We start from the raw sequence: 55522 nt of genomic DNA on the forward strand, positions 1-55522 counted from the left end.
TGCCTGTGGTCGTGTGTCAGTCGGTAGGTATCCGGACAAGAGGCCGGACAGCCGCCAAGGGGTGAAGAAGCCGAGGGGCTCTTCGGAAGTGCGGAAGTCGAAGACTGAGAAGTCGAACGATCAAAGCAAACCCGGAGCGCCCAGCATCTCTCTCAAGAGGTGCCTTGTCGAAGGTGACTTCGCTCTTTGCAACCGTGACTGGCAGCCGGAGGCGAACCGGCGCACCCCGCTCTCAACGGGGGACGCGACTTAAAGCAACGACGGATCGGGCTTTTTTGGTCTCTACCGGCAGTCCAACGCCGGCGCGGGCTACTGAAAAGGCTTGTCCTTCATTGCCAGGTGAGCGGGCGGGAAACTCTCCCAACCAATCCACGGCAGCACAGTCTGGTTTGAGTTTTTTGGCCTCAGCGCGCCTCCATCGCGCGATGTGGCCGAAGCACTCTTATCCGACGTCACGTTGATGCGGATCCCGTCGCTGGGACCGTTGGAGAGTGCCATGACCGAACGTATCCAGGAATTCCTGCGCAACCGCCGCAAGGAAGGTCTCGACACCGAGCCGTGCCTCGTCGTCGACCTCGAGGTCGTGCGCGACAACTACCAGAGCTTCGCCAAGGCGCTGCCCGACAGCCGCGTGTTCTACGCCGTCAAGGCGAACCCGGCGCCGGAAGTGCTGTCCCTGCTCGCCTCCATGGGCTCCTGCTTCGACACCGCGACGGTCGCCGAGATCGAGATGGCGCTGGCCGCCGGAGCGACGCCCGACCGCATCTCCTTCGGCAACACGATCAAGAAGGAGCGCGATATCGCGCGGGCCTTCGCGCTCGGCATTCGCCTGTTCGCGGTCGACTGCGCCGCCGAGGTCGAGAAGGTCGCCCGAGCCGCGCCGGCTGCGAAGGTGTTCTGCCGCATCCTCTATGACTGCGCCGGCGCCGAGTGGCCGCTGTCGCGCAAGTTCGGCTGCGACCCGGAGATGGCGGTCGAGGTGCTCGACCTCGCAAAGCGCCTGGGCCTCGAGCCGTGCGGCATCTCCTTCCACGTCGGCTCGCAGCAGCGCAAGGTGAAGGCGTGGGACCGTGCGCTGGCGATGGCCTCGCAGGTGTTCCGCGACTGCGCCGAACGCGGCATCAACCTCTCCATGGTCAACATGGGCGGCGGCTTCCCGACCAAGTACCTGAAGGACGTGCCGCCGGTCGTGACCTACGGCCGCTCGATCTTCCGCGCGCTGCGCAAGCACTTCGGCAACCAGATTCCGGAGACCATCATCGAGCCGGGCCGCGGCATGGTGGGCAACGCCGGCATCATCGAGTCCGAGGTCGTGCTCATCTCGAAGAAGAGCGACGACGACGAGGTGCGCTGGGTGTACCTGGACATCGGCAAGTTCGGCGGTCTCGCCGAGACCATGGACGAGTCGATCCGCTACGCCATCCGCACCCCGCATGACGGCGCGGACATGACCCCGTGCGTGCTCGCAGGTCCCACCTGCGACAGCGCTGACGTGCTCTACGAGAAGAACCCGTATCCGCTCCCCGTTACGCTCGAGATCGGCGACAAGCTGCTGATCGAAGGCACCGGGGCCTATACGTCGACCTACTCGGCGGTGGCGTTCAACGGCATCCCGCCGCTGAAGACGTACCACATCTAAGCCGCCTCTCGTCTGAGGCCTGACGAACCCGGGAGCCGGCTTGCCGGCTCCTCCCTGACATCTTCGATCTCTGACGACGTCTTGGACCGGCGTGCAGTGCGCGCGTCGGCTCAAGCGGGGACTGACGCGCCATGACTGCTCCTCGGAAGCCACAAGTCGCCCTCACTTCGAAAGCCGCTCCGTTCGCGATCCGTGCGGAACGCGCTGCCGACGTCGCGATGCGTGAAGCGCTGCTCGATGCCTGCTTTGGCGAGAACCGCCACGGCCGCACCTGCCAGCGCCTCCGCGACGGGCGCGCACCTGCTGCAGGCCTTGCCCTGTCGGCGGTACGCGAGGGGACACTCGTGGGAACCGTGCGGTTGTGGCACGTCAGCGCCGGAGGCAGGCCCGCTCTGGTTCTCGGACCGCTTGCGGTTGACCCTGCCTTCCGCGAGCTCGGGATCGGCGCCGCGCTGATGCATCAGGCGCTGGCCGCCTCCCGGGCGCGCGGGCATGCCGCCGTGATCCTGCTCGGCGATGCTCCCTATTACGGCCGTTTCGGCTTCTCGGCGGAAAAGACCGGCGCGCTGTCGCTGCCCGGCCCGTTCGAGCGCGACCGCCTGCTGGCGATCGAGTTCGCCGACGGCGCGCTCGACGGCGCCGAGGGGATGATCGTCCCGACCGGCGCGGCCCTGCCCAAACGGAGGGCGGTTCGCGCCCTCCACGCGCACGCGGCCTAAGGGATCGCTCTCATAGCGAAGACCGAAGCCGCAGCACCGTGCGGCACGCCCGGCCGTGGCTGCGCCGAGCCCGTTCCTTTGGGGTTGCGCAGGCGCCGGAAACGCCCTTTAACCCCGCAAAACATCCTCTTTCAGTCGAGGTCCAAACATGTCCCGTCGCCTGATCTCCACCGGCTCCCCTCTCGAGAAGACCGTCGGCTACAGCCGCGCCGTGATCGACGGCGATTTCGCCTTCGTCGCGGGAACCACCGGCTACGATTACACGACGATGACCATGCCGGCCGACGTCACGAGCCAGTCACGCAACTGCTTCAAGACCATCGAAGCCGCCCTGAAGGAGGGCGGCTTCGAAATGGCCGATATCGTCCGTGCGACCTACTACGTCACCGACGCCAGCTACATCGATGCCCATTTCGCCGTCTGCGGCGAGGTGCTCGGTGACATCAGACCAGCGGCGACCCTGCTGGTCGTCAGCGCCCTGGCCAAGCCCGAGATGAAGGTCGAGATCGAAGTCACCGCCAAGCGCCGCAGCATCTAAAAGGCGCCGCAGCGCCTGATCCACCCTCCATCATTTATCCGACAGCACGTTCCGGAGAAACGATTCCATGAGCCTTCCCTCGCAGATCTACGCCAAGATCACCGGCCCCATCGTCATGGTCGGCTTCGGCTCCATCGGCAAAGGCACGCTGCCGCTGATCGAGCGCCATCTCGATTACGACAGGTCGCGCATCACCGTGCTCGATCCCAAGGACGAGGGCCGCAAGGGACTCTGCGAGAAGCACAATGTCCGCTTCATCCAGAAGGGCCTGACCAAGGATAATTATCGCGAGGTGCTGACCCCGCTGCTCACCGAAGGCGGTGGTCAGGGCTTTTGCGTCAATCTGTCGGTCGACACCGGCTCCACCGACATCATGGAGCTCTGCAACGAGCTTGGCGCTCTCTATATCGACACCGTCAACGAGCCCTGGCTCGGCTTCTACTTCGACGCCTCGAAAGGCCCGGAAGCGCGCTCCAACTACGCCCTGCGCGAAGTGACACTGGCCGCCAAGCGGGCGCGCCCGGCTGGCTCGACCACGGCCGTGTCCTGCTGCGGCGCCAATCCCGGCATGGTCTCCTTCTTCGTCAAGCAGGCGCTGCTCAACGTCGCTGCCGATCTGAAGCTCAATGCTCCCCGGCCGAAGACCAAGGCCGAATGGGCGGATTTGATGCGGCAGGCCGGCATCAAGGGCATCCATATCGCCGAACGCGACACCCAGCGCTCCAAGAAGCCGAAGGAGCCGGATGTGTTCGTCAACACCTGGTCGGTGGAAGGTTTCCTGTCCGAAGGCGTGCAGCCGTCCGAGCTCGGCTGGGGTACCCACGAGAAATGGATGCCGGAGAATGCGCGGACCCACGAAGCCGGCTGCGGCGCTGCCATCTATCTGATGCAGCCCGGCGCCAACACGCGCGTACGCACCTGGTGCCCGACTCGCGGCGCGCAGTACGGCTTCCTCGTCACCCACAACGAATCGATCTCGATCTCCGATTACTTCACGGTGCGCGACGCATCCGGCAAGGCGATCTACCGGCCGACCTGCCACTACGCCTATCATCCGGCCGACGATGCCGTGCTGTCGCTGCACGAAATGTTCGGCCGCGCCGCCAAGATGCAGGAGAAGCACCATATCCTCGACGAGAACGAGATCGTCGACGGCATCGACGAGCTCGGCGTGCTGCTGTTCGGCCATGACAACAATGCCTATTGGTACGGCTCGCAGCTCTCGATCGAAGAGACCCGTGCCCTTGCGCCCTATCAGAACGCGACCGGCCTGCAGGTGACCTCCGCCGTGCTCGCCGGCATGGTGTGGGCGCTGGAGAACCCGAACGAAGGCATCGTCGAAGCCGACGAGATGGATTTCGATCGCCTGCTCGAAATCCAGCTGCCCTATCTCGGCCCGGTGAAGGGTTTCTACACCGACTGGACGCCGCTGACGGATCGTCCGGGACTGTTCCCAGAGGACATCGACACCAGCGATCCCTGGCAGTTCAAGAACATTCTGGTGCGCTGAGGGGCGCGACGCCTTCGCCTCATCCACAACTGTGATGCCCCGCGAAGGGGCATCCAGTACGCCGCAGCCTCTCCGTATCCAATCGTCGTCTCTGGAATACTGGATCCCCCGGCTTCCCGCATAGGCGTTAAGGTAGCGCAAGCATTGATTGATATTGACGTTTTCGGGGAGGCTCGCGCAGGTGCCGCCCGAGCGCTCGCTTACTGCGGCGCAAGCGGCGGATGGTTGGTTGTGGAATGATTGCTTGCAGCAAGGATGCAACGAGTTGTTGCAAGATACGCCAACCGCCAGGTGTCGTCAGGCGGCCTGCTTCCAGTGGGGAGAGTCCTCGAAGTCGCGGACAAGCGGCTCGAGCAGCAGGATAATCAAGAGGTGAGCCAGCAGGTAGGGCTTCGCCGAACGCTGATCAGTTCCAGGCGGTGTCTTGAGACCAATCAGGCTTTTCAGTCGCTTGAAGCCAAGTTCGATCCGCCATCGCAGTCGATAGAGTGCAAGCACATCCTTGGCGGAGAACTCGTCCCGTGCGAGCGACGTGACCAGAATGACCCAATCCGCGGCTTCCAGAGTCCCTTTGGAGATGATGCGGTTTTCGTCTCGTGCGTCTCGCCGAGCTTTACGACGCGAAGCCGCGGCCGCACCGGTGGGCTTCTTGACCGCAACCAGACGCATAGCCAGAGGCGCCCCGTCCTTGCGTTTGATCCAAATCCTCCGATCGATCAGTCCGCGTGCCTTTGCCGCACGCAATTGGGCCATCAGATCGAATGGAAGGCCTTGGGCATCAAGCCAGCGCGCGTTCTTCCAGCCTGCTCGGATCAGAACGTCGGCACCAGCCGCGCGGACAGCCGCGATGCGGTCAGGTTGCAGATAAGCGCGGTCAGCAATGCGGATCTCGTTCTTGACTACTGGTATCCGGTCAAACGTTTCGCCCTCTTGCTGATCCGTTAGCTCGAAGTGACCAAAGCGCTCACTTGGCAGATCAAATGCACTATGAAGCCGCCAAAGCTCACTGCTCCTGCGGGCAGTCGGCCCGGCCTGAGGTACTGTCGTCGCATCGACGATGCGGATCAGGCGGCCTCGGCTCGCCTTCGGCGCTGCCGCATCGAGCAAGCTCTCCACCAGCACTGCAAACCAATCGCCACATTGACGCAGGCGATAGAACAACGCCACGCTGCTGAGGTCCGCAAGGCCAACAGAAGCCGCCCACGCAGCTGTCGATCTCAATCCTCTTTCCCCTAAACAATAGGCCAGCATCAGCCGAAGCAACGCCACCGCGTCTGGAATTTGGCGCCGCCGCGCGAAAGCCTTCGTCTGGCGCGCGCTTATCTCAAGCTGCTCAGCCCCACCCAGCTGCGCAACCACTCTCGTCCAGTCCTCATTTAGAAGCGATTCGTCTGCCATGCCCCTTGGAATCACGTGTGATTCCAACACTCAAGAATAAACTTAACGCCTATGCGGCTTCCCGGGGGCGACACTGATTGTGTGGCTGGACGTATGGCCGCCAGTTATTTCTTCTCGATCGGCGGCGCGACCTTCTCCGCCGGAGCCGGTGGCAACACCGGCTTCGCAGCGCCCTGCGTCTGCGGATCGGGGCGCGCGGGCTCGGGGGCCGGCGTGGTCGGCCGGTCACCGCCGGGCTTGGATTCCGCGGGCGTCTTGCTCTGCTCGTCGGACGGCGTGCCTTGGAGCGGCTGCGTCGCCTGCGCCGTCTGCAGCCGGCTTTCGGCGCGGATCTGGGCCAGCGACATGACCGAGACCAGGACGCCTGCTGCGAACAGCGAAGCGGCAATTGTGAGGTCGAGCTTCAGTCTGCGCTTATCGTTCTGGCCGGGCATATCGATCACCGCCTTTGTCCGCAGGACCAACGAATTTCCACGACCACGGTTCCGTGCTCTTCGCAAGCGGAACCGCACGCTTGTGCGCCAAAGCGCCGCGCTCACTCGGTCGTGCTGACTTCCCAGGTGGCGTGACGCACGCCCGGCAAGTGCTGAAGATCGGTCGCCACCGTATTCAGCTCGTTGGGGTCGACCGCGGTGGCAACGAGCTTCGCGACGATCTCCAGATTGTCCTCGCCGATTTCGGCGACCTCGATATCGGCCACCGGATATTTCGCGGCCTCGAGCTTGTCGACGAGGCGGTCGCGCATGTCGGGCAGCGCATCGGGGGCGACCGCCAGCTTGAAATAGTAGGTCGCCTCCAGCGCCTTCTCGTTCAGCGGGATGCGGTTGATGGCGTTGACCAGCGGGCGCAGCAGCGTGTTGCCGGCGATGACGAACACGGTCAGGGCGGCTGCCTGCGCGACCATGTCGGCGCCCGCGCAGGAGCCGACAGCAGCCGAAGCCCACAGCGTCGCCGCGGTATTGAGCCCGCGCACGTCCATGCCCTGCTTCATGATGACGCCGGCACCGAGAAAGCCGATGCCGGAGACGACATAGGCGATCACCCGCACGGCACCGTCGGCGCCGTCCAGCTGCATGGCGAGATCGACGAAGGCGGCCGCTCCCACCGCGACCAGCACGTTCGTGCGCAGGCCCGCGGTGCGCTGGCGGTATTGCCGCTCCGCACCGATCAGCGTGCCCAGCACGAAGGCCGTGAACAGGCTGACCAGCGTGTCGATGAAATCAGCAAGCTGGAAGGTCGTCAGAAATCGCATGGTCCCCTATACGGCCGGAACCATGACAGATCAAAGCTCGAGCAGGCCGCCATCCCCACCTTCATCCGCAAACGCCAGCAGCGTGCCCTTGGCATTCCAGGCGAGCGCGGACACCGGCGGGGTGCCGTTGCGGCGGACCAGAATCTCGGCGCCGTCTTCCAGACGCACCATTAGCACGGTGCCGTCGCTGTAGCCGGCGGCGAGGATGTCGTTCTTCGGATGGCAGGCGACGATGGACACGCGCGCCTGCAGCGGCGCCAGCATCGCGGGCTCCTTGCCCATCGGCCCGTCCTTGCTGGCGAACGGCCAGATGATGACGGTGTCGGCGCCAGAAGTCGCAAGCCCCTTGCCACCCGCGCTCCAGGACATCGAGCGGACGCGGCCGGGATAGCCGGTCATGCGCATGTGCCTGTTGTCGGCGAGCCGCCAGCCATGCAGGGCCGCTTCATGCATCGAGGTGACCAGGAACTTGTTGTCCGGGCTGAAGGTGACGCCGAGATGCGAGCCGGCCCAGGGCAGAAATTCGGCCGAGCCTTCCATGTTGGGAAACCACAGCGTCGCGCCGTTGTAATGCGCGATCGCAAGCCGCAGGCCCTTCGGCGCGAAGGCGAGCCCGCCGACGGTCGAGGGCACGTCGAGCGACTTCTGTTCGTTCTTGCCGCTCTTGACGGTGGCGGTCTTGCCGGCCGACCAGGCGAAGGCGCCGTCGGGCTGCACTGCCACCGCATCGATCCAGCGCCGCTTCGGATCGGTGGCGAGCAGCGTCACTTCGCCTTTCGCATCGAGCGAGACGACCTTGCCGTCGTCGCCGCCCATGATGAGACGCTTGCCGTCAGAGGCGGCCGACAGAATGCCGCCGCTGTGCACGGCGACGGTGCTGACCTCACCCTTTGCGTCGACGAACGCGACGTTCTCCTCACCGCCGACGAAGGCGGCGCGGGGGCCGAGGAAATGCACCGAGGTCACGCCCATGCCGAGCGCAACGCGCTTGACGCGATCGGTGACGGAGACGATCGAGGCGGAATCGGGGGCCGGCGTAAACTCTTTCATCACGAGACGATGCAGCTCTCAAAGCCCTCGCGAATGGCCTTCTCAGGCAATTCGCGGCCGATGAAGACGAGGCGGCTCTCGCGCTTCTCGCCGTCCTTCCACTTCCTCTGGTGATTGCCCTCCAGCATCATGTGGACGCCCTGGAAGACGTAGCGGTCGTCGTCATCGTGGAAGGCGAGGATGCCTTTGGAGCGCAGGATCTTGCCGCCCTCGACCTGCACCAGGTTCTGGAGCCAGGGCATGAACACGTTGGGATCGAGCGGCTTGTCGGTCTTCAGCGAGAGCGACTGCATGTCCTCATCGTGATAGTGCTTCAGGCCGTGACCATGACCCTGGCCGTGATCATGGTGATGATGGTCGTGGCCGTGATGGTGGTGATGATCATGGTCGTGGTCATGATCGTCGGCTTCGAGGAAATCCGGCTCGATGTCGAGGATGCGGTCGAGGTCGAACGCGCCGCGATCGAGCACGTCGGCCAGCGCCACCGAGCAGCGCTCGGTGCGATGGAGTTTCGCATAGGGGTTGATGCCGCGGATACGGGCCTCGACTTCGGCCAGCTCGCCCTTGTTGACGAGGTCGGTCTTGTTCAGCACGATGACGTCAGCAAACGCGATCTGGTTCTTGGCCTCGGGCGCGTCCTTCAGACGATCGGACAGCCATTTGGCGTCGGCGACGGTGACGACCGCGTCGAGCCGGGCATTCTTCTGCACGTCCTCGTCGACGAAGAAGGTCTGGGCAACCGGCGCCGGATCGGCAAGGCCGGTGGTCTCGACGATGATGGCGTCGAACTTACCCTTGCGCTTCATCAACCCGTCCATGATGCGCACGAGGTCGCCGCGCACGGTGCAGCAGATGCAGCCGTTGTTCATCTCGAACACTTCCTCATCGGCGCCGATGATGAGGTCGTTGTCGATGCCGATCTCGCCGAATTCGTTGACGATGACGGCGTACTTCTTGCCATGGTTCTCCGACAGGATGCGGTTCAACAGCGTGGTCTTGCCGGCGCCGAGATAGCCGGTCAGGACGGTCACGGGAATTTTCTGGGAGGTCGCTTCAGACATAACAACTCCGGCTTCGGGCTTTTTCGCGCGACGCGAGGCGGGGTGGCCCCTGCCCTTAATGGTCAAGCGCGCTGGTCAGGGCCTTTATATTGTGCCTGACCATGTCAATGTAAGTGGGTGCAGGCCCCTTTTCGCCGGTCAAACCGTCCGAAATCAAGGTCCCGCCGACCCTGGCGCCGGTCTCCGCCGCGATCCGTCGGATCAGGCGGTCGTCGCCGATATTTTCCAGGAACACGGCCGGGATTTTTTGAGCCTTGATCTGGCCGATGATGGCCGCGATGTCCCGCGCGCTGGGCTCGGTTTCGGTGGAAACGCCGAGCGGCGCCACGAACTGAACGCCGTATTCAGCGGCGAAATAGCCGAAGGCGTCATGGGTGGAGATCACCTTGCGCCGTTCCACCGGGATTTTGGCGATGGCGTCGCGGACCTCGCGATCGAGGGTTTCGAGCTTTTCCAGATAGGCCTTGGCCTGACCGCGGAAGAACTCGGCATCATCCGGGTCGGCTGCAGCCAGTGCGTTGGCGATGTCGGTCACGTAGATCTTGGCATTCGGCACGGACTGCCAAGCGTGGGGATCCGCGGCCGAGCCGAGCTTGAGGGGGGCGATGCCGGCGCTCGCGGTGACCACTTGTGCCTGCGCCCCGGATGACTGGACGAGACGCGGCAGCCAGCCCTCGAGGCCGAGCCCGTTAACGACGACGAGCTTTGCCGCCGCAATCCGTTTCGCATCCCCCGGCGCCGGCGTATAGACGTGCACGTCGCTGTCGGGCCCGACCAGCGTGGTCAGATCGATCCGGTCGCCGCCGACGTTGCGGACGAAATCGGCAAGGATCGAGAAGCTTGCGACCACGTTGAGCCGCTCCGCGGCATGGAGTGGCGAGGTCATCAGCAGCAAGGCAAGGAGCAGAAGGAAGCGCATCGTCACGCCTCCAGATGCCGACCGGGAAACATCTGCCTGACGATGCCGCCGACGCGACCGAACAGCACGGAGAGGACGTAGATCACCGTCGCCACCAGGATGATCGCGGGTCCCGACGGCACGCGGGTCTGGAACGACAGCACGAGGCCGGCGTAACCCGAGATGGCCGCGGCGATCACGGCGATGCACATCATCGCCGTGAGATCGCGCGACCAGAACCGTGCGATGCCTGCGGGAAGGATCATCAGCCCCACCGCCAGCAGCGTGCCGAGCGCCTGAAACCCGTTGACGAGATTGATCACGACGAGCGCGAGGAAGGCAAGATGGGCGGGGCCGCCGGCGCGGCTCACGGTGCGCAAAAACAAAGGATCGACGCTCTCGATCACCAGCGGACGATAGATCACCGCGAGCACCAGGAGCGTGATTGTGGCATTGAAGGCGACCACCAGCAGCGTCTGGTCGTCCATCGCGAGGATGTTGCCGAACAGCACGTGCAAGAGATCGATATTGGTGCCCTTGATCGAGACGATGGTGACGCCGAGCGCCAGCGAGGCCAGATAGAACGTCGCGAGCGAGGCGTCCTCCTTCAGCCCGGTCGAGCGCGCGACCACGCCGGCGAGGATCGCGACCGCAAAGCCTGCAATCAGACCGCCGGCGGTCAGTGCAAAGAGATTGAGCCCCGACAGCAGAAAGCCGACGGCCGCGCCGGGCAGGATCGCATGCGCCATGGCGTCGCCGACGAGGCTCATCCGCCGCAGCATCAGGAATACGCCGATCGGCGCGCCGGCGAGCGAGAGCGCGATGACGGCGGCAAGCGCCCGCCGCATGAATTCGAATTCGGTGAACGGACCGATCAGCGCGTCATAGGCCATCGCTGATCACGCCGCGCGCGAACTGACATCGTCCGCGGCGCAAGCCGCGGCGCTGTCGTCGAAGGCCTCGCACATGCGCATCGCGACCATCAGGTTTTCCGGCGTGAGCACCTCCGCCGTCGGGCCCCAGGCCACGGGGCCGCGCGCCAGCACGAGCGTCTCGGTGAAATGGGTGCGCACCATCTCCATATCGTGCAGCGCGGCGAGCACGGTGCGGCCCTCGGCGTGCCACTGCTTCACCAGCGCGAGCAGATCGGCGGTGGTCTTGCTGTCGATGGCGTTGAAGGGCTCGTCGAGCACGATCAGGCGCGCATCCTGGAGCAGCACCCGCGCGAACAGAACGCGCTGCATCTGCCCGCCCGAGAGCGTGCCGATCGGGCGGTTCTCGAAACCGCTGAGGCCGACGGAGGCGATGGCGCGCAGGATCTTTTTGCGCGCGGCCTTGCCGATGCCGCCGAACAGGCCGGCATCGCGCCACAGTCCGGTGCCGACGAAGTCGAACACCGAGATCGGAAAGCTGCGGTCGATCTCCGCGCTCTGCGGCAGATAAGAGATATCGCGGGTGTCTAACCCGCCGAGATGGATGGTGCCGTCGAGCGGCTTGAGGATACCGACGATGCCGCGCAGCAGCGTCGACTTGCCGGCGCCGTTCGGACCGATGACAGCGACCAGCGCCCCTCGCGCGACTTCGCCGTTGAGATGGTGCACGGCTGGATGGCGGTCATAGCCGAGCGTGACGTTATGGAAGTGCAGCGCCGCCACGGTCACCTCATTGCCAGAAAGACGATGCCCCAGAGCACGGCGCAGACCGCCAGAGCCGCCGAAAGGCGGCCGGCCATGGTCATGCGCAGGATCGACCAGGGTGCGTCCTGCGCCGGATGCGGCGAGGTCGCATCGTGGACATGGGCATGGGTATGGTCGTGCCCATGCGAATGGTCATGGGAATGGCCGTGAGCATGGTCGTGATGATGGACGCGGGACGCGGCAGGAACCATTCGAGGACGTTATATTATAACATTACGCCTGTCCACGTCCGCCTCAGGGCTTGCCGATCACCATAGCGATGGCGGCCGCCACGAAGGGAAACGGCACCGACACCGCGCAGCGGAACCAGACGAAACGGGCCGGCATGAACGGGATTTCCCACAGGATCACCCGCTGGAAGGCGAACAGGGCCCAGGCAACGACGTAGGCGACCACCTGCGGCACCCCGCCGCCCGACTTCAGCGCCACCGTTCCGATGGAGAAGCCGATCACGGGCCCGCCGGGGGTGGCGGCGCCGGCGACCACGGCGGTCGCAACCCCGAGCCAGCCAGAGTCCGGGCCGAGCCAGCCGGTGATCGCCTCCTGCGGGATGATGGCGGCGATGTACCCGGAGCCGATCACCCCGAGCGCGATCCGCGGCACGATGTTGATGAAGTCCATCGAGCCCTCGCGCAGCGAGGCCTTGAATACCGGAGGGCCGCTGCGAAAGGCGATCAGGCCGACGCCGAGCACCGAGCCCCAGAGCAGGATGTCGATCAGGAGCGCCGCGCTCATGCGGCATCCTCGTCGCTTTCGCGCTTCCGACAGACCCGGACATAGACGAAACGGCCGAGGCTACCTGCGAGCACCGGCAGCGGCAGTGAGATCAGGATCCGCCACAGCGTGAAATCGGTCCCCATGATCGGGATCTCCCACGCGACCGCGCGGCCATAGCCGATCAGGGTCCAGCTCACGACCATGGCGATGGTGGCGCCGAAATCGGCACCGACCGCAAGCAGCGCGCTCGCCACGGGATAGGCAGTGAAGGGCCCGCCGGGAAGGATCGCACCAAACGCAGTGCCGATCAGAAGGCCCATCAGGCCGGATTTCGGCCCGAGCGAGCGCGAGACTCTTTCGTGCGGCAGGATCTCGGAGATGAAGGCTCCTAACAGGCAGCCCGCCAGCACGCGCAGAAGGATGCCCGAGAACAGCGAGAGATCGCGGGTGAGAATCTCAAGAACGCCGGTGGTGCCGTCGCGGCGCCAGACCAAACCTGCGCTCACCGCCACCAGCGCTGCGATGATGATGGTCGACCAGCCGATCGGCTTGCGCGCACGCCCCGGCCGCGGCTCGGACTCCGCGTCCTCGGCAGGCGCCGGGTCTTTCGGGGAAGGTTCTGACAACGGGTTCGGTCGGATCGAAGGTGATGCCCGTCCTGCTTAAGGGCCGCGCCGAGATGATGCAAACGGTGTGACGACAGACCCGTGCGCGCGCCACGCAGGACTGGTTCAATCAGTCAATTCCGCACAGCAAAAAGGCGGCCGCGCATGCGACCGCCTTTGTTGTCATTCCGGGGCGGCGAAGCCGAACCCGGAATCTCGAGATCCCGGGTTCGATGCTTCGCATCGCCCCGGAATGACAGCAAGGCCTTACGCCTTCTCGAACAGGGACTCGACGTATTCCCAGTTCACGAGGTTTTCCACGAACGCCTTGAGATAGTCGGGACGGCGGTTGCGATAGTCGATGTAGTAGGAGTGCTCCCAGACGTCGCAGCCGAGGATCGGCGTGGCGCCATGCACCAGCGGATTCTCGCCGTTCGGGGTCTTGGAGATCTCGAGCTTGCCGTTTTTGACCTGAAGCCAGCACCAGCCTGAGCCGAACTGGCCGACGCCGGCGGCCTGGAAGTCCGTCTTGAACTTCTCGAAGCCGCCGAGGTCCTCGTTGATCTTCTTCTCGAGCTTGCCCGGCAGCTTGGTGCCACCGCCATTGGGCTTCATCCAGCTCCAGAAGTGGATGTGGTTGTAGTGCTGGCCGGCGTTGTTGAACACCGCGGGGTTCTTGCCGAACGAGCCCTTGACGATCTCCTCAAGGGACTTGCCTTCCCATTCGGTCCCCTTGAGCGCGTTGTTGCCGTTGGTGACGTAGGCCTGATGATGCTTGTCATGATGATATTCCAGCGTCTCTTTCGACATGTACTGGCCGAGGGCGTCATAGGCGTAGGGGAGTGGGGGCAGCGTAAAGGTCATGGCTTCTTGTCCGCAACTGGTGGGGAACGAGTTCTAACGGTCACCCCTTATAGAAGGTTCCTGCAGCATTAAATACCTCAGAATTTACGAAAACGGGTGATGGGGTGACTTCGTCCGAATGCACAAATTGGTCGCAACGGGCCGGGTCGATCAAGCCGGCGGTTCGCCATAAAATATCGTTGCCTTTGAGGCGCTTAAGACAGAACAAACGCGCCACGAAGCAGAGCTGTGAAGGACGCCATGAGCATCGAGATCGACATTTTGAACGGCGACGCCTCGTGGCCGATCGCCGAGCCGCTGCATCAGGCGGTCTGGGGACCGCATATGATCGCGGGCAGGTCCTGGGCTCACGTCAAATGGGAGAACGCCCATCTTCGCGTGCTGCTCGAGACCCCCGAGGACGGTCTCGTTTGCCACGTCGGCGTCTACTTCCGCACCATCACCTGGAACGGACAGAAGGTCCATGTCGGCGGCATCGGCGGCGTCTGCACGCGTGAGGACCGGCGCAGGCGCGGCTACGCCACCATGGCGATCGACGCAGCCGTCCATACCATGCGCGCCAACGAGGCGGTCCGCTTCGGGCTCCTGTTCTGCGAACCGCACAATTACGCATTCTACGAGGCGCGCAGATGGCAGCCCTTCAAGGGCGAGGTCTATTGCGAGCAGCCGGAGGGGCGGATCCGCTTCGAATACATGGCGCCCTACGTTTTCGAGATCGTCCGCGCGCCGACGCTCGGCACCATCGACCTATGCGGCCTGCCCTGGTGAGCCCTGCGTGAACGCAGGGCTGGCGCGGATGCCGGTTGTCCTATAATATGTCGATCATCATGCAATTCACCCGGTGACACATGACGATAGACGCCCCGCTAGACGCTGCGCCGCCGGGTGCTCCGGTCGCCTCCCCCATTGCGAGCCTGCTGACGGCGCCGATCCTCCCTACGCTGCTGCGGCTCGCAATCCCCAATATGATCGCGATGGTCGGCAGCACGCTGGTTGCGATCGCCGAGACCTCCTATATCGGCCGGCTCGGCACCATCCCGCTCGCCGCCATCGCGCTGGTGTTTCCGTTCGCGATGCTGACGCAGATGATGAGCGCGGGCGCGATGGGCGGCGGTGTGTCGTCGGCGATCAGCCGCGCGCTCGGCGCCGGGAATCGCGACCGCGCGGCGACGCTGGCGCTGCATGCCGCCATCATCGGCCTTTGCGGCGGCCTCTTCTTTACGGCGATGATGCTCGCCTTCGGCCGCTCGTTCTTCACGCTGCTCGGCGGGCGCGAGCGCGTGCTCGATGAAGCCTGCGGCTATTCGCAGGTGCTGTTCTCGGGCGCGGTCGCGATCTGGCTCGTCAACACGCTCGCCTCGGTGATCCGCGGCACCGGCGACATGCGCCTGCCGTCGATGACACTGATCGGTGCGAGCGTGCTTCAGATCGCCGTGGGCGGGACGCTGGGGCTCGGCCTGTTCGGCGTGCCGCAATTCGGCATGCCCGGCGTTGCGAGCGGACAGCTGATCGCATTCAGTTGCACCGCGGTCTTCTTCCTCTGGTATCTTCTGTCCGGCCGCAGCCGGCTGGCGCTGAACTTTCGCGCTTTCCAGTTCGAGCGCGCGATGTTCCTCGACATCCTCAAAGTCGGCGCGGTGGCCTGCCTGTCGCCGCTCCAGACCGTGCTCACCATTTTGATCTTCACGAAAATCCTGGCGACCTTCGGCACCGAGATGCTGGCCGGCTACGGCATCGGCTCGCGGCTGGAATTCCTGTTGATCCCGATCACCTTCGCCTTCGGCATCGCCTCGGTGCCGATGGTCGGCATGGCAATGGGAGCCGGACATATCAAGCGCGCGCGGCGCGTCGCCTGGACCGCGGCTGCGGCTTCGGGTCTCGCGGTTGGCACGATCGGCCTCGTCGTCGCGCTCGATCCTTCGCTGTGGGTGTCGCTGTTCACCAGGGATGCCGGCGTCACCGGCGCCGCGCACAGCTATTTCCACTGGGCCGGCCCCGCCTTCGTATTCTTCGGCATGGGCGTGTCGCTGTATTTCTCCTCGCAAGGTGCCGCGCGCGTCGGCGGCCCCGTGCTGGCCTCCACCGCACGGCTGCTGATCGTCGCGATCGGCGGGATCGGCCTGATGATGGCGCAGGCGCCGGCCTGGACCTTGTTTGCGCTGGTCGGCGGCGCCATGGTCGTGTTCGGGTTCTTGACCGCGGCTTCGGTCGCGTTCGCGCGCTGGGGCAAATGAGCGCAGGCGAATCAAGCGCAGGAATGTGATTCAATCCGGCGTTGCACTATCCTGCCGGGCTGCTATGGAGGCACCTCGATTTTTCGGGGCTTTTTCCATGCTCAGCAGATTCGCGATTCCTTCCGTCATCCTGGCTGCGCTGTTTGGCGCGCCGGCCGCCCATGCGCAGAGCGCCGATGGGACCTGGCTCACCCAGGCGGGTGATGCGCGCGTGAAGATCAGCAAGTGCGGCGGCGGCATCTGCGGCCACATCGTCTGGCTGCGCGAACCCATGGACACCGCGACGGGCCAGCCCGCCACCGACAGCAAGAACCCCAATCCCGCGCTCGCGAGACGCCCGATGATCGGCCTGCCATTGTTCAGCGGCATGCAGCCGTCAGGGCCGAATAAATGGTCGGGCCAGATCTACAATGCCGATGACGGCAGCACCTATGCGAGCAGCGTCACGGTCACGGGCGCAGATTCGCTGCGGGTCGAAGGCTGCGTCGGCGCGCTCTGTGGCGGCGAGACCTGGACCCGGCGCTAATCCGCCGCCATCATCGCCTTCAACGCCGTCGCCGCCGAGGCGTAGCCGCCCCGCGCGCCGTCGATGAAGTGGACATGGTCGCTGCGCAGCGCCGAGGGCGTGAAGCAGGTCATCATCGCGGCGTCCTGCTGGTAGAGGCCGTAGCGCACGATGCCGTCGCGCGCCGCCATCGCGAGGCGCTCGCTCAAGGCGCGCTCGAGCTGCGGCGTGCAGTCGAGGATCATGCGCAGGCCATCGTCATATTTGCGGAAGTCCGAGTTCTCCACCACCTGGCGCTTGTAGACATCAGGCACGAAGCCGCCGACCTTGAGGTCGAAACGCATGATCAGATAGACGAACAGCGTATAGGCCAACACCCCGGCTCTGCGCCCCAGCAGCGGACCGCCGCGCTTGGTGCGGGCTTCGAAGTCCAGCCCCTGCGGTGGCCATTTCAGCGGCGGGCCCTGCGGCGGGACGGGACGGCCGCCATCCGGGCTGCGCTCGACGAGGTGAATGATGTCCTCGATCACCTTGCGGAAGGCTGCGGGATCGGCACCGCGCGCGGGCATCACCAGCACCGACAGGATCAGGCCGCGCGCGGCCGGCATCACCTCGAAGCGGCAGGACAGGCCGGAGAGATCGGGCTGCGTGCCCGCTGGCGCCTCCGCGACCGCGAACTCGCCGCGCTTCATCGCGGCATCGGCGAAGGCGAGCCCGCCGCCCGAGAACATCGCATAGGACAAATTCGCCGACGGACCGAAACGTGCAACGCGCACGTCGAGGCCCTGCGCACGGATGGCGCTGACCGGTACCAGCGCGACGCGCATGTTCAGATCGAGGTCCTCTCGCACCCAGGTCGCGGTCGCAGCCAAGGCTTCGCGCGCGGCTTCGAGATCGGACGGCGCGACTGCAAAGCTCGCGCCGTCGCCGCCGAACACGAAGGGGAATTCGCGCCCCTTCAGCGCATTGGTCACCGCCGCGATCACGGCGGCGCCGGCCATGTTGACCGCCTTGTAGCGCTGCGCCGCGATCGCCTTGGTCGAATCCACGATATCAGCAACGCCAATGCTCCAGTCATCCGGCAGTGGCGCATAGAGCGCGGGGTCCATCAGGCTGGTGAAGCCGCGGAAGACGGGAATGCCGCCGTAGAAGGAGTCGCCTGATGTCATCGGGGGATGCCGAATGGTTGGGAAGCGGTCCGAGAGAGCTACGAGGCAGGAGCGATCCGGGTTCGCCGGGCGGCGCCCGTTTCGATCATTGGCCGAAACTGGCCCGGACAACAAGATCGCAGAGCGCCGCAATGCCGCGGCCGATCATTGATCGGCGTCAAACAGCCGGCCGGAGCAACCTCTACGATGGCGGCATCTCCAAGCGTTACGCGGGATGATCGAGGTGTCCGACTTCAGCAACAGGCACTCCACGGCTCCGGGGCGCACGGGACTTGATCCGATCAGCGCGGTGAAGATGCCGGAAAGGCTGACGGCGGCCGTCGATGCCTGGGCTGAAGCCCATCATTTGTCGCGTTCGGCTGCGATCTGCAAGCTGGTCGAACTCGGGCTGAAGATCGCACCTAGTGCGCCGGCATCGGCGCACCCGGTTGCATCCGGCGCCGCGCGGATCGAGGAGATCGCGGTGCACGAGATCGAAGGGCTGCTAGATCCCGCCTTGCCGGTCGATGAACGCGAACGCCGCATCCGCCGCCTCACCGAGGGGCCGCCGGAATTCTCACACGAACGGATCGACCTGCCGAAGCAGGAGACGTGAGCGCCTAGTGCAGCTTCTCGTCCTCACGCTGGCGCAACGCCTCGAGCGAGGCGTCGTGGCAGCCGACCAGCCGCACGAATTGCTGCGGATATATTTCATAGCCGTGACCGCCGGAATTCTGATGCGCCATCGGCGGGCAATGGATGTCGTCAGGCTTCGCGCCAGATTGCTCGGCCTGGCCCTTATGTGAAGCGGTCATGTCTTGCACGGTCATGGACTGCTCCCTGTCGATTAGGGCAGATCGATTGACGTAACCCAATCGATTGCGGGGCATCTTACGACCAAATCCGGCTGGATGTCATTGCGCCGGATCAACTCAATTGTGGCAGACGGGTTCCTTTATGCCGTGTTGCCCGCATCGATCGTGAACACGGTGCCGGTCACGTTGCGGCCACCCTCGCCGAGCAAATATTCCACCATGCGCGCGACGTCGTCCGTCTCAGGCAGGCGGCGCAACGCGCTGCGGCCGGCGATGCGCTTGCGGCCTTCGTCGGAAAGATTGTGGGTGAGCTCGGTGTCGATGAAGCCGGGCGCGATCGCATTCACGGTGATGCCGAGCTTGCCAACCTCACGCGCGAGCGAGCGGGTGAAGCCGGTCGCAGCCGCCTTGGTCGCGCCATAGACGGAGAGGCCATTATAGCCTGTCGTCGCGATGATCGAGGAGATGTTGATGATGCGACCGGCGCCATCGGCCATCATCTGCCGCGCGACATATTTGGTGAGGATGATCGGCGACAGCACATTGAGCTGCACCAGCGCCTCGATCTCCGAATTGTGCATGGTCGCGAGCAGGCCTTCGGTGCCGAGGCCAGCATTGTTGACGAGGCCGAAGGTCGGGCCGAACTCGTCGCGCACGAGCTTTGCGAAAGCGGGGATCGCATCGATCACGGCGAGATCGCAGGCGCGGAAATGCAGGCGTCCTTCGGACTCCGCGACCGCCGCCTTGAGCTCGTCGCTCTCGCGCCGCGCAGCCGCGATCACGTTGAAGCCGGCACCGGCGAGGCGCTTGCCGATCGCTAGCCCAATGCCGCGGCTGCCGCCTGTGACGAGGACATTATGCATCGGTGCGCGCCAGTTTGCCGGCCGGCGTGACGTCGAGCGCCTCGACGAAGCGGATCACCGCCGGCACCTTGTGGGACGCGAGCTGCGCGCGGCACTGCTCCAGGATCTGGTCGCGGATTTCCTTCACCCGCGCCTGGTCGGTGCCTTCAGCGAGGATCACGTCGGCGACGACGATGCCGCCGGTAATTGGGCTGCGCCGCGACTTCGCCCGCGACATCCGCACGTCAGGGTGACGGTTGATCACCGCCTCGATTTCCTCGGGGTGGACCTTCAGCCCGCCGATATTGATGATGCCGCCGCGGCGGCCGACGAAATAATAGCGGTCGCCACGCAATTCGACGATGTCGCCGCTGTCGACGAAGCCGTCCGCGTCGGTGAGCGCGGCGGCGCTGCGGCCGACATAAGCATGCGCCGTGCGCGTCGAGCGAATCCGCAGCGAGCCGTCGACGACCTTCATCTCGACGCCGTTGCGGTTGCCGAGATAGTCGGCTGGAAAGCCTTCAAGCCCGTCATTGACCGCGAAGCCGACGCCAGCCTCGGTCGAGGCATAGGCATGGCCGACGGAGGAATTTGGGAAGGCCGCCTTGAGGCCGTCGAGCACCGCCTGGTCGGCGATCTCCCCGGAGAGGCGGACATAGTGCGGGGCGAATTGGGCAGCCGCGCCGCTCATCAAGAGCTTGCGCCAGTGCGAGGGCGTGCCGGAGATGTGCGAGACGCCGCGCGCGTTCAGCCGCGCGACGTGATCGCCGAGCGCCTCATGCGGATCGCACAGCACCATGGAGCCGCCGGACAGAATGGCGCGGAGGAAGATCTGCAGGCCGCCATAGCGGCGGATGTCGTAGAACGTCGCCCACACTGGTGCAGGCCCCTTCGCGGGACCTTCGGCGACGATGGCGCCGGTGAGCGCCTCCAGCGTGTGGCCGACGATTTTCGGCACGCCCGAGGTGCCCGACGTCAGCATCAGCCATTCGGTGGCGCGCTCGGTCCTGGCAGGTATGGTGGCCTGAAGCGGCAATTGTGCGGTGACGACCAGCGACACGCCGGCATCCGTCCAGCGATCGGGCTCGTCGGTGACGACGGCATCGATGCCGGCATCGGCGATCAGCGCGTCGAGATGCGCCGGATTGAGATCGGGCGGGCACAGCAGCATGCGACGTGCGACGCCGTCGAGCTCGATCATGGCAAGCCCCGACCGGAGCTGGTCGGAGAGTTTCAGTAGCACCGCACGGCCGGACAATTCGTGCAGACGGCCGCCGAGGACCGTCTGCGAGAGAATATCCGTCAGCGACACCATATGGTGCGCGTCCGACAGCGTGCGGCCGGTCAACTCCGGGCCGAGATGGTCGCGAAGCGCAAAGATCTCACGCGGGGACATTTTCGTAGGCCCGCACGAAATCGCCCACTGTGGCGGGGAACGCTGCGTCCTCGGAAATGGTGAAGGGATCGACGCCGATCTCGTCTTCGAGGCGCGCCACCAGAATGGCGAAGGCGAGCGAGTCGAAGCCCGTCTCATGCAGGGACAGATCGTCCGAGAGGGCAGGAAGCGTCACGTGTTGCTCTTTGGCGATCTGCTGGATCGCCTCAATGACCTTGGACCGTACCGACATGGCTGGCTCGCTCTTATTGATTTCGATGTTACGGCGGCTCTTGATGACCGCCTCCCCATGACCGTCTGTTTACCCGACAGAGGTAAATGGCTTCTTGGACAATTCAGATAAAATTGGACCTACCTAGCGATTTCCGCGGCGCTAGAGCCTGATCGTGCCGTCGATAATCTTGGTAAACACCCCTGACTCGAGCGCGACATAGGCGCCGGATTTCGGATCGAGCATGAACAGCGGATCGGAGATCGCTGCCGGATCAAAGCCCTGCCGCGCCAGCTCGCCCTTCTTCTGCTTGAAGGTCTCGGTCGCATCGAGCTCGCGCGAGATGCGGACGAAGACCGGGCGGGCGTAAGCCGGCAGGCGCGCGGCGAGATGAGCCGGCAGCGCGGCGATGTCAAAGCCCTCGTTGACAACGATCGCGCTCATGCCGGCGCGGCCGTCGGTGCCGGGGATGCTGACGCCATAGGTGGTGGCATCGATCACCCCGGTAAAATCGCGCACAGCGTCGTTCACCTCGGAGGTAGCGACGTTCTCGCCCTTCCAGCGGAAGGTATCGCCGATGCGATCGACGAAATGGAAAAAGCCCTTGTCGTCAAGCCGCATCAGATCGCCAGTCCGGAACCAGGCATCGCCCTTGACGAACACGTCGCGAAGTATCTTCTTCTCGGTCTCGCCGGCATCGGTATAGCCCTCGAAACGGCCACCGCCTTCGTCGGCCGTGCCGATGCGGCCGATGGCTTCGCCGGCTTCGCCACGGACGCAGGCGATGCAAAAGCCCTCGTCATTGCGCAGCGGTGCACAGCCATCGGGATCGAGCTTGACCAGGCTCGCCGGAAACCGGTGCGCGAGCAGCGGCGGGATGCGGCCGATCGCGCCGGGCTGGCCCTCGACGTTGAACAGCGAGAAATTGCCTTCCGTGGCCGCATAGAATTCGAGGATGCGCGGAATGGCGAAGCGCGCCTGAAAATCTTCCCAGATGTCGCCGCGCAAACCGTTGCCGCAGACGAGCCGCAGCCGATGGCGGTTCTCGTATTCCGACGGCGGCGATTTCAGCAGATAGCGGCAGAGCTCGCCGATATACTGGAACAGCGTGCAGTCGTGCCGCACGATGTCGGGCCAGAAATGCGAGGCGGAGAATTTGTCCGCGATCACCACCGAGCCGCCGGCGGCGAGCATGCTGCATGGCGCGACGACGCCGCCGACCGAATGGAACAGCGGCAGGCAGTCATAGAGCCGGTCCTGCGGCGTGGCGCCGGCGAGGCCGGCGAACCAGAAACCCCAGTTGAGGATGCGGCGATGGCTGATGCTGGCGGCCTTGGGCAGCCCTGTGGTGCCGGACGTGTAGATCAGCAGCGCGCGGTCGTCGATCGTGACGTCGCCGTGCTCGTCCGGCGAGAGCGGCGCATCGTCGAGCGCAGCGAGCGCGACGTCGATGGCGCGCTCGCTGCGGGCATCGCCATGGGTCCAGACTTTTGCCTGCCCCTTCAAATGCGGCGCTGCGCCGTCCAGCATTTCTGCCAGCTCATGCGCGACGATGATATGCAAGGGCTTTGCGACGTCGATGCAATGCGCGAGCGACTGTCCGACCAGCTTGGTGTTGATCAGCGCCACCACGCCGCCGACCCGGCTGATGCCGAGCCAGGCCGCGACATAGTCGATGCCGTTCGGCATGATCAGGGCAACCGTATCGTTCTTGGCGACGCCGACCGAGCGCGCCCAGCGCGCATAGCGATTGACCCGCTTCGACAGGCCGTCGTAATCGAGTGTTGTCTCGTCGGCGACCAGCGCAATGCGGTCCGGCTGGCGCTGCGCCCAATCGTCGACGACGTCGGCAAACAGGCGGCCCGGCAGCGTCTCGATGCGCGCCGTGAGCTCAATGGCCTTCAGCCAGATCCTTGAAGCCGAAGGCGCACGTGCGGCTTTTGGTTGCTCGATGACGCCGGTAGTCATGCCGTTCATTCTCTCGGAACGTATCTGCAGGTAGCGGCAGCTTAGCCGGCGCGCCCTGCCCAGGTGTTAAGAGAGAAGGTAAAAGCCGGTTAGTGCGCGATTAACTCCAGTCATCCTTTACCAAGCCGGCAGGATCGGGGTGCACCGTGGCGCAATTATTGCGATAGCAAATCCAGTCAATTCGGGCACGCTGCGCGCGTCCCCTCTCCTTGGTTGCAAGCGAACCGAACTGGGCACGATGGTGATCACCAGACGACATTTCCTTCAGACCGCCGCCTGCACCGTCGCCACGCTGGCCGCGCCGCGCACCTTCGCGACCGGCAACCCCCCTTATCCTTCACGCAGCGTGAAATGGGTGGTGCCCTATGCGCCTGGGGGCGCGACCGACGTGCTCTCCCGGCTGCTCTGTCAGCGCCTGTCCGACCGGCTCGGCCAGACCTTTGTGGTCGAGAACAAGCCGGGCGCCGGCAGCAATATCGGGACGCAGGCCGTGATCACGTCGGCGCCCGACGGCTACACGCTGCTGCTGACCTCGACTGCGAACGCGATCAACGCCTCGTTCGATCCCTCGCTACCCTACGATTTCGCCAAGGCCATCGCGCCGGTCGCCGGGCTCGCACGGATCCCGCTGGTGCTGGTCGTCAACAACGACCTGCCGGTGAAGAATGTCGCCGACTTCATCGCCTATGCCAAAGCCAACCCGGGCAAGATGTCGATTGCCTCGTCCGGCATCGGGACCTCGCTGCATCTGTCCGGCGAGCTGTTCAAGTCGATGGCCAGCATGCAGTTCACCCATGTGCCCTATCGCGGCTCGGCGCCGGGCCTCACCGACGTGATGAGCGGCCAGATCCAGGGCATGTTCGACAACGTCACCTCGTCGTTCGAACTGGTGCGCGCCGGCAAGCTGCGCGCGCTCGGCGTCACCACGCGCCAACGTTCGGAGACCCTGCCCGACGTGCCGCCGATTGCGGACACCTTACCCGGCTACGAGACCTCATCGTTCTACGGCGTCGGTGCTCCCAGCAACACGCCGCGCGAGATCGTCGATCTGCTCAATCGCGAGATCGACACCGCGCTGTCCGACACCGAGATCAAGGCCCGCATCGCCGAGCTCGGCGCGATCCCGCTGCACGGCAACGCCCGCGAGTTCGGCAGCATGCTGAGCGCGGAGACGGAGCGCTGGCGCAAGGTTGTGGAATTGTCGGGGATCAAGAAGGAGTAGCGGCGCGGAACGCGGATTGCGTCCACACCGTCCACACCCACTATTCCTAGCGGCTTGCCGAAATATCCCGAGCGCGGGCATGTTGCCGCGTCATGACGACCAAATCCCGCGAGCGAATTTATGGTGCGTCCGTCCGGGCGGCGGCCGAGCGCGCGGCCGACGTGCGTAAAGAGGCCGATCGCCTCGCCTGCGAGGCCTGGAATCAGCGGATGCTGGGGTTCCGGGGTCCCGCACAGCCATCGCCGACGCTGGGCGACGCGCTCAACGCGGGCTACTGCTATCTCGAGGTCAAGTGCCTGGGCTGCGAGACGCATCAGACGGTGGCGCTCGACATCATCAGGCGGAGGAAGTCGACACCGATCCACGAGCTTGAGCGGGCCATGCGCTGCCGCCACTGCTCGGAGCTTGCGGGGCGCCCCTACAAGCGCAGCCATCTGGTCGCGCTCCGCACCACAAAAATTTCCGCAAAAGAACCGCGCTCGAATTGGTGGCCGGGCGAGCGGTGATCGTGCGGAGCTAGCCGCCGCGCCTGTAGCGCGCGCGGGGCAGCGGAGCGTTGACCGGATAGTACGGATTGAGATCGCAGGTCGCGGGACGGCCTGAGGCCGTGGCGCGGCACTGCGGCAGCGAGATGAAGGAACAGTCGTACCATTCCCCACCACCGCCGTTCGCGCCGGAATAGACGTGCATGCAGATCGGGAAGCGGGGATCGAACGTCTGCGCCTGCGCCGGCGCAGCCGCGATCAATGCACCGACGATCACCATCAGACCGAATGAGCTGCGCATGACAAGCATCTCTCCAATCCGCATCGCGGATCGCTAGTACTGTTTCCTGTGACGCTTGCGCGGAGGCGGCGGCAGTTCGTCGAAGGCATAGTAGGGATTGAGGTCGCAGCTTGCCGAGCGGCCGGACGCCGTGGCGCGGCACTGCGGCAGCGAGGTGAAGGAGCAGTCGAAATAGTCGCCGCCGCCGCCAGCGAAGCCGCCTGGCGTATAGACGTGCATGCACACCGGGTAGCGCGGATCATAGGTCTGTGCGCTGGCGTCCGCCGCGGCAAACAGCGAGGAAATCGCGGTCAGGGTCAAGATCGGCAGGCGCATCGGACATTTCCTCGAATCGGTAACAACGGCACGCGGTATGCCATTTCGATATGGCACAACGGCGCGCAACAAGCGATTGTTCCTGTTCATACCTCTCCCGCTTGTGACGCGCGGCGAAACGGATGAGACACGGCGCCGCAACCTGTGAAAACGGGAAGATGCGGCGTTTTCGGCCTGCACGGAGCGCATAACTCGCCGCAGATCTCCTGCGACAAAGGTTGCAAGCATCCCGCGCAGGAATCCGTTCGCACGCTGGCGCAAACGGACTAGTCTTTCGAGCACAAGGCCGGCCCCGGACCGACGACGTTCCAGGGCATCAACAAACAAATGGGCTGAAGGAAACGCACATTCGCGCTCGGGCTCTTTCGGGCGCGGCTCCGCCATGAGCGGGGGAGAAGATGCGCTGGCCCTCTGGTCCCAGGGCATGCAAGAGAGCTTCTCGTCTCCGTTCATCCGCTACCCGATCGGCACTTCATTGCTGATGGCGGGCATCCTGTTCGTAGGCCTCGTCGCCTATCCGCTGCTGCCGGTCGCACCGCTGCCCCAGGTCGACTTTCCGACCATCCAGGTTTCCGCGTCGCTGCCCGGCGGCAGTCCGGAGACCATGGCCTCCTCCGTGGCGCAGCCGCTCGAGCGCCAGCTCGCCCAGATCCCCGGTATCTCGCAGATGACGTCAACGAGCTCGCTCGGCTCGGCCTCGATCACCATCCAATTCGATCTCAACCGCCTGATCGATGCCGCCGCCAACGACGTGCAGGCCGCAATCAACGCGGCGAGCGGACAACTGCCGAAAAACCTGCCCTCGCCGCCGACCTATCGCAAGGTCAATCCGGCGGACTCCCCGATCATGATCCTGTCGGCGACGTCCGACACGCTGCCGCTGACCACGGTCAGCGACCGCACCGATGCCCAGCTCGCCCAGCAGATCAGCCAGATACCGGGCGTCGCGCAGGTGTTCGTCGGCGGCCAGCAAAAACCCTCGGTGCGCATCCAGATCGATCCGGCCAAGCTCGTCGCTAAGGGATTGTCGCTCGAGGACGTGCGCAGCCAGATCGCGATCGCCACCGCCGACAGCCCGAAGGGCAATATCGACGGCACGCGGCGCTCCTACACCATCTACGCCAACGACCAGTTGCTCGAGGCGGCGCACTGGAAGGACATCATCGTCGCCTATCGCAACGGGGCGCCGTTGCGGATCCGCGACATCGGCGAGGCCGTTTCGGGGCCGGAAGACATGAAGACCGCGGCGTGGGCCGACGGCAAGCGCGGCGTGTTCCTGGTCATCTTCAAGCAGCCGGGCGCCAACGTCATCGAGACGGTCGACCGCATCAAGGAGAAGCTGCCGCGGCTGATCGCGGCGATCCCGCCCGCGATCAAGATTAAGATCATCAGCGACCGTACCATCACCATCCGCGCCGCGGTCGAGGAGGTGCAGATCACGCTGATGATCACCATTGCGCTGGTGGTGATGGTGATCTTCGTCTTTCTGCGCAGCTTCTGGGCCACGATCATCCCAAGCATCACCGTGCCGCTGGCGCTGCTCGGGGCCTGCTCGCTGATGTGGGTGTTCGGCTATTCGCTGGACAATCTCTCGCTGATGGCATTGACCATCGCCGTCGGCTTCGTCGTCGACGACGCCATCGTGATGCTGGAGAACATCACACGTTATGTCGAGCGGGGCGAGAGCCCACTCGCCGCGGCGTACAAGGGGGCGGCCGAGATCGGGTTCACTATCGTCTCGATCAGCATCTCGCTGGTTGCGGTGCTGATCCCGCTGCTGCTGATGGGCGGCATCATCGGCCGGCTATTCCGCGAATTCGCGGTGACGCTTTCGATGGCGATCTTCGTCTCGCTGGTGGTGTCGCTGACCCTGACCCCGATGATGGCCTCGCGTTTCCTGCGCGCCGACCACGAGGCGCGGCGCGGCCGCTTCTACCAGTGGAGCGAGCGGATGTTCGAGGGCCTGCTCGGCGCCTACGAGCGCGGACTGGACCTCGCGCTGAAACACAGTTTCGTCACGCTTCTCATCTTCTTCGGCACCGTCGCGCTCTCGGCCGTGCTGTTCGTCATGATCCCCAAGGGCTTCTTCCCGCAGCAGGACAACGGCTTTCTCACCGCGGTATCCGAGATGCCCCAGGACATCTCCTTCGCCGAGATGAAGCGGCGGCAGGAGGAGCTGAATGCCCTCGTGCAGGCCGACCCCGCGGTCGATTCCATCGCGATGTTCATCGGCGGCGGCGGCACGGCGCTGAACTCGGGGCGCATGTATATCACGCTGAAGCCAATCGGGGAGCGCGACGCCAGCGCGCAAGCGATCATCGCGCGGCTGCGGCCAAAGCTCGCCGAGGTCGAGGGCGCTCGCCTCTATATGCAGGCCTCGCAGGACGTGCGGCTCGGCGGGCGCGCCACCCGCACCCAGTTCGAGTTCACGCTCCAGGACGCCAATCTCGCCGAGCTGAACGAATGGGCGCCGAAGATCCTGGCCGGCATGAGAAGCCTGTCGCAACTGCGCGATGTCGCCACCGACCAGCAGACCGAGGGCACGACCCTGCAGCTCAGGATCAATCGCGACACCGCCGCGCGCTACGGCATCCAGCCGCAACTGATCGACGACACGCTCTACGACGCCTTCGGCCAGCGCCAGGTCGCGCAATATTTCACCCAGACGAACAGCTATCACGTGGTGCTCGAGATCACGCCGGCGTTGCAGGGCCAGCTCGAGACCCTCGAGAAGCTCTACATCAAGTCGCCGCTGACCGGGGAGCAGGTGCCGCTCTCGGTGATCTGCAACTGGACCAACGTGCCGGTGCGGCCGCTCGCGATCGCGCATCAGGGCCAGTTCCCGGCGGTGACGATCAGCTTTAACCTCGCCGAGGGCGTGGCGCTGGGACAGGCCACCGATGCCGTGCTGCGCGCCATCGGCGCCATGGGCGCGCCGCCGACGCTGTCGACGAGCTTCCAGGGCACCGCGCAGGCGTTCCAGCAATCGCTCGGCACTGTGCCGATGCTGATCCTCGCCGCGCTGGTCGTGGTCTATCTCGTGCTGGGCGTGCTCTATGAAAGCTACATCCACCCGCTGACCATCCTGTCCACGCTGCCCTCGGCCGGCGTCGGCGCGATCGCGATCCTGATGATCTTCGGCTTCGACTTCAGCCTCATCGCCCTGATCGGGGTTATCCTGCTGATCGGCATCGTCAAGAAGAACGGCATCATGATGGTGGACTTCGCCATCGCCGCCGAGCGCGAACAGCATCTGACGCCGGAGCAGTCGATCCGCCAGGCCGCGCTGCTGCGCTTCCGCCCGATCATGATGACGACGATGGCGGCGCTGCTCGGCGGCGTTCCCCTGATGCTCGGCACCGGCACCGGCGCCGAGATCCGCCAGCCGCTCGGTTATGCCATGGTCGGCGGCCTGCTGGTAAGCCAGGCGCTGACGCTGTTCACGACGCCGGTCGTCTATCTCTATCTCGACCGCTTTTCCAACCTGCTGTCACGCTGGATGGAGGGGAAGCCGCAGGCCGAGACAGCCAGCGGCAAGCAGAAGGATGCGGCGGAGTAGAAAGACAACGCTCAGGATTCCGTCATTGCGAGCGAAGCGAAGCCATCCAGACTCTTTGCGCGGAGGGCTTCCGGATTGCTTCGCCGCTTCGCTCCTCGCAATGACGCTGTGAGGCAGTGCCGGGTGGGCAAAGGCGCAAGGCGCCGTGCCCACCCTCCGCATGTGGTGGGCACGCTTCCGCCCTCGCTCGCTTTGCCCACCCTACGAGGTCTGCATGCGTGGCGTCAGCCCAGCCCTTGCAGCACCAGCCGGTTCAGCCTTGCCGCAAACGCTGCCGGGTCCTCCGGCAGCTCGCCGTCCAGGATTTGCGCCTGCTCGAGCAGGAGCAGGCTGAGGTCATCGACCGTCTTGGAGCCGGCCTGCGCCTTGGTGATCGCGCTCACCATGGGATGGCGCAGGTTGATTTCGAGAATCGGCTTGGTACGCATGCCGCGGTTCTGCTGCGAGAGGATGCGCTCGAGCTCGCGGCTGGGGCCTTGGCTGTCGGCGACGAGGCAGCAGGCGGAGCTGGTCAGGCGCGTCGAGGCCTTGACGTCGCTGACGCGCTCGCCGAGCGCGGCCTTGATCACCGCGATGGTGGCGGCTTCGTCCGCCTCGGGGTCGTCCTTCTTCACCTCGTCCGCCGCGTCGACGCGCGGGATCAGGTCGAGATTGAGATCGCCCTGGCTCAACGACTTCAAAGGCTTGCCGTCGAATTCCGTCGGCATCGAGGTCCAGAACGCGTCGACCGGATCGGACAGCAGCAGCACCTCGATGCCGCGCGCGGTCGCAGCTTCCAGCCGCGGGTTGGACTTCAGCCGCTCGATGCTGTCGCCGACGAGATAGTAGATCTCGGTCTGGTTCGGCTTGAAATCGGCAACGACTTGCTTCAGCGACCGCTTCTCGCCCGAGGTCGTGGTGAAGCGCGACAGCGACAGCAGTTTCTCGCGGCGCTCGAAATCCTCGTAAATGCCTTCCTTCAGCACCGGGCCGAAGGCGTCCCAGATCTTCGCAAAGTTCTCCGGGTCCTTGTCGGTAAGGCCTTCGAGCTCGGACACGACGCGGGTCGCGACCGCCTTGCGGATCTGTGCGAGCTGCGGATTGTTCTGCAGCATCTCGCGCGAGATGTTGAGCGGAAGATCTTCACTGTCCACGACGCCGCGGATGAAGCGCAGATAGCCCGGCAAAAGGTCAGCGTCGTCGGTGATGAAGACGCGGCGAACGTAGAGCTTCACCCGGCCCTTGCGGTTCGGCTCGAACAGGTCGAACGGTTTTGTCGACGGCGCGAACAGCAGCACGGCGTAGGAGTAGCGGCCCTCGGCGCGGTAGTGCAGCGTCATCGCGGGATCGTCGAAGGCGGAGGCGATCTGCTGATAGGCCTTCTTGTAGTCCTCCGCCGTCAGCTCGGATTTCGGGCGCTGCCACAGCGCGCTCGCTGAATTGATCTGGCGCGGCTCGCCCTGCTCCGGCACCAGCTCGATCGGGAACAGGATGTTGTCGGAATAGGCGCTAACGATACGTTCGATCTCGTAAGTCTCGAGATATTTCTTCGCGTCCTCCTTCAGGTGCAGGACGATCTCGGTGCCCCGCGCCACACGCGCCGCGTCTTCGTCGCCGGCCCGCGCGATCTCGAAGCCGGAGCCGCCGGAGGACGTCCAGGTCCAGACATCGCTCTCGCCGGCGCGGCGGCTGATCACGACGATCCTGTCGGCAACCATGAAAGCGGAATAGAAGCCGACGCCGAACTGGCCGATCAGGCCGAGACCGTCCTTGGCTTCCTTCAGCTTCGACACGAAAGCCTTGGTGCCGGAGCGGGCGATGGTGCCGAGATGGTCGATCAGCTCCTGCCGCTCCATGCCGATGCCGTTGTCGGCGATCGTGAGCGTTCCGGCCGTCTTGTTGGGGATGATGCGGATCTTGAGCCCGTCGCCCTCGCCCAGAAGCGTGGGACTTGCGATCGCCTCATAGCGCAGCTTGTCGCAGGCGTCCGATGCGTTGGAGACGAGCTCGCGCAGGAAGATGTCGGTCTCCGAATAGACGGAATGCACCATGAGGTGCAACAGCTCAGAAACCTCGGCCTGGAAGGGCTGCGTATGCACAGCCGTATCTGACGTCGTCATGCGATTACCCGGTCAATCAAAAAGGGAAAGCCGGGATATAGCGCGACCGGAGAGCGGATCAAGAGGATGTGAGCGCCGCTAGAACACCGGTCCTTCGGCCAGGCGCGATCAGGTCACGCAGCGACCGGGCTGGAGCAGCCTTGCGACCTCGGTCAGCGAACTGACCATCGGCTCGCAGGCGATCGTCGGCTTGGGGCGCCCCTGCTTCTGGCCCTTGTCCTTGAGCAGCACCGGCGGCGGCTTGGCATTGCCGGTCTCGATCACTGCGGGGACCCGCAACAGCACCGACGTATCGGCAAGGTCGTTCAGCCGCATCGACACGGTGCGGGTGGGAACCGGGGCCGGCTTGATCTCGGCGAGGCGGTCGGCCTTGCTGGCGCGATTGACGTTGTGGCCCGGCTTGTCGGCAACCGCCTGCCAGCGGTCGGCCAGATCGTGGCCGGAGGCCAGCTGCACCGCGCCGACCTGGACCGCACCGAGCGTCGCGGCAATTGCGACGGCGCCCAAAAATATCTTTTGGATCTGTGACATGGCTCAATATCCCTCGCCCCATGGCGATCGCGGGAACAACGCGACGAAAGGACCGGGAGTTCTCAGCCGTTAAGATCACTTAACCGTGTGCGCAAATCACCGCAGGCGGCACAAAAAATTTTGCAACCGACTGGAACGACTTTCGTGCCCGGGAGTCGTCTCAGCAGCCGGCTATTCCCCCCTGCCCCATAAGCCGGCGACGTAGGGCGCGACTGTGGTGATGCCAGTCGCGCCTTACTTTTGTCTGGGGCTCACTTTTGCTTCAAGTTATTTGGCCCTTCCCGCCAGCCACTCCCGCCCCTCGGAATAAAGCTTCTCGACCTCGGGCCCGATCAGGCCGGGCATGTCGCGCTTGACCTTGTAGCCGATCAGCTCCTGCATGTAGGCGAGGTGGCGGTAGCCGTCGGGCAGGGCGGCGAGCGCCTGCTGGTCGAGGCGGAGGGACGCGGCGGGATCGACCGGGTCGATGCGGTCCTTCTCATAGATCGGCTGGCGGCGGACGATGCCCCATTGGCCCTTTCGCTTCTCCAGAAAATCGTAGAAGCGGCCGGTGCAGACGACATCGCAGAGCACGTCATGGACCAGGGCCCGCTGCGAGATCGTCATCTTGGTTTGAGCGATCGCGCGCTCGCCGGCGAGATCAATGCTGCTGCCGCCGAGGAAATGCAGGATGCGCACGCCCCTGGCAAAACCCTCCTGGCTGACGCGCATGAAGTCCCGTGCCGGTCCCTGAAACCAGGTCGCCGACATCCAGCCCTCCTCGTGCCAGACCGTGGCAAAGCGCTCCCAATCACCGGCATCGCGCCACACCGCCCAGTTCTCGACGAGGTCGCGGATGGCGAGGCGATCGAGCAGCTGCTGGTCCATGAGCACATCTCCGATAGGGATCAATGCCGAGGTATGGGCGCCGAACTCAATCCCCGTCAAGCTGGCAACGGGCATGAAAAATCCGGCGTGCCTTGCAGCTCGCCGGATCAAATCACTTTGCGAAATCGCGTGTTGTCAAGCCGCCGGCGCCTTCTTACGCCGCGGGCGCCTTCGGCGTGCGGTTGCGAGAGTTGCGCTGGAAGAACAGCGCCTGGCTTGCCACCGCCGAGACCATGGCCGGCTGGAACGGCTTCGAGATCAGGAACGCCGGCTCGGGACGCTCGCCGGTGAGGAAGCGCTCCGGGTAGGCGGTGATGAACACCACCGGCACCTCGAAGGTGCGCAGCAGCTCGTTGACGGCGTCGAGGCCCGACGAGCCGTCGGCGAGCTGGATATCGGCGAGGATCAGGCCCGGCCGCTTGTTCTTGGCCAGCGCCACCGCATCGGCATGGGTGCGCGCGACGCCGACGACGTTGTGGCCGAGATTCTTCACCAGGCTCTCGAGGTCCATGGCGATGAAGGTCTCGTCTTCGATGATCAGTACGTCGGTGGCGATCTCGGCCGCCATCTCGCGTCCGGCGGCATCCGCCAGCCGCCGCGTCTCGCCGACGTCGGTGCCGAGGATGTAGGCGACTTCCTCTTCCGAAAATCCCTCGAGCGAGAGCAGCAGGAAGGCCTGCCGCGGCAGCGGCGTGATATTCGACAGCCGCCGCTCCGGCGGCATCGGCAGCGTCGTCACCTCGGCATCATCGTTGACGGAGACGGAATTCCAGATCTGGGTGAACAGCCGGAACAGACCGGCGCGCGGCCCATGACTCTCGTCGAGCACCGACGGATCCCCCAGCATGGCTTCCAACATGGCTGCGACATAGGCGTCACCGGAGGCCTGGCTGCCCGTCAGGGCGCGTGCGTAGCGGCGCAGCAGCGGCAGGTGTTCAGCAACAAGCTGTGAACGGGACATCCCCACTCCATTCATCTTCGGGCCAGCCTTGAGATCCAACCCTGAGGTCAGGCGATACGCGGGGGGCCCGGGTTCCCCTGCTGGGCTGTTTACGCATCAAGCCAATAAAAGTTCCGCAAGGCGCGGAACTTTTTATCTCACGTCGCATTGTGCCTATCCAGGGAACGGCTCCCGGTTGAGAAAACTTCTCTATTTTACAGTCACTTAACTCGGGGAAACGTGGAACAGGTCATGAAAGATCTCAAATCTCAAGCCAGCAAAAGCACGACCCCCGGCAAGGGAGGGCTCACTCCGGAGATCCAGTCCCGGATCGGGCATCAGCTCCGCGCCATGTACGACGACGTCGTGCGGCAAGGGGTTCCCGACCGGTTCGCGGAGCTCATCAAGAAGCTTGATGCGCCGGGAGGCGGATCCCACGATGAGAATGTTGCTGGGGGCTCCAACGACAACAACAATGGGAGGGATTAATGCCTCTCACGGACTCCCTGCGTAACGACATCCTGGCGGCCGTGCCTAGTCTGCGCGCGTTCGCCATCTCGCTCAGCGGCAATGCGGACCGCGCCGACGATTTGGTGCAGGAGACGCTGCTGCGCGCACTCGCCAACATCGACTCGTTTCAGCCCGGCTCGAATCTGCCGGCGTGGCTGTTCACGATCCTACGCAACTTGTTCCGCTCCGACTATCGCAAACGGCGGCGCGAGGTTGAGGATGCCGAGGGCAATTACGCCAAGACGCTGAAGACGCAGCCATCGCAGAACGCGCATCTCGAGTTCGAGGAGTTCCGCACCGCGCTCGACAAGCTTCCGCAGGACCAGCGCGAAGCCTTGATCCTGGTCGGCGCCTCGGGCTTCTCGTACGAGGACGCGGCTTCGATCTGCGGCTGCGCGGTCGGCACCATCAAGAGCCGCGTCAATCGCGCGCGCTCCAAGCTCGCCGCGCTGCTCTATGTCGACGGTGCCGAAGATTTCGGCCCCGACGAGACCGTGCGGGCCGTGATCGGCGGCAGCGGCGGCTAGCGGCCCGCGTCAATCGGACCAATCGACAGCTGCAAAGGCGGCCGTTTCTGCGGCCGCCTTTCCGCGCGTCCGCGCAGCGGATTGCCACCCGATCATTCCTCGACGAATGTCACCGTGTCCGCCACGCTCGCGCGCGAAGTGCGGTAGCTGTTGATCTTGTGGGCGCTGTCTGCGTAGCCGAACGAGATGCCGCAGACGACGCGGCGGTCGTCTGGCAGATTGAAATGGCGGCGGATCAGGCCGGAGTGGCGCGCCAGCGCCGCCTGCGGAATGGTGCCGAGCCCGAGCGCCTGCGCGGCCAGCATGAAGTTCGAGACATAAGCCCCGCAATCGATCGCGCCGTAGATGCCGAGCGGCTCGTTGGTGTGGATGATGGCCACATGCGGCGCGCCGAAGAAATTGTAGTTTTCCAGCGCCTGCTTTGCGTAAGCCATCTTGTCGCCGCGGGCGATACCGAGTGTGTTGTAGAGCTGGAAGCCGCTCTCGCGGCGGCGCTCCAGATAGACCCCGACATATTCGCGCGGCGGAGTGAAATCGTAGTCGTCGCCGAGGCCTTTTGAGGCCTCCGCGTAGATCGCCTTGCGAAAGCGCTCCTTGGCCTCGCCGCTGGCGATGATGACCTGCCAGGGCTGGCTGTTGCACCAGGACGCGGTACGCTGCGCCGTTGTCAAGACATGCTCGATGGTGGCGCGGTCGACTTCCCTGGAGAGGAAAGCGCGGACGGAGTAGCGCTCGTTGAGGAGCTCTTCGAGCACGCCGATGCGGTCGTTTTGTTTCACCTGTGCGTCCATGGATCAGCTCGCGCTCTTCTCGGGTGGGCAAAGGCGCACCGCGCCCTGCCCACGGACAGACTTACTCCGGCGCATCTGGATATGGTGAGCACGCTTCGCTTTGCCCACCCTATGAGGTACCGCGGGAGGTAACATCACCGCCCCTTGGTCGGGATCTTGTTGTACGGCACGTCCTTGTCGACGCGGATGTCGCCGGGCAGGCCCAGCACGCGCTCCGCGATGATGTTGCGCAATATCTCGTCAGTGCCGCCGGCAATGCGCATCGACGGCGAGGACAACAGCATCTGCTGGAACTGACCCTGCACCGTCTCCTCGTCGGTGCCGGTGAGGACGCCGGCCGCGCCTTGCAAGTCCATGGCGTAGGTCGCGATGTCCTGCAGCATCATGCCCGACACCAGCTTGCCGATCGAATTCTCCGGCCCCGGCCGCTCGCCCTTCGAGAGGGCCGAGATCGTACGGTAGCTGGTGTATTTCAGCCCGCTCGATTTCGCCGCCCAGCTTGCGAGCTTCGAGCGCACGGCGGGATCATCGATCGCGAGACCATCATCCAGCATCAGGTCCGAGCAGAACTCGAACATCTCAGGGACACCGGTCGCAAGCCGCGCGCCGATCGACATGCGCTCGTTCATCAGCGTCGTCAGCGACACGCTCCAGCCCTCGCCGACGGCGCCGAGACGCTGGCTGTCCGGAATGACGACGTCGGTGAAATAGACCTCGTTGAACTCCTGCATGCCGTTGGCCTGCTTGATCGGCCGCACCTCGACGCCCGGACTCTTCATGTCCAGGAAGAACATCGTGAGGCCCTTGTGCTTGGGCACATTCGGGTCGGTGCGCGCGATCAACAGGCCATAGTCGGAATAATGCGCGCCGGAGGTCCAGATCTTCTGGCCGTTGACGACCCAATTGTCGCCCTTCTTCTCCGCGCGGGTGCGGAGCCCTGCGACGTCGGAGCCGGCGGACGGCTCGGAGAACAGCTGGCACCAGATCTCCTCGCCTGAGGCGAGTTTTGGCAAATAGCGGCGCTTGGCCTCCTCGCTGCCGAACGCCATCACGGTCGGGCCGCACATGCCCTCACCGATCTGGAACGGCTGCGTCAGCTTGCCGTAGACGCCCTCTTCCTGCTGCCAGATCACGCGCTCGATCGGCGTGGCGCCACGGCCGCCATATTCCTTCGGCCAGTGCAGGCAGGCCCAATTGCCCTCGAATTTCTTCTTCTGCCAGGCCTTGCCGACATCGACGATGTCGTGCTTGGCAAGCCGGATGCGCCCGAGCGAGGATTTTGACAGCTCGGCATGCAGCTCCTTCGGCGCATTGGCCTCGACCCATCTGCGCGCGGTCTCGCGGAAGGCGGCTTCCTGCGGGGTGTCGTCGAAATTCATGGCGGCCTCTCTCTTCCTGTCGTGCCGGGGCGCCCGAAGGGCGAACCCGGAATCCAGAGGTTAGTTGCTCATTTCGAGATTCCGGGTTCGGCCTTCGAGCCGCCCCGGAATGACGGTTAATTCCTTCCCTTGGTCGGGATCTTGTTGAACGGCACGTCCTTGTCGATCCGGATGTCGCCGGGCAGGCCCAGCACCCGCTCGGCGATGATGTTGCGCATGATCTCGTCGGTGCCGCCTTCGACGCGGGTGCCCGGCGCGCGCAGCAGCATCGCCTGGAAGCGGCCGGCGAGCTCGGCATCCTCGCCGCTGAGGACGCCGGCGGCGCCCTGCAGATCCAGTGCGTAGGTCGCGACGTCCTGGATCATCGAGCCCGCCACCAACTTGCCGATGGAGTTTTCGGGCCCCGGCCGCTCGCCTTTCGACAGCGCCGAGATCGCGCGCATGCTGGTGTATTTCAGCCCGCTCGCCTTCACCGCCCAGTTGGCGAGTTTCGAGCGCACCGCGCGATCCTCGATCGCCGGGCCGTGGTCGAGCATCAGATTGGAGCAATATTCGAACAGCTCGGGGAAGCCGGTCGACACGGCCGCACCGATCGCGCTGCGCTCGTTCATCAGCGTGGTCAGCGAGACGTTCCAGCCGTCGCCGACCTCGCCGAGGCGTTGATGATCGGGAATGCGGACATTGGTGAAATAGACCTCGTTGAAGTCGGACGCGCCGCTCGCCTGCTTGATCGGCCGCACCTCGACGCCAGGGCTCTTCATGTCGAGGAAAAACATGGTGAGGCCCTTGTGCTTGGGCACGGTCGGATCGGTACGGGTCAGGAGGATGCCGTAATCGGAGTAGTGCGCGCCCGAGGTCCAGATCTTCTGGCCGTTGATGATCCAGTCGTCGCCATCCTTCTCCGCGCGCGTTCGAAGCCCTGCGACATCCGAGCCGCCGGCAGGCTCGGAGAATAGCTGACACCAGACCTTTTCGCCGGAGGCAAGCGGCGGCAAATAAGTGCGCTTATGCTCCTCGCGCGCAAACGCCATCATGGTCGGCCCGCACATGCCGTGACCGATGATGAACATGCGCGACAGCTGGCCGAACGGCCCCTCTTCCTGCTGCCAGATCACGCGCTCGATCGGCGAGGCGCCACGACCGCCATATTCCTTCGGCCAGTGCAGGCAGGCCCAGCCGGCGTCGGCCTTCTTCTTCTGCCAGGCTTTTGCGACCTCGAGAATGTCAGCGTTCTTGAGCACAGTGCGGCCGAGCGAAGATTTGCGCAGCTCGTCCTCGTACTGCTTCGGCGCATTGGCTCCGATCCAGGCGCGCGCGGTGGCGCGGAACTGGGCCTCCTGCGGGGTGTCATCGAAGTTCATGGGTCTCTTTCTCTCTTCCGTCATTCCGGCGCGATGCGAAGCATCGAACTATGATGCGCAATTGCGCATCAGGGAATCCAGAGGTTATCGACTCATCTCGAGATCCCGGGTTCGCGCTTCGCGCGCCCCGGAATGACGACAAGGAGTCTACGCCGCGTTCTTCTTCCGCATGCGGTCGATCAGTTGGTCTTCCCAATAGGACAGGCTGCCCAAGCCCAACGCCATGGCGTTGGCGCGGCGGTAGTACATGTGGCAGTCGAACTCCCAGGTGAAGCCCATGCCGCCGTGAACCTGGATGTTGTTCTTGGCGCAGTGCTGGAAGGCCTGCGTCGCGCTGATGCGCGCGGCGGCGGCGGCTTCCGGCAACTCGGCCGCGTTGGTCGAGAGCGCCCAGGCGCCGTAATAGCTGTTGGAGCGCGCCAGCGTCGCCGAGACGTACATATCGGCGAGCATGTGCTTGATCGCCTGGAACGAGCCGATCTGGCGGCCGAAGGCGATGCGGTCGAGCGCGTAGTCGCGGCCCATCTCCAGCGCGCGGTCGGCACCACCGACCTGCTCGAAGGCGCAGAGCACCGCGGCGCGGTCGAGCAGCTGAGTCAAAATGCTCCAGCCTTCACCGGCAGCACCGACCGGTTCGGCTTTGCAGTCTTTGAAAATGATCTCCGCCTGCCCGCGAGTCGGATCGAGATTGGTCAGGCTCTTCACCTCGACGCCGCTGGCCTTGAGATCGACGAGGAACAGCGAGATGTCGCCCTCACGCCCGCTCGATCCCGTACGCGCGGCAACCACCGCGAAGTCGGCGATCGCGCCGTCGGCCACCGGCTTCTTGACACCGTTGAGCACGCCGTTCGCGGCCGTCAGCTTGACGTTCTTCGGCGCCGGATTGCCTTTACCCTCGAACAGCGCCAGCGTGCCGATCGCGTCGCCCGAGGCGATCGCGGGCAGCCACTCCTTCTTTTGCGCGTCGTTGCCGGCGATCAGCAGCGCTTCAGCGGCAAGGTACACGGTCGAAGAGAACGGCACCGGCGCATTCGCCCGCCCCATTTCCTCCGCGATCACGCAGAGCTCGAGATGACCGGCGCCCGCGCCGCCGAATTCCTCGGGGATCGCGACGCCGAGAAAACCCATCTCGGCGAGCCCCTTCCACAGCTCCTTGTCGTAGGGCGCCTTGCCGTCGAGCACGACTCGCACGGCCTTCGGCGAGCATTTTTCGGCAAGGAATTTGCGCGCCTGATCGCGAAGCTGCTTCTGGTCGTCGGAGAAGTCGAAGTTCATGGCCGGCTGCCCTTTCACTTGCTGTGATTCCTAGGCGACGCGGAGCGCCGAACCCGGAATCTCGATTTAGTCATCTCTGGATTCTCAGGTGCGCAATTGCGCACCATAGTTCGCGCTACCCAGTCCCGGAATGACGAATTCACTCCGCACTCATCGCAGCACGATCACATCCTGGTCCGGCTGGTCCGCATAGAGCCGCTCCACCAGGGCCGCGCGGCGTTCCAGGCCGGCGCGCTGGTTGATGTAGCCCTTGTCGGTGAGCTCGTTGCCGTCGATCGAGGGCGGCTCGGCCATCAGCATGGCGCGGGCGATGACGCGGCTGCTGGCGCCCGCGCATTCCCTGTTGTGTGCTTCGAGACCACGCTTAAAGCAGGCGATCACTTCGGGGTGCTTCACCGCGTCCTCGAAGCTGAGGTCGGGATTGCCCACGAGCTGGCGGCACGCATGCAGATTGGGCCAGGCGAGCAAACCAATGGAGCATTGGTCCTGCCCAGCGACCAGCGCATCATGCACGACGGGTGTCGCCGCAGCGATCGCATCGGTACGCAGCGAGCCGACATGCACGAACGTGCCCGTTGTGAGTTTGAAGTCCTCGACCACGCGGCCGGCGAAGATGATGCCCTTCACCGGATCGGCATCGTCGACGAAGATGCCGGCATCGCCGATGCGGTAAAAGCCTTCCTCGTCGAACATCTTCTTGGTCAGGTCCGGCTGGCCGAAATAGCCGGGCGTGACGTTGACGCCGCGCACACGCAGCTCGTATTTCGGGCCGCACGGCACCATCTTCAGTTCGACGCCGGGAAACGGCAGGCCGATCAAGCCGACGCGTTCGGTGTCCCAATAGGTGCCGGTCGAGGTCGGCGCGGTCTCGGTCGAGCCCCAGCCGGTGTAGAACACGATGCGCTCGCCGGTGGCCTTCACGGCGAGGGTCTGCATGCGGTCGTAGAGATCGTCGGGCAGCCGCGCGCCGCCATAGGCCATGATCGACAGGTTCTTGAAAAACGACCGGCAGAGCGAATCGTCCTTCTCCATCGCCGCCGCCAGCGCGGCATAGCCAGCGGGCACGTTGGCGTAATAGGTGGGCGAGATCTCGCGCAGATTCCGGATGGTCTCCTCGAGCTGGCCTGGCATCGGGCGGCCGTCATCGATATACAGCGTGCCGCCATCAACCAGCACCGGATGGAAAGCGGCGTTGCCGCCCATGGTGTGATTCCACGGCATCCAGTCGAGCACGACCGGCAGCGGGCCGCCCGGGAGGCGCGGTCGCACCTGCATCATCATCGCCGCATTGGCGCACATCATGCGCTGCGTGTTGATGACGGCCTTGGGCATGCCGGTCGAGCCGGATGTGAACAGCAGCTTGCCGACGGTATCGGGCGTGATCTTCGCGATCGAGTCCTCGACATCCCTGGTCACCGGCGTCGCCCCGAGCTCGGCGAAGCTGACGCTCTTGATGCCGTCGCAGGGCCGCGCGACGTGAACGACGGTGAGGCCGGCGAGATCGAGTGCCTTTAGCGCCTTCTCGAAAGTCGGGCCGTCCTGCACCATCACGACGGCCGGCTTGATCAGGTCGAACAGGTACTTCAGCTTGACGTGATCGTGGCTCATCAGTGAATAGGCCGGCGACACCGGCGCCGCCGGGACGCGCGCCTGCATCGCGGCCTGCGTCATCAGCGCGTGCTCGATCGAGTTGCCGGAGAGGATCGCGACCGGGCGTCCGCCCAACTTGAGATCGAGCAGCGCCTGCGTCAGCGCGTCGACGGTGCGCTTGGCCTCGCCATAGGAGACCTTGCGCCATTCGCGGTTCGCTCCGCCGCGCTGCGCGAGCCAGATGCGCTCGGGCGCTTCCCTGGCCCATTTCGCCAGCGACGCCGGGATGTGCGTCTCGTAAGGCTGCAGCGGAATGCGCGACTTCAGCACGACGGTGCCGTCGGCGCGGCGCTCGACATCGATGTCGCGCTTGAGCCACTCGACCTTGCGAAAGGCGGGCTTCGTCATCACCGCCGCCGCACTTCCACTCATTTTGCGTCTCCCGGAATTATAGTCCTTTGCGGATCTTCGTCGTTCAGCGCTTGATATAGACAGGCTTTCGCTTCTCAAGGAAGGCCCTGATGCCTTCCGAAAATTCTTCGGAACGGCTGCACAGGACCTGGTTGCGATCCTCCATCGCGATCGCCGCCTCCAGCGATCCCGCATCGACGCTCATATTGAGACATTCTTTCGACAGGCGCAGCCCCACGGGCGAGGCCATCATCATGGCATCGACATAAGGCTCGGCCGCTGCATCGAGCTTGTCCTCGTCGACGACCTCCGAGACGAGCCCGACCGCGAGCGCGCGCTCGGCGCCGACGAAGCGTCCGGTGAGGATCAGCTCGGACGCGACGGAAACGCCGACGAGCCGCGGCAAAAAATAGCTGGTGCCGATGTCGCAGCCGCCAAGGCCAAGCTTGATGAAAGCGCAGTTCATTCGCGCCGATTTCGTCGCGATGCGGATGTCGGAGGCGAGCGCCAGCGCAAAGCCGCCGCCGGCCGCGGCGCCCTGCAGCAGCGAGATGATCGGCTGCGGGCAGCGCCGCATCAGCATCACGATGTCGGCGATGCGCCGCTGCGAGTCCAATGACTCGGTAACACCGGGCGGCTCCTGCTGCCCGGCCCGGCGCGCCATCGCGGCCTTGAGGTCGAGGCCGGCGCAGAAATTCTTACCGGCGCCCTTGAACACCACGACGCGCGTGTCGCGATTGCGCTGCAGGCCCTGGAAATAGGAATTGAGCGCATCGATCAGCGCCGGATCGAGCGCGTTGAGACGGTCAGGACGATTGAGCGTCACCCGGTCGACGCCGTCGTCGTGCTCGATCAGCAGCGGTTGGGACATGGGGCCTCGCACTTTCTTGCCACACGGAGACCGTCTCTCACCCTCCCCTGGAGGGGGAGGGTCGGCTCACATTGCGCGCAGCGAAATGTGAGCCGGTGTGGGGTGACGGTCTCTCCACTTGAGATGCTGCCCGTCTGGAGAGATCACCCCACCCCGCTCGCGCTTCGCGCAATCGACCCTCGCCCTCCAGGGGAGGGTAAGGAGCGGCAACCGCCCTACCGCGGCGCCATGCGGATGGCGCCGTCGAGCCGGATGGTCTCGCCGTTCAGCATCGCATTCTCCACGATGTGCACCGCCAGCGCGCCGTATTCCTTGGCATCGCCGAGGCGCGAGGGATGCGGCACCTGGGCGCCCAGGCTCTTGCGGGCTTCTTCGTTGAGGCCCATCAGCAGTGGCGTGAAGAACAGGCCGGGCGCGATGGTGTTGACGCGGATCTTCTGGCTGGCGAGGTCGCGCGCGGCCGGCAAGGTCAGGCCAACAACGCCGCCCTTCGACGCCGAATAGGCGATCTGGCCGATCTGGCCTTCGTAAGCGGCAACGGAGGCGGTGTTGATGATGACGCCGCGCTCCTCACCGACCGGCTCGATGGTGACCAGGCGCTCGGCGAACAGCCGCAGGCAGTTGAAGGTGCCGATCAGATTGACGTTGATGATGCGTGCGAACTTTTCGAGGGGATAGACGCCGTCGCGGCCGACGATGCGCTGCGAGCCGCCGATGCCGGCGCAGTTCATCAGCACGCGGGCAACGCCGTGCGCGGCTTCCGCTTTGGCGATCGCGGCCTTGATCTGCTCCTCGCTGGTGACGTCGGCGTGCAGCGCGACGCCCTTCACTTCGGCGGCGACCTTCTCGGCGTTCTCCTTGTTCTGGTCGATCACGCCGATCTTGGCGCCCTTGGCCGCCATGGCGCGGGCGGTCGCTTCACCGAGACCCGAGCCCCCACCGGTGATGAGAACGGCTACGTCTTTCAATTCCATCGCTTGTACCTTTCCTCTACCTTTTCCTTGGGCGTTTCTTCTCTGGACTCTGAGAGTGATGGCCGGATTATCCGGCAGCAGCGGCTTTCTCGGCTTGCGCGAGGATACCGCCGCAGATCAGCGTTTCCATGTGCTTGATGTATTGCCGGCAGACGTCGTCGGTGACCGGGCCGACGCCGGTCGCGCGAGACATCGCATGCCGGCCGAAGAACAGGTGATCGCAGGCGCCGATCAAGCTGGTGTAGAACAGCACCGGATCGGTGACGCGGAATTCGCCGCTCGTCTCGCCTTCGGCGAGCAGGCGGCGGTGGAAATCCAGCAGCGGCGCCACGAAGAACTTCGAAACTTCGTCGGCGGAGCCGGCGGCGCTCTCATGCAGCAGATAGTGGATCAGTCGGTTCATGTACGGGAACCGGTAATAGGCGCGGATGATGCCGGCGATATGCAGCTTCAGCTTTGCCGTCGGCGTGATCGGCTGCGCCAGGAGATATTCCAGGTTGGACAGCTCGGTGGCGGCGTTGCGCTCGAGCAGCGCCAGCAAGAGGCCGTCCTTATTACCGAAATGATATTTCACCAATGCGGCGTTGGCGCCCGATTTCTGGGCGATGTCGGAGAGTGAGATCTCGATCGAGGAGCGTTCGATCATCAGCTCGCTCGCGGCCACGAGCAATTTCTCTGCCGTGGAATTTTTCCCGCTCGGAAGCCTGTTCGGTACGCTGTTCGTCACGGAGATCCCTGTTCTCGCGCGTGAAGCCGGCCGCAGATAAGCCGATGCAGCGCCTCTTCACAAGAGTTAATTGATCGATTGACTAAACGATATCCCACCCCTTAAATCCGTTCCCGACAACAACCCAAATCAAGAATCCAGGGAGAAACCGACATGGCCGAGGCTTACATCGTCGCCGCCGCACGTACCGCGGGCGGGCGCAAGGGGGGCCGCCTCGCCGGCTGGCATCCGGCCGATCTCGCCGCAAAGGTGCTGGACGAGCTGGTCGATCGCACCAAGGTCGATCCCGCCCTGGTCGAGGACGTGATCATGGGCTGCGTGATGCAGGTCGGCGAGCAGTCCAATAACATTGCGCGCAACGCGATCATGGCGTCAAAGCTGCCGGAGAGCGTGCCGGGCACCTCGATCGACCGCCAGTGCGGCTCCTCGCAGCAGGCGCTGCACTTCGCGGCGCAGGCCGTGATGTCCGGCACGATGGACGTAGTCATCGCGGCGGGCGTGGAATCGATGACGCGGGTGCCGATGGGCCTGTCCTCGCAGCTCGCCGCCAAGAACGGCTTTGGCCACTACAAGAGCCCGGGCATCGAGGCGAAGTATCCGAACATCGTGTTCAGCCAGTTCACCGGCGCCGAGATGATGGCCGAGAAGTACGGCCTGTCGAAGGATGACCTCGACGAATATTCGTACCAGAGCCATCAGCGCGCGATCGCAGCGACGCAGGCCGGCCATTTCAAGAAGGAGATCGTGCCGATCGAGATCACCCGCGCCGACGGCAGCAAGGACACCCATCACGTCGACGAAGGCATCCGCTTCGACGTCACCCTCGACGGCATCAAGGGCGTCAAGCTGATTGCCGAGAATGGCAAGCTGACTGCGGCCAGCGCCAGCCAGATCTGCGACGGCGCCTCCGGCGTGATGGTCGTGAACGAGCGCGGCCTCAAGCAGCTCGGCGCCACGCCGCTGGCGCGCATCCATCACATGACCATGACCGGCGGCGATCCCGTCATCATGCTCGATGCTCCCCTGCACGCCACCAAGAAGGCGCTGGAGAAGGCCGGCATGACGATCGACGACATCGACTTGTTTGAGGTCAACGAGGCGTTCGCCTCAGTGCCGACCAGCTGGCTCAAGACCACCGGCGCCGATCCGGCGCGCCTCAACGTCAATGGCGGTGCCATCGCGCTCGGGCATCCGCTCGGCGGCTCCGGCACCAAGCTGATGACGACGCTGGTTCACGCCCTGCACCAGCGCGGCAAGCGCTATGGCCTGCAGACCATGTGCGAAGGCGGCGGCATGGCCAACGTGACGATCGTCGAGCGGCTGTAGGCTGCTCTCGTGTCCCGGACGCGCTGCAGCGTGCAACGCTGCTGCGCAGAGCCGGGACCCATGCCCCACAGTGGACCCCGGATCAGCAGCGCACCACTTCATGCTGCGCTGCGTCCGGGGAACGTCATATCCATTTGCCGGTCTTGAAGCAGCCCCATGACCCATCCGTCCATCCATGCCCGCACGACTCCCGACAAGATCGCCTATCAGATGGCCGGCACCGGCAAGGCGATCACCTATCGCGAGCTCGACGAGCTCTCCAACCAGGGCGCTCAGCTGTTTCGCTCGCTCGGCCTCAAGGCCGGCGACCACATCGCGCTGCTGATGGAAAACCGCCTCGCCTTCATGGAGATCTGCTGGGCGGCACAACGCAGCGGGCTCTATTACACCGCGATCAGCCGTTATCTGAAGCAGGACGAGATCGACTACATCATTGGCGATTGCGGCGCCAAGGTCGTGATCACCACGCCGAAATGCGCCGACCAGATCAAGGGCCTGATCGAGGGGACGCCGAACGAGCCGGTCTTCTACATGATGGACGAGCCCCTACCCGGCTTCCGCTCTTACGACAAGGAAGCAGCCGCGCAGCCGATCACGCCGGTTGCGGACGAGGTCGCCGGCTACGATATGCTGTATTCGTCCGGCACGACCGGACGGCCGAAAGGCGTCAAGAAGGCGTTTGAAGGCAAGGCGATCGACGCGCCGAATCCGCTGCTGAAGGTGCTCTGCGCCGACATGTGCGGCATGAACGCCGAGAGCATCTACCTCTCGCCAGCGCCGCTCTATCACGCTGCGCCCCTGCGCTTCAACATGATGGCAATCGTGCTTGGCGGCACCTCCCTCATCATGGAGCATTTTGACGCGGAAGAGTTCTTGAAGCTGGTCGAGAGATACAAGGTCACCCAATCGCAGCTGGTGCCGACCATGTTCGTGCGCATGCTGAAGCTGCCGGACGAGGTTCGCACCAGATACAATGTCTCGACGCTGAAGGGCGCGATCCACGCCGCCGCGCCTTGCCCCGTCGACGTCAAGGCCAAGATGATCGACTGGTGGGGCCCGATCCTAATCGAGTATTACGCAGGCTCGGAAGGCAACGGCGTCACCGTGTGCAACTCGAAAGAATGGCTTGAGCATCGCGGCAGCGTCGGCCGCGCCGTGGTCGGCAAGATCAAGATCCTGGACGAGAACGACGAGGAGCAGCCAACCGGCGAGATCGGCACGGTCTATTTCGCCGACGCGCCCGCCTTCACCTATCACAACGATCCCGAGAAGACGAAGAAGGCCTATAACGCCAAGGGCTGGTCGACGCTCGGCGACGTCGGCTATCTCGACAAGGACGGCTTTCTGTTCCTCACCGACCGCAAGTCCTACATGATCATCTCCGGCGGCGTGAACGTTTACCCGCAGGAGACCGAGGACGTGCTCATCACCCATCCCGAGGTGGCCGACGTCGCCGTGTTCGGCGTGCCGAACGAGGAGATGGGCGAAGAGGTGAAGGCGGTGGTGCAGCCGCACGACATGACGCGCGCCGGCAAGGAGCTCGAGGCCGACCTGATCGCCTACTGCAAAAGCCGCCTCTCCACGATCAAATGCCCGCGCTCGATCGATTTCGAAGCCGAGCTGCCGCGCACGCCCACGGGCAAGCTGGTGAAGCGGCACTTGCGCGATCGGTATTGGCCGAAGACGGCGGCGAAGATTTAAGCCTCAATCAAACAAACTCGGCGTGTGGTTCACCAGCGCGCCTTCGATCTCGAGCATCTTAAGCTTCGTCACCACGCCGCCATTCGCCGAGAAGCCGCCGGGCTTGTTGCCGGCCGCCAGCACGCGATGGCAGGGCACGACGATTGGGCACGGGTTGCGGCCGAGCGCCTGACCGACATCGCGCGAGAGCTGGACGCCGCCGAGCTGTTTTGCGATGTCGCCATAGGTGATGGTCTTGCCGGGCGGAATCGCGCGGGCGATCTCGTAGACGCCGCGGTTGAATTCGGGCACGCCATCGAGATCGAGCGGAATATCGGTGAGATCGTCGGGCTCGCCCGCGAGCAGTTTTGTCATGCGGTCGATCGCCTGTTGCACCTCGGCGGTGGGCTCGGCTTGGCTGGCGTCAGGATGGCGCTGGCTGATGCGGGTGCGGATCTTCTGCTCGCCGCCCATTGGCAATTGCGTGCCGTTGATGCCGCGTGGCCCCCAGGCGATGGCACAGAGGCCGATCCTTGTGTCGAACAGGGCAAAATGCTGGCCGGTCATGGCTTGGTTCCTGGCTTGCGTCCTTGTCGCAGGCCCCCACTTTCATCTCTCGCCAAATCTAGGCTTGGAAATAGTTGCGATCCACCCGGTTTCCGGGAATCTTGCACAGGAGTTCCGCCGTCCCCTTTCGCGAGCCCCGAATGCAAAGCCTCCACGTCAACGGATACGACATGCCCTATCTGGACGTGGGCGAAGACAAGGGCCGCGCGCCGCTGGTCTGCGTGCATGGATCGCTGAATGACTTCCGCGTCTGGGGTTGCGTGCTCCGGCCGCTGACGCAGCGGCACCGGGTGATCGCCGTCAGCTTGCGGCACTTCTTTCCCGATCGATGGGACGGCATCGGCGACACCTATTCGATTGCCCAGCATGTCCAAGACGTCATCGCCTTTATCGAGAAACTCGATCTCGGCCCGGTCGATTTGATGGGCCATTCCCGTGGCGGGCACATCTGCTTTCGCGTGGCGCAGCGGCGGCCGGACCTGCTCCGGCGGCTGGTCCTGGCTGAACCCGGCGGCGAGCTCGATGCGAGCCTCGACCCGGACTATGTTGGCGGTCCCTCGCCGCTGCTGGCGCGCTTCACGGCTTCGGCGGAGAAGATCGCAGCGGGCGATGTCGACGGCGGGCTCGCGGTGTTCGTCGACGCGCTGGAGGGCGCCGGCACCTGGGCGCGGCTGCCGGCGATGGTGAAGCAGAACCTTCGCGACAATGCCTACACCCTGATCGGGCAGGTCCGCGACAATCGCCCGCCCTTCTCGAAGGCGGATGCGAAATCGATTCTGATGCCGACGCTGTTCATCCTGGGCGCGCGGACCAAGGGTCTGCTGCCGAAGGTGCTGCATGCGCTGGCCGCGCATGTGCCCTATTCCAAGACGGCGATCATCCCGAATGCGACCCACCCGATGTTCGAGCAGGCGCCGCAGAAATACTCCGAAATCGTCCTGGATTTTCTGGCGAGCTGATCATGCAGAGCTTTCGCGTCAACGGTTACGACATGGCCTATCTCGAAGTCGGCCAAGGCCGTCCGCTGGTCTGCGTGCACGGCACGTTAGGCGATTTCCGAACCTGGTATTCGGTGCTCGGGCCGCTGTCGAAGAAGCATCGGGTGATCTCGGTGAGCCTGCGGCATTTCTTTCCCGAGCATTGGGACGCCGTCGGCGACGACTACAAGATGGCGCAGCATGTTGCCGACACCATCGCGCTCATTGAGCAAGTCAAACCCGGACCGGTCGATCTGATGGGCCATTCGCGCGGCGGCCATATCGCGTTTCGCGTGGCGCAAGCGCGGCCTGATCTGTTGCGAAAGCTGGTGCTCGCCGAGCCCGGCGGCGATCTCGATGCCAGCCTGCCGCTGCCGGAGGGCACGCCCGCGCATCCGCCGCTCGCTGCGAAGACGATACGCTCGGCCGAGATGATCCGCGCCGGCGACATCGAGGGCGCGCTGCAAAATTTCTATGAAGGCATCGAGGGCGACGGCTCCTGGCGTCGCGTGCCGGCGGCCGCAAAACAGCAGCTACGCGACAACGCGCTGACCTTCCTCGGCCAGATCAACGAGCAGCGCCAGCCCTACACGCTCAGCGACGCGCAGGCGATCAGGACGCCGACACTGCTGATCGGCGGCGGCGCAACCACGGGGAGCCTGTCCGTGATCTGGCGTGTGCTGTCCGAGCACATTGCAGGCGCCCAGGCGGCGGTGATCCCCAATGCCGGCCACTGGATGTTCGAGCAGGCGCCGCTGGAGTTCGGCGAGGTGGTGAACAGGTTTCTGTCGGACTGAGCGCTCATCCTCGGCGACCAGCTGCGCATCGCGCTGCGTGTCGCGTTCAGCGGCGACCGTATTGCCGCGATCGAGGCTCTGGCCGATGCGGAGCGGATTGCGGCGCTCGACGTGGAGGTGCTGGAACCCTGAACCGGCTCACTGCCGCGAAAACAACCCCATGCACAGTAGACCACTCCCAATAAAATCAACGGTTTAGGACACCATTGACGCCGTCCTCTCCCCTGGAGTACATTGGAATACGGAATTCCGTATTCCCTTTTGCTCGGAGCTGCCGGCGTGATCCCTCTCGACCCGCTCCCGAACCTGATCGACCAGGTCTATGCCCGGATCCTGGAGGCGATCTCCGACCGCACGCTTCAACCTGGCCAGCGCATCCGTCAGAACGAGCTCGCCGACAAGCTCGGCGTCTCGCGCCAGCCGGTGTCCCATGCGCTGCATCTGCTGCACCGGCAGGGCCTCGTTGCCGAGAGCGGCAAGCGCGGCTTTGAAGTCACGCAGCTCGATCCCTCCCGCATCCGCCAGCTCTACGAGGTGCGCGGCGCCATCGACGCGCTCGCCGCGCGGCTCGCGGCGGAGCGCGCAGGCACCGACGCGGCGGGACGCGCGCGGCTGGACGCGGCGCTCGCAGCCGGACGGAGCATCGACCGCAACACGCCGCTCGCCGAGCTCATCTCGCTCGACGTCGAGTTTCACCGCGCCATCTATCAGCTCGCCGGCAATCCCGTGATCGAGGAGACCATTGCGCCGCAATGGCCGCATATGCGCCGCTCGATGGCGACGGTGCTGTCGGAGCTCGACTATCGCGGCAGCGCCTGGGCCGAGCATGCCGACATCGCAAAACACATTCTCGCGGGCGAGGCGAAGGCCGCCGAGTGTGCGGCGCTGGCGCATGCGCAGACGGCGGGTCGGATGACTGAGGAGAGATTGCGGGCGACGGACGAGGCGGCGGCGTAGCTATCTGCGCGCCGTCATTCCGGGCGCGCGAAAGCGCGACCCGGAATCTCGAGGTTTCCGGGTTCGGTCCTACGGACCGCCCCGGAACGACAACAAAAATCAATTCAACAGGAGGACGACCATGAAACTGTCTCAGGAGCAATTGGAGTTCTTCCACCGCGAGGGCTGGCTGTTTCTCCCCGAGCTCTTCAGCCAGGAAGAGGTCGACCTGCTCGCGCGGGAGGCCGTCGGTATCTACGACGCCAACCGGCCCGAGATCTGGCGCGAGAAGAGCGGCGCGCCGCGCACGGCCTTTGCCGCGCATCTCTACAACGAGGCGTTCGGAATCCTCGGCGCACATCCGCGCATGATCGAGCCGGTCGAGCAGGTGTTCGGCGAGCCCGTCTACATGCACCAGTTCAAGATCAACGCGAAATCGGCCTTCACCGGCGACGTCTGGCAGTGGCACCAGGATTACGGCACCTGGAAGCGCGACGACGGCATGCCGGAGCCGCGAGCCATGAACATCGCGATCTTCCTCGACGAGGTGATGCCGATCAACGGCCCCCTGATGCTGGTGCCGCGCAGCCAGAATGCCGGCGATCTCGAAGCTTCGCACGACCTCGCCACCACTTCCTATCCGCTATGGACGCTGGACGAGGACACCGTGACGCGTCTCGTCAAGCAGGGCGGCATCGTCGCGCCCACCGGCAAGCCCGGCGGCATGCTGATGTTCCACGGCAATCTCGTGCATGGCTCGAGTGGCAACATCACCCCCTACCCGCGCAAGATCGTGTACCTGACGCTGAACGCGGTCTCGAACTACATCCGCACACCGACGCGACCGGAGTACATCGCGCATCGCGATTTCACGCCGATCAAGACAGTGGACGACGATGCGCTGCTGCGGCTGGCACGGGCGCCGCGGCAGGCGGCGGAGTAAACAGGTCTCGTGCCCCGGACGCAGCGCAGCACGTCAGTGATGCGCTGCTGAGCCGGGGCCCAGGCCACGCAGATAGTTTTTCTTTGGGTCCCGGCTCTGCGGAGCGGCACTTGGCGCCGCACCGCGTCCGGGACACGATAATTGATCGGTACCCCATGAACCTCTTCCGCCTCCTCCAGGCCCGCGCGGCCGCCGGCAAACCCGTCCGTGTCGCGCTGATCGGCGCCGGCAAATTCGGCTCGATGTTTCTGGCGCAGGTGCCGCACACGCCGGGGCTGGAAGTCCCCATCATCGTCGATATCGACCGCGAGCGCGCGCGCGAGGCATGCCGCACCGTCGGCTGGGATGCCGAGCGCATCGTCAGGACCGTCTTCACCGATGACGGCGCCCGCGCCATTGCCGGCGGTGCAATGGATGTGGTGGTAGAAGCGACCGGCAATCCCGCGATCGGCATCAAGCATGCGCGCGCCGCGATCGCGGCGGGCAAGCATGTCGTGATGGTCAACGTCGAGGCCGACGTGCTGGCGGGGCCCTTGCTTGCCGAGGAAGCGCGGAAAGCCGGTGTCGTCTATTCGCTCGCGTATGGCGACCAGCCGGCGCTGACAGCGGAGATGGTCGACTGGGCCCGCGCCACCGGCTTTCACGTCGTTGCCGCGGGCAAAGGCACGAAATACCTGCCCGCCTATCACGATGTCACGCCTGATGGCGTCTGGCAGCATTACGGCCTCACCGCCGGCGAGGCGCAGTCGGCCGGCATGAATCCGCAGATGTTCAACTCCTTCCTCGACGGCACCAAATCGGCGATCGAGATGGCCGCGATCGCCAACGCCTGCGGGCTCGACGTGCCCTCAGGCGGCCTGCTGTTTCCGCCCTGCGGCGTCGACGACCTGCCGCATGTCATGCGGCCCAGCGACAAGGGCGGCGTGCTGGAAAGCTCCGGCGTGGTGGAGGTGGTATCGTCGCTCGAGCGCGACGGCCGGCCGGTGTTTCGCGATCTGCGCTGGGGCGTCTATGTCGTGCTGGAGGCGCCGAACGACTATGCGGCGGATTGTTTCAGGCAATACGGCCTGAAGACCGATACCAGCGGGCGGTACGCTGCCATGTACAAGCCCTATCATCTGATCGGGCTCGAGCTGAACATCTCGATCCTGTCGGCTGCGCTGCGCAATGAGCCGACCGGGCAGCCCTACGGCTTCCGCGGCGACGTCGCGGCGGTCGCCAAGCGTGTCTTGCGCGCCGGCGAGATGCTGGACGGCGAAGGCGGCTACACGGTGTGGGGCAAGCTGGTGCCGGCGGCCGCCAGCCTGAGGGCCGGCGCGCTGCCGATCGGCCTCGCGCATCGGGTGAAGCTGAGGCGTGACGTCGCGCATGGCGCGGTGGTGCGCTGGAGCGACGTGGAGTTCGACGCGAACAACGAGACGGTGAAGGTTCGAAAGGCGATGGAAGCGGCGTTCGCAGCGCAACATTGAACGGCCGTGCCGGGACACGACCAAAGAGCGCTTGCTTTGCGCACCCCCTTTGGCCATCCTGATCGCGATCCGGAAAACCAAGATTTCGGACACAACGTCGGCTGCCCGGCGAAGACCAAAGCGGCACCAAGATCGCGATCCCTCGTCGAGGACTCGACAGCAGAGAGAGAGGGGAAGCGCATGGAACGTCGTAAATTCCTGACGGCGGGCGGATTGGGCCTTGCCGCGAGTGCTGTTGCCGCACCAGCCGTTGCACAATCGATGCCGGAGGTCAGATGGCGACTCGCCGCGAGCTGGCCGAAGGCGCTCGACACGCTCTATGGCGGCTGCGAATATTTCTGCAAGCGCGTCGCCGAGGTCACGGACAACAGATTCCAGATCCAACCGTTCGCGTCCGGAGAGATCGTCCCGGGGCTGCAGGTGCTGGATGCGGTGTCCAACGGCACCGTCGAGATGGGCAACACCGCGCTGTATTACTACTGGGGCAAGAATCCCGCCTTCACCTTCGGCACGGCACTGCCGTTCGGTCTCAACACGCGCCAGCACATCTCCTGGCTGCAATGGGGCGGCGGACAGGATCTGCTCAACGCCCTCTTGAAGGAACACAACGCGATCGGCATTCCAACCGGCTCGACCGGCGCTCAGATGGGCGGCTGGTTCCGGAAGGAGATCAAGTCGATGGCCGATCTGCAAGGCCTGAAATTCCGCGTCGGCGGCTTCGCCGGCACGATCATCGCCAAGGTCGGCGGCGTGCCGCAGCAAATCGCGGGCGGCGACATCTATCCGGCGCTGGAGAAGGGCACCATCGATGCCGCCGAATGGGTCGGCCCTTATGACGACGAGAAGCTCGGCTTCGTGAAGGTGGCGAAGTTCTATTATTATCCGGGCTGGTGGGAAGGCACCGGCCAGGGCCACAACATCATGAACCTGGACAAGTGGAACGCGCTGCCGAAGCACTACCAGGCCGCGATCGAGTGCGCCTCGCGCGACACCTTCACCTGGGTGACGGGCAAGTATGATGCGGTCAACCCGCCGGCGCTGAAGCGGCTGCTGGTCGCCGGCGCGGTCCTCAAACCCTTCCCGCAGGAAGTGCTGGAGGGCTGCTACAGCGCTGCGAACGAGATCTACGCCGATCTCTCCAAGAGCAACCCGCATTTCGGCAAGATGCATGCGAGCCTCGCCGCCTACCGCAACGAGTCGCTGGCCTGGATGCAGGTCGCGGAGCTGAGCTTCGACAGCTTCATGATGCGGATGCGGACGAGGACGTAGTCGCGCCCCGCTGCAAGCAGCGAAGCGACGAAAGCCCCGGAGATCACTCCGGGGCCTTTTGCCTTTCAGAAGGCGTCGAACGTTCGAGCTGGCGCATGATGGCCAAGACGTAAACTGGCCAGACATGACGGCCGAGGCGTGATGGCCGAGAGCCGAGCCGCAAACCGTCGCCCCCGCGCGCGTGACTCGATCGATGGACCGAGGTTCACATCTCCTCTGCGCGAGAGGCGATGCGAGCTCTGGACGCACATCACCTCAACTGAAATTCATTTGCACGGCAACGTGCGCACGTTGCCGACAGCGAGACGATGCGTTAGCAGATTGAACGATCCGCTTGCTCATCCCGTTTGGAGCTCCGCATGGCCGAGGTCCTGCTGTTTCACCACGCGCAGGGGTTGACCCAGGGGGTGCGCGCGTTTGCGGATGATTTGCGGGCGGGCGGCCATACCGTGCATACGCTGGACCTATTCGACGGACGCATTTTTCATAGCATCGAGGAGGGTCTCGCCTACATCGGCGAGATCGGGTTCGACCAAATGCGCGAGCGCGGCGTCCACGTCGCCGACGAACTGCCGTCCGAGCTGGTGTATGCGGGGTTCTCGTTCGGTGTGCTGCCGGCGCAGAAGCTTGCGCAGACACGGCCCGGGGCCCTCGGAGCCCTGCTCTTCTGCTCTTGCCTGCCGATCAGCGGGCAATGGGCTTTCGGTCCTTGGCCGGACGGCGTCCCTGTGCAAATTCACGGTATGGACAACGATCCGATCTTCGTCGGCGACGGCGACATCGACGCGGCCCGCGAGATTGTGGAGAAGGTCGAGGGCGCGGAGCTTTTCTTGTATCGCGGCGATCAACACTTTCTCGCCGACCGCTCCCTACCGTCATACGAGCCGGATGCGGCCGCGCTGCTGACGGCCCGGGTGCTCGACTTTCTTGGTCGGGTCTGATGCCGGCGATCGTCCCGTCAGGAGGCAGGGCCATCGTATATGACTTGTTGCGGCAGTCTGCGCGCGCCTCGTCCTTCGAGACGGCGCTAAAGCGCGATGAGATCAGGATGAATCGTCATCGCGCTTTAGCTTGTTGTTTACGCATGATCTTTTCGGAAAACCGCTGCGCACTTTTCCGGATCATGCTTTAACGCCTCCTCAGGATGAGGCCAACCAGCGTCAGCGCCTTTGAAACCGTAACCACGCACTCCGCCCTCATACTGAGGAGCCCGCCTCAAGCGGGCGTCTCGAAGGATGGCCGCAGGGAAAAGCTCTCAAATGCGATAGCATGCGGGAAGAGAGGCGTGGCCCACGTAAGCAACCGAACGTATCGTCCATTCAGTTCTGATCGTCACCCAGCGCTGCGACCAGCTTGTCGTAGTACTTGCCGACCAGATCGATATTGCCCTTGTTCTCGACCTGCGGCGCCGGAGTCTTCAACGCTTCGTTGAGCTCGTCGAGGGCTTCCTTCTTGTCCTTGGCCGGCATCTTCTTGTCGGCCTGGATCTGCGCGATCTGCGCCTTGATGACGGCTTCGGTGCCGACATATTTCTTGGTGGCGGGATCGAAGCCGCCGAGCACCAGGCTGATATTGTCGACGACGTTGTTGTACTCGTCATAGCTGGCAAAGCCGTGCTTCTTGGCGACGCCGTCCAGCTGCCCCATCACCTTCTGGTCGGGCGCGGTGTTCTCGGGAAGCTTTTGCGTGATCGCGTCCATGTCCTTCTGCGCAGCGAGCACGCCTTCGAGCTGCTTTTCAGTCAGCGCGATCTGCT

The 55522-nt window shown here is 64.6% G+C and carries 57 protein-coding genes (1 of these 57 running past the window's edge); 22 read left to right on the plus strand and 35 right to left on the minus strand.

Annotated features, from left to right (window positions below; translation table 11 throughout):
• Positions 1-309: 309 nt before the first annotated feature.
• Entirely contained in the window at positions 310-498 is a 189-nt protein-coding gene (locus tag AC5V87_RS36005; protein WP_164938904.1) for a hypothetical protein, read from the minus strand.
• Here AC5V87_RS36005 and AC5V87_RS36010 point away from each other — a divergent pair.
• From AC5V87_RS36010 to AC5V87_RS36025, 4 genes are all read left to right on the plus strand, one after another.
• Positions 497-1639: a type III PLP-dependent enzyme gene (locus AC5V87_RS36010; protein WP_456842418.1), complete on the plus strand. Its 1143-nt coding sequence runs from the start codon at positions 497-499 to the stop codon at positions 1637-1639. The two genes, AC5V87_RS36005 and AC5V87_RS36010, sit on opposite strands and share 2 nt — an antisense overlap.
• Before the next feature lie 131 nt (positions 1640-1770).
• Positions 1771-2358, plus strand: coding sequence for a GNAT family N-acetyltransferase (locus tag AC5V87_RS36015; protein WP_495369299.1), 588 nt, complete (start codon positions 1771-1773; stop codon positions 2356-2358).
• Between the two features lie 148 nt (positions 2359-2506).
• Complete coding sequence (locus tag AC5V87_RS36020) at positions 2507-2896, plus strand: RidA family protein (protein ID WP_018316187.1); 390 nt, start codon at positions 2507-2509, stop codon at positions 2894-2896.
• A 67-nt stretch (positions 2897-2963) separates the two neighbouring features.
• The gene (locus AC5V87_RS36025) at positions 2964-4406 is read left to right on the plus strand and encodes a homospermidine synthase (RefSeq protein WP_495369300.1); all 1443 of its coding nucleotides are present in this window, start codon (positions 2964-2966) and stop codon (positions 4404-4406) included.
• A gap of 297 nt (positions 4407-4703) precedes the next feature.
• On the opposite strand, the gene AC5V87_RS36030 is transcribed toward AC5V87_RS36025, so the two are convergent.
• The 12 genes from AC5V87_RS36030 to AC5V87_RS36085 form a co-directional block, all read right to left on the minus strand.
• Complete coding sequence (locus tag AC5V87_RS36030; protein ID WP_456836948.1) at positions 4704-5804, minus strand: IS4 family transposase; 1101 nt, start codon at positions 5802-5804, stop codon at positions 4704-4706.
• Positions 5805-5908: 104 nt separating this feature from the next.
• Positions 5909-6238, minus strand: a complete 330-nt coding sequence (locus AC5V87_RS36035) for a hypothetical protein (protein ID WP_456843529.1) — start codon at positions 6236-6238, stop codon at positions 5909-5911.
• A 101-nt stretch (positions 6239-6339) separates the two neighbouring features.
• Positions 6340-7056 (minus strand): MgtC/SapB family protein, encoded by a 717-nt coding sequence (locus AC5V87_RS36040; RefSeq protein ID WP_495369301.1) that lies wholly within the window; start codon positions 7054-7056, stop codon positions 6340-6342.
• A 30-nt stretch (positions 7057-7086) separates the two neighbouring features.
• Positions 7087-8106, minus strand: coding sequence for a WD40 repeat domain-containing protein (locus AC5V87_RS36045; protein ID WP_495371999.1), 1020 nt, complete (start codon positions 8104-8106; stop codon positions 7087-7089).
• Positions 8106-9167, minus strand: a complete 1062-nt coding sequence (locus tag AC5V87_RS36050; protein ID WP_456842413.1) for a CobW family GTP-binding protein — start codon at positions 9165-9167, stop codon at positions 8106-8108. Before AC5V87_RS36050 ends, AC5V87_RS36045 begins: the two co-directional genes overlap by 1 nt.
• Positions 9168-9222: 55 nt before the next feature.
• Positions 9223-10086, minus strand: coding sequence for a metal ABC transporter solute-binding protein, Zn/Mn family (locus tag AC5V87_RS36055; protein ID WP_495369302.1), 864 nt, complete (start codon positions 10084-10086; stop codon positions 9223-9225).
• 2 nt (positions 10087-10088) lie between these two features.
• Positions 10089-10958 carry a metal ABC transporter permease gene (locus AC5V87_RS36060; RefSeq protein WP_456842411.1) on the minus strand — a complete coding sequence of 290 codons (870 nt, stop codon included), beginning with the start codon at positions 10956-10958 and terminating at the stop codon, positions 10089-10091.
• Between the two features lie 6 nt (positions 10959-10964).
• Positions 10965-11720, minus strand: coding sequence for a metal ABC transporter ATP-binding protein (locus tag AC5V87_RS36065; protein ID WP_456842410.1), 756 nt, complete (start codon positions 11718-11720; stop codon positions 10965-10967).
• A gap of 2 nt (positions 11721-11722) precedes the next feature.
• On the minus strand, positions 11723-11953 hold the full coding sequence (locus AC5V87_RS36070) for a hypothetical protein (RefSeq protein ID WP_495369303.1): 231 nt from the start codon (positions 11951-11953) through the stop codon (positions 11723-11725).
• A 43-nt stretch (positions 11954-11996) separates the two neighbouring features.
• Positions 11997-12497 (minus strand): hypothetical protein, encoded by a 501-nt coding sequence (locus tag AC5V87_RS36075; RefSeq protein ID WP_495369304.1) that lies wholly within the window; start codon positions 12495-12497, stop codon positions 11997-11999.
• Positions 12494-13105, minus strand: coding sequence for a permease (locus tag AC5V87_RS36080; RefSeq protein WP_495369305.1), 612 nt, complete (start codon positions 13103-13105; stop codon positions 12494-12496). Before AC5V87_RS36080 ends, AC5V87_RS36075 begins: the two co-directional genes overlap by 4 nt.
• 246 nt (positions 13106-13351) lie before the next feature.
• Positions 13352-13948, minus strand: coding sequence for a superoxide dismutase (locus AC5V87_RS36085; protein ID WP_027573470.1), 597 nt, complete (start codon positions 13946-13948; stop codon positions 13352-13354).
• Positions 13949-14188: 240 nt separating this feature from the next.
• Here AC5V87_RS36085 and AC5V87_RS36090 point away from each other — a divergent pair, with 240 nt between their 5' ends.
• From AC5V87_RS36090 to AC5V87_RS36100, 3 genes are all read left to right on the plus strand, one after another.
• The gene (locus AC5V87_RS36090) at positions 14189-14716 is read left to right on the plus strand and encodes a GNAT family N-acetyltransferase (protein ID WP_495369306.1); all 528 of its coding nucleotides are present in this window, start codon (positions 14189-14191) and stop codon (positions 14714-14716) included.
• An 80-nt stretch (positions 14717-14796) separates the two neighbouring features.
• Complete coding sequence (locus tag AC5V87_RS36095; RefSeq protein ID WP_495369307.1) at positions 14797-16182, plus strand: MATE family efflux transporter; 1386 nt, start codon at positions 14797-14799, stop codon at positions 16180-16182.
• A 97-nt stretch (positions 16183-16279) separates the two neighbouring features.
• Positions 16280-16708, plus strand: a complete 429-nt coding sequence (locus AC5V87_RS36100; RefSeq protein ID WP_456842404.1) for a DUF2147 domain-containing protein — start codon at positions 16280-16282, stop codon at positions 16706-16708.
• Here AC5V87_RS36100 and AC5V87_RS36105 read toward each other — a convergent pair.
• On the minus strand, positions 16705-17856 hold the full coding sequence (locus AC5V87_RS36105) for a DUF3095 domain-containing protein (RefSeq protein WP_495369308.1): 1152 nt from the start codon (positions 17854-17856) through the stop codon (positions 16705-16707). The genes AC5V87_RS36100 and AC5V87_RS36105 overlap by 4 nt on opposite strands.
• Before the next feature lie 214 nt (positions 17857-18070).
• On the opposite strand from AC5V87_RS36105, the gene AC5V87_RS36110 reads away from it, so the two are divergent.
• The gene (locus tag AC5V87_RS36110; protein WP_456842402.1) at positions 18071-18451 is read left to right on the plus strand and encodes a hypothetical protein; all 381 of its coding nucleotides are present in this window, start codon (positions 18071-18073) and stop codon (positions 18449-18451) included.
• Between the two features lie 4 nt (positions 18452-18455).
• Here AC5V87_RS36110 and AC5V87_RS36115 read toward each other — a convergent pair whose 3' ends face one another.
• The 5 genes from AC5V87_RS36115 to AC5V87_RS36135 form a co-directional block, all read right to left on the minus strand.
• Complete coding sequence (locus AC5V87_RS36115) at positions 18456-18665, minus strand: hypothetical protein (protein WP_456842401.1); 210 nt, start codon at positions 18663-18665, stop codon at positions 18456-18458.
• 125 nt (positions 18666-18790) lie between these two features.
• Positions 18791-19513, minus strand: a complete 723-nt coding sequence (locus AC5V87_RS36120; RefSeq protein WP_456842400.1) for an SDR family NAD(P)-dependent oxidoreductase — start codon at positions 19511-19513, stop codon at positions 18791-18793.
• The gene (locus tag AC5V87_RS36125; protein WP_495369309.1) at positions 19506-20888 is read right to left on the minus strand and encodes a class I adenylate-forming enzyme family protein; all 1383 of its coding nucleotides are present in this window, start codon (positions 20886-20888) and stop codon (positions 19506-19508) included. Before AC5V87_RS36125 ends, AC5V87_RS36120 begins: the two co-directional genes overlap by 8 nt.
• Positions 20875-21120, minus strand: coding sequence for an acyl carrier protein (locus AC5V87_RS36130; protein WP_370137778.1), 246 nt, complete (start codon positions 21118-21120; stop codon positions 20875-20877). The genes AC5V87_RS36125 and AC5V87_RS36130 overlap by 14 nt, the downstream gene beginning before the upstream one ends.
• Before the next feature lie 141 nt (positions 21121-21261).
• Positions 21262-23076 carry a long-chain-acyl-CoA synthetase gene (locus tag AC5V87_RS36135; RefSeq protein WP_495369310.1) on the minus strand — a complete coding sequence of 605 codons (1815 nt, stop codon included), beginning with the start codon at positions 23074-23076 and terminating at the stop codon, positions 21262-21264.
• 232 nt (positions 23077-23308) lie between these two features.
• Between AC5V87_RS36135 and AC5V87_RS36140 the strand changes: the two genes are divergently transcribed.
• Entirely contained in the window at positions 23309-24289 is a 981-nt protein-coding gene (locus AC5V87_RS36140) for a Bug family tripartite tricarboxylate transporter substrate binding protein (RefSeq protein ID WP_495372000.1), read from the plus strand.
• Positions 24290-24381: 92 nt separating this feature from the next.
• Positions 24382-24795, plus strand: a complete 414-nt coding sequence (locus AC5V87_RS36145) for a hypothetical protein (protein ID WP_495369311.1) — start codon at positions 24382-24384, stop codon at positions 24793-24795.
• A 10-nt stretch (positions 24796-24805) separates the two neighbouring features.
• Here the strand turns inward: AC5V87_RS36145 and AC5V87_RS36150 are convergent, their stop codons facing one another.
• Positions 24806-25075: a DUF3551 domain-containing protein gene (locus AC5V87_RS36150; protein WP_456842396.1), complete on the minus strand. Its 270-nt coding sequence runs from the start codon at positions 25073-25075 to the stop codon at positions 24806-24808.
• Positions 25076-25108: 33 nt separating this feature from the next.
• Complete coding sequence (locus tag AC5V87_RS36155) at positions 25109-25390, minus strand: DUF3551 domain-containing protein (RefSeq protein WP_495369312.1); 282 nt, start codon at positions 25388-25390, stop codon at positions 25109-25111.
• A 424-nt stretch (positions 25391-25814) separates the two neighbouring features.
• Between AC5V87_RS36155 and AC5V87_RS36160 the strand changes: the two genes are divergently transcribed.
• The gene (locus AC5V87_RS36160) at positions 25815-28949 is read left to right on the plus strand and encodes a multidrug efflux RND transporter permease subunit (RefSeq protein WP_495372001.1); all 3135 of its coding nucleotides are present in this window, start codon (positions 25815-25817) and stop codon (positions 28947-28949) included.
• Between the two features lie 224 nt (positions 28950-29173).
• On the opposite strand, the gene htpG is transcribed toward AC5V87_RS36160, so the two are convergent.
• The 4 genes from htpG to AC5V87_RS36180 all read right to left on the minus strand — a co-directional run bounded on the left by htpG (position 29174) and on the right by AC5V87_RS36180 (position 33407).
• Positions 29174-31048 carry a molecular chaperone HtpG gene (htpG, locus tag AC5V87_RS36165; protein WP_495369313.1) on the minus strand — a complete coding sequence of 625 codons (1875 nt, stop codon included), beginning with the start codon at positions 31046-31048 and terminating at the stop codon, positions 29174-29176.
• Between the two features lie 108 nt (positions 31049-31156).
• A complete protein-coding gene (locus tag AC5V87_RS36170; RefSeq protein WP_456842393.1) occupies positions 31157-31579 on the minus strand; it encodes a hypothetical protein in 423 nt (140 codons plus the stop codon).
• Between the two features lie 267 nt (positions 31580-31846).
• Positions 31847-32446 (minus strand): nuclear transport factor 2 family protein, encoded by a 600-nt coding sequence (locus tag AC5V87_RS36175; RefSeq protein WP_456842392.1) that lies wholly within the window; start codon positions 32444-32446, stop codon positions 31847-31849.
• A 154-nt stretch (positions 32447-32600) separates the two neighbouring features.
• Positions 32601-33407 (minus strand): response regulator, encoded by an 807-nt coding sequence (locus AC5V87_RS36180; RefSeq protein WP_027562863.1) that lies wholly within the window; start codon positions 33405-33407, stop codon positions 32601-32603.
• A gap of 231 nt (positions 33408-33638) precedes the next feature.
• On the opposite strand from AC5V87_RS36180, the gene AC5V87_RS36185 reads away from it, so the two are divergent.
• Positions 33639-33875: a NepR family anti-sigma factor gene (locus AC5V87_RS36185; protein ID WP_235541012.1), complete on the plus strand. Its 237-nt coding sequence runs from the start codon at positions 33639-33641 to the stop codon at positions 33873-33875.
• Positions 33875-34423 (plus strand): sigma-70 family RNA polymerase sigma factor, encoded by a 549-nt coding sequence (locus tag AC5V87_RS36190; protein ID WP_018316216.1) that lies wholly within the window; start codon positions 33875-33877, stop codon positions 34421-34423. Before AC5V87_RS36185 ends, AC5V87_RS36190 begins: the two co-directional genes overlap by 1 nt.
• 92 nt (positions 34424-34515) lie before the next feature.
• Here AC5V87_RS36190 and AC5V87_RS36195 read toward each other — a convergent pair whose 3' ends face one another.
• The 8 genes from AC5V87_RS36195 to AC5V87_RS36230 form a co-directional block, all read right to left on the minus strand.
• Entirely contained in the window at positions 34516-35214 is a 699-nt protein-coding gene (locus tag AC5V87_RS36195; RefSeq protein WP_495369314.1) for a nitroreductase, read from the minus strand.
• 134 nt (positions 35215-35348) lie between these two features.
• Entirely contained in the window at positions 35349-36593 is a 1245-nt protein-coding gene (locus AC5V87_RS36200; RefSeq protein ID WP_495369315.1) for an acyl-CoA dehydrogenase, read from the minus strand.
• A gap of 116 nt (positions 36594-36709) precedes the next feature.
• Positions 36710-37954, minus strand: coding sequence for an acyl-CoA dehydrogenase (locus AC5V87_RS36205; RefSeq protein ID WP_495369316.1), 1245 nt, complete (start codon positions 37952-37954; stop codon positions 36710-36712).
• Positions 37955-38101: 147 nt separating this feature from the next.
• A complete protein-coding gene (locus AC5V87_RS36210; RefSeq protein ID WP_495372002.1) occupies positions 38102-39229 on the minus strand; it encodes an acyl-CoA dehydrogenase family protein in 1128 nt (375 codons plus the stop codon).
• A gap of 150 nt (positions 39230-39379) precedes the next feature.
• Positions 39380-41251: an AMP-binding protein gene (locus AC5V87_RS36215; protein WP_495369317.1), complete on the minus strand. Its 1872-nt coding sequence runs from the start codon at positions 41249-41251 to the stop codon at positions 39380-39382.
• A 43-nt stretch (positions 41252-41294) separates the two neighbouring features.
• Entirely contained in the window at positions 41295-42101 is an 807-nt protein-coding gene (locus tag AC5V87_RS36220; RefSeq protein ID WP_495369318.1) for an enoyl-CoA hydratase/isomerase family protein, read from the minus strand.
• A gap of 215 nt (positions 42102-42316) precedes the next feature.
• A complete protein-coding gene (locus AC5V87_RS36225) occupies positions 42317-43075 on the minus strand; it encodes an SDR family NAD(P)-dependent oxidoreductase (protein ID WP_128954145.1) in 759 nt (252 codons plus the stop codon).
• A 67-nt stretch (positions 43076-43142) separates the two neighbouring features.
• Positions 43143-43721 (minus strand): TetR family transcriptional regulator, encoded by a 579-nt coding sequence (locus AC5V87_RS36230; RefSeq protein WP_456842385.1) that lies wholly within the window; start codon positions 43719-43721, stop codon positions 43143-43145.
• A 234-nt stretch (positions 43722-43955) separates the two neighbouring features.
• Between AC5V87_RS36230 and AC5V87_RS36235 the strand changes: the two genes are divergently transcribed.
• Together AC5V87_RS36235 and AC5V87_RS36240 are read left to right on the plus strand one after the other, a co-directional pair.
• A complete protein-coding gene (locus tag AC5V87_RS36235; protein ID WP_456842384.1) occupies positions 43956-45128 on the plus strand; it encodes an acetyl-CoA C-acetyltransferase in 1173 nt (390 codons plus the stop codon).
• A gap of 156 nt (positions 45129-45284) precedes the next feature.
• The gene (locus tag AC5V87_RS36240; RefSeq protein ID WP_495369319.1) at positions 45285-46829 is read left to right on the plus strand and encodes an acyl-CoA synthetase; all 1545 of its coding nucleotides are present in this window, start codon (positions 45285-45287) and stop codon (positions 46827-46829) included.
• A 3-nt stretch (positions 46830-46832) separates the two neighbouring features.
• Here the strand turns inward: AC5V87_RS36240 and AC5V87_RS36245 are convergent, their stop codons facing one another.
• On the minus strand, positions 46833-47375 hold the full coding sequence (locus AC5V87_RS36245; RefSeq protein WP_495369320.1) for a methylated-DNA--[protein]-cysteine S-methyltransferase: 543 nt from the start codon (positions 47373-47375) through the stop codon (positions 46833-46835).
• Between the two features lie 140 nt (positions 47376-47515).
• Between AC5V87_RS36245 and AC5V87_RS36250 the strand changes: the two genes are divergently transcribed.
• The 7 genes from AC5V87_RS36250 to AC5V87_RS36280 all read left to right on the plus strand — a co-directional run bounded on the left by AC5V87_RS36250 (position 47516) and on the right by AC5V87_RS36280 (position 54707).
• Positions 47516-48334 (plus strand): alpha/beta fold hydrolase, encoded by an 819-nt coding sequence (locus AC5V87_RS36250; protein WP_495369321.1) that lies wholly within the window; start codon positions 47516-47518, stop codon positions 48332-48334.
• 2 nt (positions 48335-48336) lie between these two features.
• A complete protein-coding gene (locus tag AC5V87_RS36255) occupies positions 48337-49149 on the plus strand; it encodes an alpha/beta fold hydrolase (protein ID WP_495369322.1) in 813 nt (270 codons plus the stop codon).
• 279 nt (positions 49150-49428) lie between these two features.
• Positions 49429-50106: a GntR family transcriptional regulator gene (locus AC5V87_RS36260; protein WP_495369323.1), complete on the plus strand. Its 678-nt coding sequence runs from the start codon at positions 49429-49431 to the stop codon at positions 50104-50106.
• A gap of 121 nt (positions 50107-50227) precedes the next feature.
• Positions 50228-51028 carry a phytanoyl-CoA dioxygenase family protein gene (locus AC5V87_RS36265; protein WP_495369324.1) on the plus strand — a complete coding sequence of 267 codons (801 nt, stop codon included), beginning with the start codon at positions 50228-50230 and terminating at the stop codon, positions 51026-51028.
• 155 nt (positions 51029-51183) lie between these two features.
• A complete protein-coding gene (locus AC5V87_RS36270) occupies positions 51184-52497 on the plus strand; it encodes an NAD(P)H-dependent oxidoreductase (protein WP_495369325.1) in 1314 nt (437 codons plus the stop codon).
• A 180-nt stretch (positions 52498-52677) separates the two neighbouring features.
• Positions 52678-53766 carry a TRAP transporter substrate-binding protein gene (locus tag AC5V87_RS36275; RefSeq protein ID WP_456842378.1) on the plus strand — a complete coding sequence of 363 codons (1089 nt, stop codon included), beginning with the start codon at positions 52678-52680 and terminating at the stop codon, positions 53764-53766.
• Between the two features lie 359 nt (positions 53767-54125).
• Complete coding sequence (locus AC5V87_RS36280) at positions 54126-54707, plus strand: dienelactone hydrolase family protein (protein ID WP_495369326.1); 582 nt, start codon at positions 54126-54128, stop codon at positions 54705-54707.
• Between the two features lie 378 nt (positions 54708-55085).
• On the opposite strand, the gene AC5V87_RS36285 is transcribed toward AC5V87_RS36280, so the two are convergent.
• Positions 55086-55522, minus strand: the 3' portion of a protein-coding gene (locus tag AC5V87_RS36285; protein ID WP_495369327.1) for a hypothetical protein. 160 nt of this gene lie beyond the right edge of the window; 437 of the gene's 597 nt are visible here — the last part of the coding sequence; its start codon lies beyond the right edge, outside the window — the gene reads right to left on this strand; the stop codon is at positions 55086-55088.

It is taken from the genome of Bradyrhizobium sp. SOJA106, from assembly GCF_059448745.1.

Bases quoted from the DNA above. Each gene is read 5' to 3' on its own strand.
- AC5V87_RS36085 (WP_027573470.1), bottom strand. From the start codon at position 13,948: ATGACCTTTACGCTGCCCCCACTCCCCTACGCCTATGACGCCCTCGGC.
- AC5V87_RS36125 (WP_495369309.1), bottom strand. From the start codon at position 20,888: ATGTCCCCGCGTGAGATCTTTGCGCTTCGCGACCATCTCGGCCCGGAG.
- AC5V87_RS36090 (WP_495369306.1), top strand. From the start codon at position 14,189: ATGAGCATCGAGATCGACATTTTGAACGGCGACGCCTCGTGGCCGATC.
- AC5V87_RS36030 (WP_456836948.1), bottom strand. From the start codon at position 5,804: ATGGCAGACGAATCGCTTCTAAATGAGGACTGGACGAGAGTGGTTGCG.
- AC5V87_RS36005 (WP_164938904.1), bottom strand. From the start codon at position 498: ATGGCACTCTCCAACGGTCCCAGCGACGGGATCCGCATCAACGTGACG.
- AC5V87_RS36215 (WP_495369317.1), bottom strand. From the start codon at position 41,251: ATGAGTGGAAGTGCGGCGGCGGTGATGACGAAGCCCGCCTTTCGCAAG.
- AC5V87_RS36050 (WP_456842413.1), bottom strand. From the start codon at position 9,167: ATGTCTGAAGCGACCTCCCAGAAAATTCCCGTGACCGTCCTGACCGGC.
- AC5V87_RS36130 (WP_370137778.1), bottom strand. From the start codon at position 21,120: ATGTCGGTACGGTCCAAGGTCATTGAGGCGATCCAGCAGATCGCCAAA.
- AC5V87_RS36190 (WP_018316216.1), top strand. From the start codon at position 33,875: ATGCCTCTCACGGACTCCCTGCGTAACGACATCCTGGCGGCCGTGCCT.
- AC5V87_RS36265 (WP_495369324.1), top strand. From the start codon at position 50,228: ATGAAACTGTCTCAGGAGCAATTGGAGTTCTTCCACCGCGAGGGCTGG.
- AC5V87_RS36010 (WP_456842418.1), top strand. From the start codon at position 497: ATGACCGAACGTATCCAGGAATTCCTGCGCAACCGCCGCAAGGAAGGT.
- AC5V87_RS36145 (WP_495369311.1), top strand. From the start codon at position 24,382: ATGACGACCAAATCCCGCGAGCGAATTTATGGTGCGTCCGTCCGGGCG.
- AC5V87_RS36235 (WP_456842384.1), top strand. From the start codon at position 43,956: ATGGCCGAGGCTTACATCGTCGCCGCCGCACGTACCGCGGGCGGGCGC.
- AC5V87_RS36075 (WP_495369304.1), bottom strand. From the start codon at position 12,497: ATGAGCGCGGCGCTCCTGATCGACATCCTGCTCTGGGGCTCGGTGCTC.
- AC5V87_RS36155 (WP_495369312.1), bottom strand. From the start codon at position 25,390: ATGCGCCTGCCGATCTTGACCCTGACCGCGATTTCCTCGCTGTTTGCC.
- AC5V87_RS36095 (WP_495369307.1), top strand. From the start codon at position 14,797: ATGACGATAGACGCCCCGCTAGACGCTGCGCCGCCGGGTGCTCCGGTC.
- AC5V87_RS36195 (WP_495369314.1), bottom strand. From the start codon at position 35,214: ATGGACGCACAGGTGAAACAAAACGACCGCATCGGCGTGCTCGAAGAG.
- AC5V87_RS36150 (WP_456842396.1), bottom strand. From the start codon at position 25,075: ATGCGCAGCTCATTCGGTCTGATGGTGATCGTCGGTGCATTGATCGCG.
- AC5V87_RS36115 (WP_456842401.1), bottom strand. From the start codon at position 18,665: ATGACCGTGCAAGACATGACCGCTTCACATAAGGGCCAGGCCGAGCAA.
- AC5V87_RS36105 (WP_495369308.1), bottom strand. From the start codon at position 17,856: ATGACATCAGGCGACTCCTTCTACGGCGGCATTCCCGTCTTCCGCGGC.
- AC5V87_RS36220 (WP_495369318.1), bottom strand. From the start codon at position 42,101: ATGTCCCAACCGCTGCTGATCGAGCACGACGACGGCGTCGACCGGGTG.
- AC5V87_RS36040 (WP_495369301.1), bottom strand. From the start codon at position 7,056: ATGCGATTTCTGACGACCTTCCAGCTTGCTGATTTCATCGACACGCTG.
- AC5V87_RS36135 (WP_495369310.1), bottom strand. From the start codon at position 23,076: ATGAACGGCATGACTACCGGCGTCATCGAGCAACCAAAAGCCGCACGT.
- AC5V87_RS36200 (WP_495369315.1), bottom strand. From the start codon at position 36,593: ATGAATTTCGACGACACCCCGCAGGAAGCCGCCTTCCGCGAGACCGCG.
- AC5V87_RS36245 (WP_495369320.1), bottom strand. From the start codon at position 47,375: ATGACCGGCCAGCATTTTGCCCTGTTCGACACAAGGATCGGCCTCTGT.
- AC5V87_RS36170 (WP_456842393.1), bottom strand. From the start codon at position 31,579: ATGTCACAGATCCAAAAGATATTTTTGGGCGCCGTCGCAATTGCCGCG.
- AC5V87_RS36100 (WP_456842404.1), top strand. From the start codon at position 16,280: ATGCTCAGCAGATTCGCGATTCCTTCCGTCATCCTGGCTGCGCTGTTT.
- AC5V87_RS36250 (WP_495369321.1), top strand. From the start codon at position 47,516: ATGCAAAGCCTCCACGTCAACGGATACGACATGCCCTATCTGGACGTG.
- AC5V87_RS36280 (WP_495369326.1), top strand. From the start codon at position 54,126: ATGGCCGAGGTCCTGCTGTTTCACCACGCGCAGGGGTTGACCCAGGGG.
- AC5V87_RS36180 (WP_027562863.1), bottom strand. From the start codon at position 33,407: ATGTCCCGTTCACAGCTTGTTGCTGAACACCTGCCGCTGCTGCGCCGC.
- AC5V87_RS36025 (WP_495369300.1), top strand. From the start codon at position 2,964: ATGAGCCTTCCCTCGCAGATCTACGCCAAGATCACCGGCCCCATCGTC.
- AC5V87_RS36120 (WP_456842400.1), bottom strand. From the start codon at position 19,513: ATGCATAATGTCCTCGTCACAGGCGGCAGCCGCGGCATTGGGCTAGCG.
- AC5V87_RS36240 (WP_495369319.1), top strand. From the start codon at position 45,285: ATGACCCATCCGTCCATCCATGCCCGCACGACTCCCGACAAGATCGCC.
- AC5V87_RS36110 (WP_456842402.1), top strand. From the start codon at position 18,071: ATGATCGAGGTGTCCGACTTCAGCAACAGGCACTCCACGGCTCCGGGG.
- AC5V87_RS36175 (WP_456842392.1), bottom strand. From the start codon at position 32,446: ATGGACCAGCAGCTGCTCGATCGCCTCGCCATCCGCGACCTCGTCGAG.
- AC5V87_RS36035 (WP_456843529.1), bottom strand. From the start codon at position 6,238: ATGCCCGGCCAGAACGATAAGCGCAGACTGAAGCTCGACCTCACAATT.
- htpG (WP_495369313.1), bottom strand. From the start codon at position 31,048: ATGACGACGTCAGATACGGCTGTGCATACGCAGCCCTTCCAGGCCGAG.
- AC5V87_RS36070 (WP_495369303.1), bottom strand. From the start codon at position 11,953: ATGGTTCCTGCCGCGTCCCGCGTCCATCATCACGACCATGCTCACGGC.
- AC5V87_RS36255 (WP_495369322.1), top strand. From the start codon at position 48,337: ATGCAGAGCTTTCGCGTCAACGGTTACGACATGGCCTATCTCGAAGTC.
- AC5V87_RS36275 (WP_456842378.1), top strand. From the start codon at position 52,678: ATGGAACGTCGTAAATTCCTGACGGCGGGCGGATTGGGCCTTGCCGCG.
- AC5V87_RS36210 (WP_495372002.1), bottom strand. From the start codon at position 39,229: ATGAACTTCGACTTCTCCGACGACCAGAAGCAGCTTCGCGATCAGGCG.
- AC5V87_RS36045 (WP_495371999.1), bottom strand. From the start codon at position 8,106: ATGAAAGAGTTTACGCCGGCCCCCGATTCCGCCTCGATCGTCTCCGTC.
- AC5V87_RS36205 (WP_495369316.1), bottom strand. From the start codon at position 37,954: ATGAACTTCGATGACACCCCGCAGGAGGCCCAGTTCCGCGCCACCGCG.
- AC5V87_RS36015 (WP_495369299.1), top strand. From the start codon at position 1,771: ATGACTGCTCCTCGGAAGCCACAAGTCGCCCTCACTTCGAAAGCCGCT.
- AC5V87_RS36230 (WP_456842385.1), bottom strand. From the start codon at position 43,721: ATGATCGAACGCTCCTCGATCGAGATCTCACTCTCCGACATCGCCCAG.
- AC5V87_RS36185 (WP_235541012.1), top strand. From the start codon at position 33,639: ATGAAAGATCTCAAATCTCAAGCCAGCAAAAGCACGACCCCCGGCAAG.
- AC5V87_RS36225 (WP_128954145.1), bottom strand. From the start codon at position 43,075: ATGGAATTGAAAGACGTAGCCGTTCTCATCACCGGTGGGGGCTCGGGT.
- AC5V87_RS36055 (WP_495369302.1), bottom strand. From the start codon at position 10,086: ATGCGCTTCCTTCTGCTCCTTGCCTTGCTGCTGATGACCTCGCCACTC.
- AC5V87_RS36020 (WP_018316187.1), top strand. From the start codon at position 2,507: ATGTCCCGTCGCCTGATCTCCACCGGCTCCCCTCTCGAGAAGACCGTC.
- AC5V87_RS36160 (WP_495372001.1), top strand. From the start codon at position 25,815: ATGCAAGAGAGCTTCTCGTCTCCGTTCATCCGCTACCCGATCGGCACT.
- AC5V87_RS36060 (WP_456842411.1), bottom strand. From the start codon at position 10,958: ATGGCCTATGACGCGCTGATCGGTCCGTTCACCGAATTCGAATTCATG.
- AC5V87_RS36270 (WP_495369325.1), top strand. From the start codon at position 51,184: ATGAACCTCTTCCGCCTCCTCCAGGCCCGCGCGGCCGCCGGCAAACCC.